The organism is Cohnella sp. GbtcB17 (assembly GCF_019091135.1).
Lineage (GTDB): Bacteria > Bacillota > Bacilli > Paenibacillales > Paenibacillaceae > Cohnella.
In genome coordinates this window covers 1-56,465 of the sequence record NZ_JAGXJW010000046.1, presented here as the reverse complement: position 1 = coordinate 56,465, position 56,465 = coordinate 1, and the positions used below count along the sequence as shown (strand labels likewise).

The window sequence follows — 56,465 nt, the reverse complement described above, 5'->3', positions numbered from 1 at the left end:
TCGCCGTACGGCGCCAGTCGCTCCCGCGCATGCGCGAGCGCGGTGTCGTCCTGATCCAGACCGATGAGCCTGCCCCCCGGGGCGAGACGCGAAGCGATCAATTCGCTGTGTCCCGCGCCTCCCAGAGTGCAATCGACGTAGATGCCGTCTTCGCGGATATTCAGACCTTCTACCGCTTCTTCTTTAAGCACGGTGATGTGGTGGAACAAAGTATGGCCTCCCGGCAACCCTCGCGGTCATGCTGTCGGTTGCTTCTGTCTATGTAGTGGTGATGTGTAAACGAACTTCAAGGCTACGCGACGACGTCCATGCGCTTAGAAATGAAAATCGAAATCGACCAGCTTCTCCGCGATCTCGTTGAACGATTCCTCGGAGGCATGACTGTAGGCTTCCCAAGTCGCCTTGTCCCAAATCTCCACTCTCGTGGATACGCCGATAATCGTGCATTCCTTGTCCAGCTTGGCATAGTCTCGCAGGTGGCTCGGCAGGTTAACCCTTCCCTGCTTGTCCCACTCGCCCTCGGAAGCGCCTGAGAACAGCAGCCGGGAAAAAGCTCTCGCGTTGGCCGCCATCGACGGCAGCGCGCGAAGCCGCTGCTCCAGCTGCGCCCACTCTTCGCGGGGGTAAACGAACAAGCAATTGTCGAGCCCGCGGGTGACGATAAAGTCGGCGCCCAGCGCGTCGCGAAATTTAGCGGGAATAATGATTCGGCCTTTGTCGTCGATCGAATGCTGATATTCCCCTAAAAACATGACCGCTGCGCACCCCCTCCATATTCCACCACTTGGCCCCACTTTAAACCACTTATGATGACTATTCGCGCAAAAAAAAAGAAATCCTGCTTCGAAAGCAGGATTTCCTCAAAATATTTTAGGTTATTAAAAAATCGTCATTATTCGTGCCCGGCCCAGCTGTCCAGGTACGATTTTTGATCTTCGCTCAACGTGTCGATCGAGATGCCCAGCGACGTAAGCTTCGCTCTCGCCACCTGCTCGTCCAGCGCATACGGCACCTTGACGACCTGCTTGCCGATCGACTCGTAATTCTCGTTGACGTAGCGCAAGGAGAGCGCCTGCAGCGCAAACGTCATGTCCATGATCTCCGCGGGGTGGCCGTCTCCGGCTGCCAGATTCACGAGACGCCCTTCGGCGAGCACGTAAATCTTGCGGCCGTCCTTCAGCGTGTATTCCTCGATGTTGCGGCGAACGGTTCGCTTCGAAGTCGACATCGCCTCGAGCTCGACGAGGTTCACTTCGACGTCGAAGTGGCCCGCGTTGGACAGGATCGCGCCGTCCTTCATCTGCGCGATGTGCGCGCCGCTTATGACGTCCTTGTTGCCCGTGACGGTGACGAAGAACTCGCCTACCTTGGCCGCCTCTTCCATCGACAGCACCGTGAAGCCGTCCATGTAGGCCTCGACCGCCTTGATGGCGTCGACTTCGGTGACGACGACGTTGGCGCCGAGCCCCTTCGCGCGGAGCGCTACGCCCTTGCCGCACCAGCCGTAGCCGTTCACGACAACCGTCTTGCCCGCGACGACGAGGTTGGTCGTCCGGTTGATGCCGTCCCACACCGATTGGCCGGTGCCGTAGCGGTTGTCGAACAAATATTTGCAAAACGCGTCGTTGACGGCGATCATCGGGAACTGCAGCGAGCCGTCCTTTTCCATCGCCTTGAGGCGCAGGATGCCGGTCGTCGTCTCTTCGGCGCCGCCCCGGATGCCGGGCAGCAGATCGCGGCGCGTCGTGTGGAGCATCGTGACGAGGTCGCCGCCGTCGTCGATGAGGAGATCCGGCTTCGTCTCGAGCGTCCGCTCGAGCAGGCTGTGATACTCCTCCGGCGACGGATTGTACTTCGCGAATACGGCGATGCCGTCTTCGGCGAGCGCGGCGCATACGTCGTCCTGCGTGGAGAGCGGGTTGGACCCGGTGATGGCCACCTCTGCGCCGCCCGCCTGGACGACCTTCGCCAGATAGGCCGTCTTCGCTTCGAGGTGGAGCGAGATGGCGACCTTCAGACCTTTGAACGGGAGCTCCTTGGCGAATTGCTCGCGGATCCGGTTCAGTACGGGCATATGGGCGGAGGCCCAATCGATTTTGAGCTTGCCCTCGGGGGCGAGCGACGGATCGCGGATGATGCTGGACAGCGTCGATTTCATGAACAACAAACCTCCTGATGTCGGCCGCCGGGCTCGGCCTGCTGTTGGGCCATCAAGCGATGGCCGCCGGTAACGTCGAACGGGATGCAGCGGAGGGCGGACAGCCAGCCCATGCCGTAGCGGTTAATAAAATGAACGATGCCGTAGACGCGCTCCTGCGGCTGCTCGAGCGGGCGGAGCGAATGCAGCATCCGGTCCCACTGGCGCAGCGAGGATTCGTGACGCCCCGCCAGCGCGCCGGCCGTACGCTGCTCGAGGTAGGCGATCTGCTCGAGGATGAGCGCAAGGTTGCTCTCGCCCAGCTTGACGAGTCCCTTGTCCACCTGGGATACCATCTCGAGCACGGGCGCGTACAGCTCGCCGAACCGGTCTTTGACCTCGGCGAACCGGCCGCCGATGTCCCACTTGTCCTGCGCGGCGAGCCAATCGCGCTTCAGCCGCTCGCCGTCCGCGGCGATCTGCTCCGCGGTGACGCCGTACTTGGCCAGCAGCTTCTCCACCTGCGGCTCGAGATAGGTGAACGACTGCCTGGGCACGATGACCGGCATCTCCAGACCGAACGCCGCGAACGCCGGCCCGAGCGACGCCCAGTAGGCGATCTCGGAAGGGCCCAGCACGGTGGCAAGCACGGGGAACAGGTAATCCTGCATGAGCGGCCGCGAGAGCGCGTTGTTGCTCAGCTGCTCCGGACGCTCGGCGGCCATCCGCAGCAGCTCGTTCCTGTCGTATGCGAGTCCGCCCTTGCGGTCCTCGAAACGGTCGCCCTGCCGGAACAGCAGCAGACGGCCCTGCTCCGCGTGCACGAACAGGTTGGCGCCGTCCGGCGCCGACTCCGCCTGGATCGGGTATCCGAGCCGCTTGACGCCCTCTTCGCCTTCGGCAAGCGCTGCGCTCAGACGCTCGCTGCCCGCGACGAGCTCTCCGAACAGGCCGCCTTCGAGACGGCGGATCGCAGGATCGTCCGCGTCCATGAGGACGAGGCCGTCTTCCGCGAACCACTCGGAGAGCAGGCGGGCGAACGCGAGCGTCAGCGTAGGCGCGTCGCTCGCGTGCATTCTGATTTGCCGCAGCAAATTCGGTTTAAATTCGGTATCGGGGAGCGTGAGCGCAAGCTCGGTGAGCGCGACCTCCCAATCGACCGCGGAAAGCGGCGTTCTGCTCACGGCATGGCGGGGCCCTTCCGGCCGACCCAGCTTGACCTTGCGCGGCTCGCCCTCGCCCGGAGAAACGTATAGATGGTTGGCTTCTTCAAAATCGTGGTCCTCGCCGGCGATCCAGAATACCGGCACCACCGTCCGCTCCAGGCTGCGCGAAGCGTGCTTCGCGGCCTGGATGACGGTCAGCGCCTTATAGGCGATCAGGAGCGGACCGCCGAACAGGCCGGCCTGCTGGCCGCCGACGACCGCCAGCGCGTCTTCGCCGGCGAGCGCCTCGATGTGCCGCAAGGCGAGCGGGCCAGGGCTCAGGCGGCGCTGGTAATCCAGCAACGCCTCGCCGAGCCGCCTTCTGTCGACGCGGCCGCCCGCGCCTTGATCGAGCCGCGCGGCACGCCGGCTCCAAGCTTCTATATCTTTGCAGTGGGCGCTTCCGAACAGCGCGGCGACTTGAGCGTCGCCGCGCCGGTATGCTTCGGAGAGAGACTGCGCCGTCCCGTCATTAAAGGGAGTCGTATTCATCCCGGACATCCTCCCGTCCGAATGGTGTCATTCCTCGATTGTACATGAAGCGGCCGGATATCGTCAAAGAAAGAAGGAGGAAAAAAGATGTCCTTGCCTTGGCGTATCATGAACGCAGCCGGCTGGCTCGGCGTCGTCACGGTCAATGCGGCCGCCGCCACGGGCGGCCTGCTCGGCAAATCGTCGGGCGAAATCTCCGATCAAGTGCCGACGCTCGTCACGCCCGCCGGCTATGCCTTTTCGATCTGGAGCGTCATCTATTTGCTTGCGCTCGGCTATGTCGTCGCCGGCTTTTTGCCGAGCCGCCGCGAAGACGAGGCGATGAAGGCGACGGCACCCTGGTTTTTCGCGAGCTGCCTATTCAACGTCGGCTGGCTGTTCGTCTGGCACTCGGAGCGCTATGCGGCGTCCGCGTTCGTCATCGCCGGCCTGCTGCTCACGTTGATCGGCGCATACCTCTCGTCAAGACCCGCTGCGCAAGCCGCGAACGACCGCGTCGGTTTTTTCCTGATCGCGCTCCCCTTCTCCGTCTATCTCGGTTGGGTGACGGTCGCGACGATCGTCAATATCTCGGTCGCGCTGCAGGCCGGCGGTTGGGACGGCTGGGGCGTACCCGACCGGACCTGGGCGGTCGCGCTGTTCGTCGTCGCCGCCCTGATCGCGGCTGTCGCCGCCTTCAAAGACAAAGACCCTTGGTTCCCGCTGACGATCGCCTGGGCGCTCATCGCGATCGGCGTCAAGCAACAGTCCGCGTCGCAGCTCGTCGCCGTCGCCGCCTGGACGGCCGCCGGTGTCGCCATCGCGGCCGCCCTGCTCAAGCTGCGCGGCATCGCGGGCCTGAGGCCGCACAAAACGTGACGGCTTCGCCGTATGGCATCCACCAACGGGACCCGCCCCCTCGCTTCTGCGGAGACGGCGGGTTTTCTTCATGCGCGCCGCCTTACTCCCACTCCCCGCCGGCGAGGAACCGTACGATCTCGACGATCATGAGCAGCACGTAAAGCGCCGCCAGCCCGAAAAAAGACAGCCGCCAGATCGCACGAAAAAGCTTGAGACCGTCCACTTTGCCGCGAAGCCGGTACTGCGCATTGCCGATCAGGCCCGCGCCGAGCAGCATAAAAAGCAAAATGAGATAAAAGCCCATTTGCATGCCGAATGTCCGGTTGAGCAAGTAGCTCACGACGCCGATCAGAAAAACCGTCGTCAGATCCATCGCAAGTCCCAACGCGCGTTTTTTGTTGCCCGTCTGCATCGACGAGATGCCGTACACGGCAGCGAACGGAACGAAGGAGCCGATGGCCAATACGGCGTATGCGGCTACGATCGCATTCCACATGAAGGCTCACTCACCCTTCTTTGTCGTCGCCGCCGAGCGCCGCTATGAGCGAGGCGAGCGATTCGTTATAAGGAGCGGCCACGCCAAGCCGCGCGGCCATTCGCGCGACGGCGCCGTTGATCGCCCGGATCTCCGTGGACCTGCCGGCCAGCACGTCCTGCAGCATCGACGAGCGGTTGGCGGCCGTCCGTTCGCACAGGTCGAGCAGATCCATCCACATGCGATCGTCCCTGGCCAGTCCGCCGGCTTCGAGCACCGACAGCGTCTCGTCGAACAGCGCGCGCATGAGCGTCCTGCGCTCCGGCGTCCGGACCAATGCGCCGTTCGGAACGCGAAGCAGCGCCGTCAGCGGATTAATTACCGCGTTGTTCAGCAGTTTCCGCAGCATTCTCTCCGCCATATCATTCGACAGCGATGCGGAAAATCCTGCCTGGTTCAACAGCGCCGCCACGCGCGCCGCTTCGCGCTCCTCCCCGGCCGCCAAAGCGTCGTCGCCGCTCTCGAATAACGGGGCGCGGCCGAGCCGAATGTCGCCCCGTCCGGTATGCCGCACGGTCGTCGCATCGATCCGCAGCGACGCCTCCGTCGTTACCGCCGCATAGATGCGCCTGTCGGGCAAACGCCGCGTCAGCAGATCGGTGTGGCCGATGCCGTTGCAAAAGGCGGTTAAAGACGTCCCCGGAGGCGTCGACTCGGCAAGCCTATCCAGGAAATCTGGCGTCAGCGCCGTCTGCTTGACGGCGAGCAACGTATCGCAGGGCCGCGCAGCCCTCGGGTCGCCCAGCGATACGGCGTCCACCCGGACGCGCATCTGCGCTTCCCCCAGCCCCGACTGTACCGTGACGCCGTCCGCCGCCAGCGCGTCCGCTTGCGCGCGGGTTCTCGTCCTAACGCATACGCGCGTACCCGACGCCGCCAGCCTGCCCGCTAGCAGCAAGCCGATCGCCCCGCCGCCGATAATCTGAATGCTCGCCACCGTCCCGCCTCCTTTATTGCGCCGCCGTTTTCCCGTTCGACTCGTCCAATAAATACCATACCGCGTCTCGTCCGCCCGCACAACGGCTGCTTGCGCTGTTAAACGCGAAAAGCCGCCCCCCGGCGCGCGTGCGCGGGGGACGGCTTTTGAGAGTTTAACGCCAAAGACTACTCGATTCGCTCCAGATTGCCGTTGGCATCCATCTTGAATCTCGCTTTTTCTTCCTCCGATTCCTCGGACAAAATCGCGAGCCTGCGCGCCCGATCCATAATTCGGATCAGCGCCTTGTAATCGTCGTTGACGACCTGATAATCCGTCTGGGCGGCGTCGGCTTGCTTCGAGAGACGGTCGTTGATCTCCTGGAGCGCGCGAAGCTGCTCATCCTTTTCTCTCAATTCCTTCTCGAGCTGCTTCACCTGCTTGCCGAGCTCCTGGACGGAGCCCTTCCATTGCTTCAGGTAACGGATGACCGCTTCCAGGCTGAGCGCGTCGGTGCCGACCAGCTCGCCTTTGCCCGCGCCCTCTCCATCATCGGAAGCCGGAGCCCGTTCGTCGGACGGCAACGCGATAGCACCCTGCTTTTTGAGATAATTGCGCTTTTGCCGCTGCTGCTTCGAGATGCTGATCGCATCGTCGTAGCGCTTGCGAACGCAGCTGTTCCAACGGAAGCCGCAAGCAGCGGCCGTTCTGGCGATCCGCTGTCCGACCTCCTCGAACGCGGCGAGCTGCGTGCTCCCCTCCCGTATGTGGCGAAGCGTGACCTCCGCCAAAATTAGATCGTCATCCGCGCTCCATGCATCTTGTCTAATAGCCGCCATGCGGTCTATTCCCTCCTCGATCGCTCGCATAACTTGCTTTCTTTTTTTATCTGTATGCCCGTGATAGAAATCATAGAATCTATCGGATACTTCTAGGTATATCCATTTTTGCACGCTGTATACCTACCTTCCGCGAGCGCCGATAAACTTGAAGAAGACGACGCGAATAGCGGCGCTCCCAAAAGGCATACTAGGCTTGGACGAAAAGTTTGCCATTTCGTCACGAATCACCGTTTACACCGCCCCCGAACCGTGGGTATAATATGCTGTAGAAAAATGGTTAGCGAAACGCTGAAGGGGGATTACCATGGCACGCATGTTCCGGATGCTCGGATTCTGGACGCTCGCGATCGCGCTCATGTCGTTTGCTGGCGATATGTATGAAATGGCGCTTCTGTTCTTTATCCAGACGGCCGCCTTCTTCTTGCTCGGTTACCTGAAGTTCACGGAGCGCACATACGTCTTCATGTTCTGGGGCTATATGATCATCGCGTTCCTCGGCTTTACCTACTGGTCCGTATTCGAGATGGGCTTGCCTGTATAACCGAAGGCACGCCTGAAGGCCGGAGCTAACCGCTCCGGCCTTCTTATTTTTTCGTTAACGAATAGATGCGTAGACGCGCACGATCTCTTCAGCCCCTCTCTCGCGAAGGGGCTCTTTCGTCTATAATGAGGTAGAAACGCATAAGCTTGACTGCATAAGCTTGACCGTTGCCTCACCCCGGCCAGAGAGAAAGGAGGGCCCGATGCGGAGATTAGCGTTGTTGGCCGTTGCCGTCGTCGTTCTCATGCTGCTGTTGCCCGGCAATAACGTGCCGATGCCGCCGCCGGCATTCGCGGAGCCGCTCTCCGATACGACCAAGCAGCTGCTCGAGAAAGGGCTCAGCGTCGTCGAGATCGACAGAGAGATCGAGCGAATCTCGGGTCTTAGGGAAGAGACCGAACGAACGATCGCGCAAAACGAAACGAAGCTCGCGGAGCGCCAGATCGCGATCGCGGCGCAGCGCGAAAAAGCGGGACGCGTGCTGCGTGCCTACTATATGGGTCAGAAGGAAGCGATGCTGGGGATGCTCGTCAACTTCAAATCGTTCGCCGGACTGCTCAGAAGCTGGGATTTGATGGATACGATTTTCGAAGCCGACCGGCGCACGCTGGCCGACTTCAACCGCGAATTCGAAGAGATTCGCAAGGGTCAAGACAAGCTGAAGAAAGACAAGGACGAGCTGACCCGCGTGGCCGCCGACCTTGCGAGCCAGCGCGAGCGGGTGGCCGCGCTGCAGACGGAGATTCAAAACGCGATCGACGGCAGCGAAGATCCCGCGCTTGCGCGCAAGCAGATGGAGGAAATGCAGTCGTACTGGCAGAGCGCCGGCCTGTACGAAGTGCGGCGCCACTTCAGCGCGCTGGCGAAGGCGATGAATAAGCTGCCCGACTGGATTCAAGACCACCCGGAAGCTTTAAAAACGAAAGGCTTGTCGACGACGCTGACATTGACCGACGCGCAATTGAACGACTTTTTGCGCGCGCAAAGCGACCTTTTGAAGGACTTCACCATTGCATTCAAGCCAAACCTTCTATCCCTGCAAGGAAAAAGCGGCGCGATGGAAGTCGCGGTTACCGGCACCTATTCGGTAGAAAACGACCCTAAAAACGCCATTATGTTCCATATGAATACGCTCGTCTTTAACGGCCTGACGCTGCCCGACACGACCCGCGACGATCTGGTGCGCGACTTCGACCTCGGCTTCTATCCGCAGCAGGTGATGGCTTATTTAAAAGCAGACAGTGTGTCCCTCGAGGACGGCAAGCTAATCGTGAAGCTGAAGATCGGCAAGTAGCCCGCTCCATCTGGCAGGCCAGTCGGAGAGAGAGAGCCTGCCCTGCCGCCAATCCGTCCAATAAAGGCCGAATTTTTTCATCAGCAGCGGCCATTCGGGTCCGACCTCGGGTGCCCAGTTCGGAAATTGCTGCGCGCCCCTGTTCGTCAGATTCGGCATCCCTTGCCGATCGGCATATGCGGAACGGTATACGGGCAAATACCCTGTCTCGTCATAGTTGTCGAGCTGCAGCTTCGCCTCGGTCATTGCCGCGATCCACGTTTTGGCCGCGCTCTCGTTCTGCGTGCCGGCGCCGATGACGAACGAGGCGCCGCCGTCGAACGCGTAGGCCTTGTCCCAGCCGCTGCGGTCGACGGACAATCCGGCTGCCGCCGCGGATCCCAGGCCCGCGATGCCGGCTTCCGCGATCGATAGCCGCGTGACGGCGGCGACGTATTGCCCGGCCGCCATCGCTTGCCAGAACGCGGCGCTGCCGTCGGGCGCCCGCAGGCTGACGGTGCCGCGCAGCGCATCAAGCGGCGCCGCCCCCAGTCCCGTCCCCCAGGCGCCCTGCGAATCTCCGAGCAGCAGATCCGGCCTTAGTCCGGTCGCCGCCCCCAGCCAAGTGAGGAGCGCCGCCGGATCGCGCTCGTCGATGGCAAGCCATGGCCGGCTTCCTTCGCCGGCCATCTCCGATCCGAGCGCCGTCCAATCTTCGGGCCCTAGCGGCAGCGTCAAGGCGCTGCCGTCCTGGCGCGGAGCCGCGGACAGGCGGGCGCGATTCCATACGACGACATAAGGATCCAGATGATGCGGAACGCCCCATATGTAGCCGTTCCATTTGAGCGGCGCGGCGATCGCTTCGAACTGCTCGGACAACGCATCGCCCTCGAACGCCGCGTCCGCCGGCATCAGCATGCCGGAAACGGCCATTCGCTTCACCCATAAACTCGGAACCAGCGCGACGTCCGCGCCCGCCGCCCGCTCGTGCCAGTCGTCGGGCAGATTCGTCGCATCGGCCTCGTCGTCCCGCTCCAGATGGACGCGGATGTCCGGATGGCTGCGCTCGAAAACTTGCGACTGCCGTTCGAGCAGTCGGAACGTCGCCTCGTCCTGCATAATCTTAACGGTCAGGTCCGCATGCTGCTCGGCGAATACGGGCTCCTCCTCAACCGCTTCCCGGTCTTTGGGCGCGGCGTCCGGCTCAAGCTCCGGCTCGGGCGCCGAAGCCCAGGGCGAAGTGAGCAGAACCGCCAACATGAGCAGCATGAGCACGACGACATACTTCCGGCGTGTCACGGTTAAGCACCTTCCTCCGCCCGCTGCCGCGGGCGACATTCGTTTGTTCCATGATAGCAGGATTGGGACGGCTTGTCGCCTTTATCTTGCAAACGCTTTAGCTGCGTTGATATCCCGTTACGTATAGTCGGCTATGCGCAGTCATGCGACGGGCCGGACGCATTTGCGCGTCCGGCCCGTCTTTGGCGTCAAAAAGTTGATTTCCGTCAAAGCTTCTCGGCCGCCAACTGGGCAAGCTTGGAGCGCTCCCCTTTTTCCAGCGTGACATGCCCGCTAATGCCCTCCGCCTTGAAGCTCTCCACCAAATACGTAAGCCCGTTGCTCTGCGCGTCCAGATACGGATGATCGATCTGCTCCGGATCTCCCAGCAGCACGATTTTGCTATGCTCGCCGACGCGGGATACGATTGTTTTGACCTCGTGCTTGCTCAGGTTCTGGGCTTCGTCAATGATGATGAGCTGCCCCGGTATCGAACGCCCGCGAATGTACGTGAGCGCCTCGACTTGAATGCTGCCGAGACCCATCAGAATTTTGTCCAGGTCTCCCGATTTTTTCGTATCGAACAAAAACTCCAGATTGTCGTAGATCGGCTGCATCCACGGCCGCAGCTTCTCTTCCTTCTCACCGGGCAAATAGCCGATATCCTTCCCCATCGGCACGACCGGGCGGGCGATCAGCAGCTTTTTGTACTTGTGCTCGTCCTCGACCTTCATGAGCCCCGCAGCCAGCGTAATGAGCGTCTTGCCCGTGCCCGCCCTCCCCGTCAGCGTGACGAGCGGAATATCGTCGTTCAGCAGCAGCTCGAGCGCCATGCGCTGCTGCGCGTTGCGGGCGGTAATGCCCCATACGGGCTCGTTGGACAGATGCAGCGGCTCGAGCCTTGCCCCGTCCTGGCTCACCTTCAGCAGCGCCGACTTCGACGTGCCGAGCTCGTCGCGAAGAATGACGAATTCGTTCGGGTGGAGCTTTTGCTTGAGTCCCAGCTGATTGATGCTTAAAAACCGGTACGTATAAAATTCATCGATCTGCGCCGGATGGACATGCAGTGTAACCTGGCCCGTGTAATGGTCGGTGCCTTCGGCGATCCGGTCCGACAGATAATCCTCGGCCGTGACGCCCAGCACGTCTGCCTTGACGCGAACGAGCACGTCCTTGCTCACGAGGATGACGGGGCGCGCCGACTCGGGCTGCTCCTGCTCCTCCAGGTGATAGTTCAGCGCGACCGCCAGGATGCGGTTGTCGTTGGTCATTTCCCCGAACTGCTCCTGCACCCGCACGAAGCGGCGATGGTTCATTTCCACTTTCAGCACGCCGCCGTTTTCAAGAGCAACCCCGTTGTGCAAATGCCCGATCTCCCGCATGCGGTCGAGCTCCCTGGACACGAACCGGGCGTTGCGCCCGATCTCGTCGGCCAGCCTCTTCTTGGAGTCGATCTCCTCAAGCACGACCGAAGGAATGACGACCTCGTTCGCGCCGAAGGCAAACAAAGCGAGCGGATCATGGAGCAGCACGTTCGTATCGAGCACGTAAATTTTTTTCACGGCGGTTCCTCCCGGTTGAGACGGATTGTGTCGGATTTACATACCGGCGCATGGGACAGGGAATCATAGTGCCAGGTGGTGGAGCTTGCTTGAAGCCTGATCAGAGACTTCGGACATCCCCCCTTATAAGAATGAATACCCAACGAGGATGGTGATCTCCCGCATGTACGTTCGCAAGCCGGTCAAAGCCGGATTGATGCTGCTGCTGGCTTCGGTTCTACTGTCGGCCGCCGCCGGATGCGGCAATCGGAACGCCGCCCCCGCCCCGCAAGACGAAGGCCGCCTGCAAGTCCGCAGTGTGCCCGGAGACGATGTGTCCGCCGGCGACGGCAACGTCGCGGTCCGGCCGAACGCCAAAGCTGTCGCCAGCCATCTCGAGCAGCTGGCCGAAGGCGTCCAGGGCGTTCGCCACGCCAATTGCGTCATTTTCGGCAAGTATGCCGTCGTCGGCATCGACGTCGATCCGAAGATGGAGCGCTCCAGAGTCGGGACGACCAAATACTCCGTCGCCGAGGCGTTCCGCAAAGATCCGTACGGCATCGACGCCCTCGTGACCGCCGATATGGATATGGCGCAGCGAATCCGCGAGATTCGGGCCGACGCGAAGCGCGGCCGGCCGATCGCAGGCTTCGCCGAGGAGATGGCGGACATCGTCGGCCGGCTCGTACCCCAAGTGCCGCGCAGCATCGTTCCCCCCGCTCAGCCGGACGGCAACGGACCGGACGCGCGATCGCGAGCGAATACGTCCGCAAATACGCAAAGAACCCAGTGAAGTCACTGGGTTCTTGTCCATATTGCATATAAGCTCCGCACCGCGGCGTGCAGACGGCGAAGACGGCAGAAGCGAAGGCGATCCGAAGCCGTAGGAAAGGCTCGGGACAAGCATGCCGAGACGAACGGACGGCAGTCCCGCGCCAACGTCGAATCCGATCCTTCTACAGCCTCTGCCTGCCATCCGCAACACTCCCTTGGCACCGTGGTTAAACGTCATAGGCACTTTGCAATGGGGTACGCTTGCTCTCAGTATAGCATAGGCCTCCCTGGGAGGCCAAGCGATGCCCGCCCGGTTCGCGCGGTTTAGGCGGCTTCGGCTATTGCTTTTCTGCGTTCGTCGCAGCCGGCGTCGCAGCGCGGCCTTCGGGCGACATCTCTTCGGCAAGCGCAGCCTTCGCTTCCGCCACCGAACTTTGGTCCAGGTACACATAAGGGCTTTTCCAGACGCCCGTGAGCGGGATGAAGCGGATGTCCTCGCGCTTGATATCATAATATGTTTTTAACATGTTCGTGATTTGCGCTTTTGGAATGTCCGTCACGAGATTTTTACCGGCAACGTCGATGACGCCGCCCAGCTTGGTCAAGCCGCCGAACGACTTCATCTTGTCGACGACGGCGCCGAGCACCTGGCTCTGGCGCTCGTTGCGTTCGAAGTCGCTCGACGCCGCGGTGCCCCGATTCGATTTGCGGTACCGCACGAAGCCGAGCGCGTCCTCGCCATTCAGCTTCTGTTCTCCCGCCTTCAGGTCGATATTGGTCCCGTCCGCATTGTCGACATATCGCATGTCCTTGTCGACGTTAACGGTGACGCCGCCGAGTTTGTCGACGATGTCGACGAAGCCTTTGAACTTCAGCACGGACGCGTACTTGATGTCGATGTCGAAAAACTTGCCGAGCATTTGCTTCATCTCGTCGCGTGCGTAGGCGTCAGCCTCATCGCCTTTGGCGTCGCTTTTTTTATGAAATCTAGCATAAAAAGCGTTGATTTTTTGCGTCGAATAACCGTCCAGCTGCAGGTCCGAATCCCGCGGAATCGTCACGACCGTCGCCGTGTTCGACTTCGGATTGAAGGCGGCCACCATGACGACGTCCGTGTTCATGCCGCCGATCTTGGGCCGGTAGTCCATGCCGAGCAGCAATAACGCCAGCGGCTTGTTCTGCGCCTTCTCCTCGGACGGCACCGTCTGCGTCGAAGCACCAGACGACGCGTCGTCGAGCGCGCCGCCAAGCTCCCTCCACAGAGAATATGCATATGCGCCAAGCCCTAGAATGACGAGCAGTACGAGCGTAAAAACAATACGAGGCCATTTCTTTTTTTTCTTTTTCGGAGGATTCGTCCTGACAGTTGCGTTCGCGGCGCCGGAACTGCGGCGCGGCGGCAGCGGCGTGTTGGAACTCATCGCTTCACCTCTTCCGTGAATTAAAAAGGCGAATCCCGGAGAGCACGGGCTCTCCCGGGGTTCGCCGGAGCACATTCGATTCTAGGATTCCGTCCGCTTGACGGCCGCTTCGGCGCCGCCCCGCTTGGCCCGCCATTTGTCGTACATCTGGCGGCCGCGAAGCATCAGCATCATGACGACGGCGACCGACATGCACTGAATGATCGGCAGCTTGTCGAGCTGGAGCAGGAGGAGCACGAGGCACCCGATCGCCATGATGATATGCACGATGATCTCCTTCAGGATCGGCAGCTTGCCCATCCTGAAGACGGCGTTAAAGATATAGATCGTAAAAGCCAAGATCAGCAGGTACGATACGACGGGGTGGTCATGAAACCACGTTTGCACTGGCGCCCCTCCTCGTTGCTAAGCGTTCGTCCGGATCAGACGCCGGATTCGGCCATCATCTTGCGCTGCTTGTCGTAGCGGTCCCGCTCGCTCTTGTTCAGCAGCTTCTTGCGCAGGCGGATCGACTTCGGCGTGATCTCGCACAGCTCGTCGTCGTTCAAGTACTCGAGCGCTTCTTCCATCGACATCAGGCGAGGCGTCTTCAGCTTGACCGTCTCTTCCTTGTTCGCCGTGCGGATATTGTTGAGCGCCTTTTCCTTACAAATGTTGACGATGATGTCGTTGTCGCGGGTATGCTCGCCGACGATCATGCCTTCGTAAATATCCGTGCCCGGCTCGACGAACATAATGCCGCGGTCTTCGACGCCCATCATGCCATATACCGTCGACGATCCGGATTCGCTGGCGACGAGCACGCCTTGGTGACGTCCGCCAACCTGGCCGCCGACGACCGGGCCGTAGCTGTCGAACGCGTGATTCATGACGCCGTAACCGCGCGTCATCGTCAGGAAGTTGGTCCGGTAGCCGATCAGGCCGCGGGCCGGGATCAGAAACTCCAAGCGAACCTGGCCGTTGCCGTTGTTGATCATGTTGACCATCTCGGCCTTGCGCGTGCCGAGGCTCTCCATGACGTTGCCCATGCTCTCCTCAGGCACATCGATCAGCAGCCGCTCGATCGGCTCGCTTTTGACGCCGTCGATCTCGCGGATGATAACTTCAGGCTTCGACACCTGCAGCTCGTAACCTTCGCGGCGCATATTCTCGATCAGAATGCCGAGATGCAGCTCGCCGCGGCCGCTGACGACGAAGGCGTCGGGGCTGTCGGTCTCGTCGACGCGCAGCGCCACGTCTGTCTCAAGCTCCTTGAACAGGCGCTCGCGCAGCTTGCGCGAGGTGACATGCTTGCCTTCGCGGCCCGCGAACGGGCTGTTGTTGACGAGGAACCGCATTTGCAGCGTCGGCTCGTCGATCTTGAGCACCGGCAGCGCCTCGGGGTTCGCCGGGTCGGCGACCGTCTCGCCGATGTTGACGTCCTTGATACCGGCGATCGCGATGATATCGCCGGCTGCCGCTTCTTCCATCTCGACGCGCTTCAGGCCTTGGAAGCCGAACAGCTTTTCGATGCGCGCCTGGCGGATCTTGCCTTCGCGGTCGAGGACGGCGACAGGTTGTCCCTGGCGGATCTTGCCGCGGTTGACGCGGCCGATCGGAATGCGGCCCAGGTACTCGTTGTAGTCGAGCAGCGTCACGAGGAACTGCAGCGGCGCGTCCTGATCTTCGGTCGGATGCGGGATCTTCTCGATGATCGTCTCGTACAGCGGCTCCATTGTCGTGCCGAGCGTGCCGGCGTCGAGACTTGCGATGCCGTTCAGGCCGGAAGCGTAGACAACCGGGAATTCGAGCTGCTCGTCATTCGCCTCGAGCTCGATGAATAGCTCGAGCACTTCGTCGATGACTTCGGCCGGGCGGGCTGCCGGACGGTCGATCTTGTTGACGACGACGATCGGAGTCAGGCCCGCCTCAAGCGCCTTGCGAAGCACGAACTTCGTCTGCGGCATACAGCCTTCGAACGCGTCGACGACGAGCAGAACGCCGTCGACCATCTTCATGATCCGTTCGACTTCGCCGCCGAAGTCGGCGTGTCCGGGCGTATCCACGATGTTGATCAAGTGATCCTTATAATGCACGGCGGTGTTCTTCGCCAGGATCGTAATGCCGCGTTCCCGCTCGAGATCGTTGGAATCCATCGCTCTCTCCTGGACTTGCTCATTCTCGCGAAACGTGCCGGATTGGCGCAGAAGCTGGTCGACGAGCGTCGTTTTCCCGTGGTCGACGTGCGCGATAATGGCGATATTGCGGATTTGTTCTTGTTGCATGGTTCCACTCCTTGTAATTTTTATATCTGTATTCATTACGATCGGCAAGCCCGCTTAGACTGACGCGAACCGGCCGCCCCTAATTTACCGTGTCCAACACAAAACGCCGACGCGAGGCCGACGTTGTCTACATCCCTTCAATTATACGCTAAGCGGGCCCAATTGCCAACCCTCTCTTCTCGACCTCCGGCGAAAGCGTCAACGGCGGCGCCTTCGCGGCTTGCGCCTGCTCAGAACGAGCCAGACCCCGAATCCGATCAAGGCGGCGGCGAGCAGGTAAATGGCCCACGTCCACAGCAGCATGATGGCGAACAACAGGAGCGAAAGGGCGCCGATGCCCATCGCCGCATTCCATACCGTGCGGTTCTTGCCGACGCCGAATACGGCGTATTCGTACAAGCCGATCGCGATCGACAGCAAAAAGAGCGGCCATAGATACCGCATCGATCCCCAGCCGAACCAATTGCCGATCATGAGCAGGAGCGACGAACCGGTCAGAATGCCGGCGGGCACCAGCGTGACGGCCGGCACGATGCCGCCGAAAAAAAGCACGTGCAGCAATATGCCGACAATTAATATCAGGATCGGCCAAAATATCGCTCCGATAAATGAAAAGACGCCCAGCTTGCCGAGCAAAATGATCAATCCCGCAGCCAAAATCCAAATTCCGACCGCGGCGGATTGCTTGTTCAACGCGTCTCCCCCACTTCGCTTGTCTGATGCGAACGAACGAAATTCGTTTCTTTTATCTAACAGTTTAATGGAAGTCGGGGTAAAAAACTAGTTCGACACCTTTAAAAAAGTTGAAAAGCCACAATGCTGTCACGAATGGACGCGGCCTCTGCGCTTCATCCATAGCGCCGCGGACAGAAGCGCGGCCACCGCCGCGAAGGGCAGCGCCCGCAATCCGTTCTCGCTGAGTGGCGCAAAAAGCGGTTCGAGTCCCTTGTCCTTCAGCGCCATTTCGCAGGCTGCATAGGCCAGCAGCGCGCCGCCCGCATACAAAAGAAAAGGATACCGGTCAAGCAGATGCATAATAAACGAGCTACCCCAAATAATGATAGGTATGCTCATGGCGATGCCGATCAAAAGCAGCGCCGTATCCCCGCCGGCGACGGCGGCGACGGCGAGCACGTTGTCCAAGCTCATGACGAAGTCGGCAACCACGATCGTCCATACGGCGCCCGCGAGCGTGATCGCGCCCGCGCCGGCGCTTATCTCTTCCTTATGGTCCGTCAGCAGCTTGTAGGCAATCACGAATAACAGAACGGCGCCGGCCGTCTGCAAATAAGGGATGTCGAGCAGCAAAGCGGCAAGCACGGTGAGCGCGCACCGAAGCAGCACGGCTGCGGCCGCCCCCCACCATACGGCGCGCCGCCGCTGTGCGGGCGGCAGCCTTCGTCCGGCCATGGCGATTACGACGGCGTTGTCGCCGCTGAGCAGCAGATTAATGAGCACGATTTGCGCGAACACGACCATTTGACCCCACAAATCCATGGAGCGCACCCCCTCCCCCTGTTATATGTACAGGCCCGTGTTAATATGAAAGGAGTCGGCGCGGCATTTTTTTGAATCCTTCTCGTCCGCTCGCCGTATAACCGTTTATCAATTCAACGCTGGAGGGTCGGAAATGGATTTTTTGAACGCCGAATTTTTTACCGCTTTGATCACGATCGTCCTGATCGACCTGATGCTCGCGGGAGACAACGCGATCGTGATCGGCCTGGCTGCGCGGAATTTGCCCAAGGCGAGCCAGAAAAAGGCGATTTTGTGGGGAACGGCCGGCGCCGTCATCATCCGGGTGATCGCGACGCTGCTGATCGTATATTTGCTTAAAATACCGTTTCTGCTCGCCGTCGGCGGCGTCGTGCTCATCTGGATTGCCTACAAGCTGCTCGTCCAGGAAGAATCGCACGAGCATGTCGAAGCCGGCAACAGTCTATGGAGCGCCATCCGCACGATCGTCATCGCCGACGCCGCGATGGGCCTCGACAACGTTATCGCCGTCGCGGGCGCCGCTTCCGGCGGCGAGTCAGCGGATCACAGTACGCTGCTGGTCATCCTCGGGTTGCTCATCAGCATCCCGATCGTCGTATGGGGCAGTACGCTTTTCGTCAATTTGATCAAACGATTCCCGTGGATCATCTATATCGGCTCTGCGGTTCTGGCGTATACCGCGGCTAAGATGATCACCCACGAGAAGAAGTTCGAGCAGCTGTTCGACAACGACCCGACGAACTGGTCGTTCATCATCGTCATCGTTATCGCGGTGCTGGCGCTCGGCATCTGGAGCAACGCCGCCAAAAACCGCAAAAACGCAGCCCGCAAGCTGAAGTCTCCGAATACGCCTTAACGTTATCGAATTGATGAGCCGAACCCGCCCGGGCCCGGCTCTTTTTTTTAGAATAAAAAATAAGCCTATGCGGGGCGACAACAGGCCCGCATAGGCTTTTGTTCATCTTGCTTAAAACCACCTATCCTCAGGCGCTGCCTGCGGATGTTTGTCTTCCTTTCCCTGCGCCGTCATGACGACCGTCTCCGTCCCCGCCACCGCCTCGGCCACCAGACGCTCGAGCTGCTCGCCGAGCGTGTGCTCGATGCCTTCGACGACGCGCAAGTTCGGATTGGTAGCCGGCGATTTGGGCACGAACAGCGTGCAGCAATCCTCGTAGGGCAAAATGGACGTCTCGTACGTACCGATCCGCTCGGAGATCCGGATGATCTCGAGCTTGTCCATCATGACGAGCGGCCGAAGCAGCGGCAGCGAAGCCGTCCGCCCGATGACGTTCATGCTGCCCAGCGTCTGGCTGGCCACCTGGCCGAGGCTGTCGCCCGTGACAAGCGCGAGCGCGCCCGACCGTTCCGCGAGGCGCTCCGCGATTCTCAGCATCGACCTCCGCATCAGCGTAATGATCAAGTGATCCTGCTTCTGCTGCGCCAGCAGCGTCTGCAGCTCGGTGAACGGCACGAGATGAAGCTTGATGCGCCCGCCGTAGTAGGCCAGCCGCTGGGCCAAAGCGACGACCTTATCCGTCGCCTGCTGGCTCGTGAACGGGTAGCTGTGGAAATGCACGGCTTCGATCTCCAGCCCTTTGCGCATCGCGGTCCAGCCGGCTACGGGGCTGTCGATGCCGCCGGACAGCAGCAGCATCGCCTTGCCGTTCATGCCGAGCGGAAATCCCCCAGCACCGGGCACGACCGTGCAGTAGACGAAGACGCCCTGCTGCTGGATGTCCAGCCGCAGCTCGACGTCCGGCTCGCGCACGTCCACCCGAAGCGACGGGGTGTTGCGCAGCACATGGGCGCCGACCAGATGGTTCATTTCCATCGAATCGTGCGGGAATGCCTTCCAGGCGCGCTTCACGCTCATTTTGAAGGTCGAAGGCACCGGCCGGTGCGCGTCCATGACGGTCAGCGCAGCCTTGCGAATCTCTTCGAGATCGTGCTTCGCCTTTAACACCGGGCTGATCGTCCAGATCCCGAACACGTCGGTCAATCTGGACAGGACGAGCGAACCGTCCGCCCCATTCAACTTAATATATACGCGGCCGAACGAGCTCTCGTACGTCAGCTCCGGGTATTCCGCCAGCGCCTGCTTGATCTTGCCGAGCATAAGCGATTCAAACTTGCCGCGGTTGCGTCCCTTGAGCGTGAGCTCGCCCAACCGAACGAGCAAATAATCAAAATTCATCGTCTAGTCCCTTTCCAGCGGCTTCAGCTTGGCTACGGTTATCCGCAGCCGCTCGGCCAGCGTATCGATATCCCCGGTGTCATGCTCGTCGCCGAAGCTGACCCGGATGCTCCCGGCTCCCCTCGCTTCGCCCAGTCCCATCGCCATCAGGATGCGGCTCGGCTTCAGGCTCTTGGACGAGCAGGCCGATTGTGTCGATACGAGCACGCCGTGTTCTTCGAGCATATGAAGCAGCACTTCCGGCCGCATCCCCGGATAAGAAAGGTTGACGATCTGCGGGGAGGCGAGGTCGGCGTCCGCGGGGCTGTTGAGCACGAGCTCGGGAATGTCCCACACGGCGTCTATCAGCCTGCGCCTAAGCTCGTACATGCGCGCGCGCCGCTCCGGCATCGATTCGAGGGCGAGGCGAAGCGCCTGCGCCATGCCTACGATGCCCGGCAAATTGTGCGTGCCGCTGCGAATGTCGCTCTCCTGGCCGCCGCCCGCGAGCAGCGGGCGAAGCTTCAGCCCTTCGCGCACGAGCAAATAGCCGGCGCCTCTCGGCCCTCTGAACTTGTGTGCCGACGCGCTGTACAGATCCACGCGTGACCGCGCCCAGTCGAATGGCACCTTGCCGACCGCCTGTACGCCGTCCACATGGAACCGGATGCGCGGATGGCCGCGGAGCAGCTCGCCGATCTCGTCGATCGGCTGAAGCGCGCCCGTCTCGTTGTTGACGTGCATGACACTCACAAGCACAGTATCCTCGGCTATGGCTGCGGCGACTTCCGCAGGGCTGACCCGGCCGTTGGCATCGGGCATCAGATAGGTGACGCGAACGCCCTCGCTCTCGAGCTGCCTGGCCGTCGCATGCACCGAGGAATGCTCGATCGCCGTCGTGATCAGGTGCTTGCCCTTGCGGCCCGTCTGCCCCAGTATGCCCTTTAATGCCAGATTGTTGCTCTCCGTGCCGCCTGACGTAAAGACGACCTCGGCCGTCGCCGCGCCGAGCAGCGCGGCGACGGCCGATCTGGCGCGCTCGACCAGCTTGCCGGCATCGGTGCCGGCCCGATGAAGCGCCGAAGGATTCGCATAGTGCTCCGCCATCAGCTCGGCGACCGTACGGATAACGGATTCATAGGGCGGCGTCGAAGCGCTATGATCGAAGTAATAGGTTTTCAATAGCATATTTCCTTTCTTTGCCGCAAACAAAGAAAAAGACCAAGGGCGGCACGAAGCCGCCCTGATCCCCTTCTCGCGTCAGCGCTCAGTAATCTGGTGAGCCGTCGCTTACGGCAGCGTCCAGCCGCTGCGCGCCGACAGCACTTTGCCGATATACGCCTGCGTCTCTGCCGGCAGCTCGGACAGTCGAGCCGCCACGTCCTCGTCGGTGCGCAGGCCAATGCGGTCGACGCGTCCCGGCCCTGCGTTGTAGGCGGCAAGCGCGGTCATCTCACTGCCGTCGTACTTGCGCAGCAGGTAAGACAGGTAACGGCTGCCGCCGTCGATATTTTGCGCAGGATCGAACGAATCATGGACGCCGAGGCCCGCCGCGGTGCTATCCATCAGCTGCATAAGCCCTTTGGCGCCTGCCGACGAGCCTGCGGTCGGGTTAAAAGAGGACTCGGTCTGGATGACGCCCTTGATCAGCGCGGGATCGATCCCGTAGCGCGCAGCGGCGGCCCGGATCAAACCGTCGTAAGCCGACGTGGATGCGCTCGCGTCCGCCGCGAACTCGCCCGCGCCGTCCGGCTCGACGCTGTTCAGAACGCTCGTCGCATTCGAACGGGCATTTAGCAGGGATGACGCGAGGCCCGTCCCGCCGGATACGGCGTTCATAGACGGCAGAGCGATACTCGCAAAATCGGATGCGGCGGCCGGCGCAGAAGTATCGCCGCTCCCGAATGCGCCCGTGCCGCCCATGTACTGGGCGAGCAGCTGGGTGAACAAATTGTCGTCCCCGGCGCCCGAGGTGACCGCGTCCGCGCTCCCCGCGAACGGATCGATGCCTGAAGAAAGCTGCGCAAGCAAAAGCTGCTTCAACATGCGCGGGTCGACAGAATTGCCCGTGATGCCGTTAATATATGTCATTGACGAATCCGCCCTTTTATTCGACATTTTGCCTTTTCATTGTACAACACTTCGCGGCGAACGACCAGCATAACGCGGCGAATAATGCTGCACAAGCGCAATCGCCGTCCGCTCCGGACAACCCGGCGCGGACGGCGATCGGCGAAAACGTAAGATTAGGAATGCGGCTTGAAGGTCAGGCAGCAGGTGCTCTTCGAGCTGGCGGCTCGGTCTTGGTGATCGGCGAACGACTCGTCCGCGAACTCTTCGTTCCAGTCGGCCTTGGCGTGCGCGTCGATCTCGATGGCGATCTCTTCGGCGCCGCACCGGTTGCCCTTGTCCCAGAACACGCAATTGCTGACGCTGCAGGCTACGCCATTAGGCATAACGGAAATCACCTCCGCCGCTTAGTCTGGCCGTGAACGGCCGGCGCATGCGGGCGGCGGTTAGGAATGTGCAGGCTTGCTTGGCCTTATTTGGACTGCAAACGGCATTGAATCAGGTATTCGCTCTCATAATAAGCAAGGTCTTCCCGAAGCTCCTCGTACACCCGCGATACGCCAAGCACGAGATCGCGCGCCGCACGTACGGGCTTGGCGCGGAAGCGAATCGCATCCTGGCCGGTGTACGCGTAACGGCCGTCTTCGGAATAGCCTTCGTTTTTTGGATAAAAAAAGGCGTTAACGCAATAATGATAAACCTCGTACAGCGAACGCTCGGCGGCCTTCTCGTCGAAGTTCGGCCGGCGCAGCAGCGCGCCCAGCTTCTCGTAGGATACCTCGGAAAAAACGAGCAGGTGGCGGAGATCGGACAGCAGTCCGGCGTAAAACGATTCGGTGTTATCTTCGGCAACCAACTGCGGGAGCGCGTGTCCGTTCAGGAAGGTCTCAAGTGGATCGATGGCCGCTTTCAGTTTGTCGCGGCTGGACTCGGCTAACGCCTTCACGTTGGCGGATGGCATAAATTGCTTTCCCCTTTCCATTATGCACATGCATGGGGCGCCTCACAGAGTTCCCGAGAGACGCAATGCCTCTATCGTATCATAAATCGCCCCCGAACGGTACTGCGACGCCGCAATTCCCCCGTATAATTTTTGCCCCGTATCAAAGCCTACATAAGGAGACGAACCGACACCATCGCGTTCGCCCCTACATGCCAAAGGAGTCGATCCGCCCATGCGCCGCCGATATGCGATCATCGGATTGTTATTCACCGTCGCCGTGGCCGTCCTGGCCGTGCCGCTCGTCGTGCCTCATCCCGGCGGTCAGCACCGCGCTTCGCCCCCGTCCCCGTCTGCTTCCGGTCCAGAGAGCCGTTACGAGGCTGCGGCCAAGGAAGAGCACGCCCAAAAGCTCGGCACCGTTAAGCGGGATATGGAGACGACCGGCATGCTGTGCCGAATCGAATGCAGCAGCGATATGCGCAAGCTCGCGGCAGCGGCTGCCAAGTCCGGCTCGCGCCCTTTGTCCGACGCTCGAAAAAGAGCTTTGATGAACGACATGCTGTCCGCCAACCCGCACTTTGAAGCCATGGTCTGGACGTCGGGCTCTGCCGGCTCTTCGGACGCCGCCGTCGGCGATAAGCTGGCGCGATACGATCGAAAGGTTCAAAAAGCGTGGCAGGAGGGCGTGTCCGCGGTACGCCAAGGACGAAGCTACGAATCCGCCGCTCTGCCGGTCCACGGCGACAGCGGCTACGTGCTCGCGGTGCCTGCCAGGCGCGGAAGCGGCGGTCTCGTCGCCGTCATCCATGCGGACGCCGTCGACGAAGTCGGCAAGCATCAGCGCCGCAACCTGCGGCTCGTGCCGTATCCCGACAACGGCCGGTTCAGAACCCAGGCGACGGAGCCCGGCAGGCTGAAGGACAAGCAGGTGTCGTCCGGCGACGCCAACGGCAACGCGAGTCATTATGCCGTCAACGAAGTCGTCGTCAAGCTGCGGCGCCAGCTCGCGTCGCGGGAGCTGCTTCAGCTGCGCAAAACGTTAGACCTGTCGGTCGCCCGCGAGCATCGCAGGCAGACTTACGTGTTCCGCTCGAAGACGCTGCAGACCGCACAATTAATCGACTATTTTAAAAAGCATTGGAATCCAGTCTTTGCGGAACCGCATTACCTGTACTTGACCAACGACGGCAAGCCTGCCGGACTTATGACCGCTCTCGGTGCGGACAGTCCGCTCCAGACCGACATCGTCCCCAACGATACGTTGTACGGGCAATACCAGTGGAACCTGCCCGAGATCGCGACGGAGCGGGGCTGGAACGTCACCCGCGGCAAGCAGGACATCGTCGTCGCCGTCGTCGATACCGGCGTCCAGCTCGACCACCCGGACCTGAAGGGGCGGTTGGTGAAAGGCACGAATATCGTGGACCCTTCGGCGCAGCCCGAGGACGACGTCGGCCACGGCACGCATGTGGCCGGCATTATCGCCGCCGAGGTGAACAACAACGAAGGCGTCGCGGGCATGACCTGGTACACGAAGGTGATGCCGGTCAAGGCGCTGGACAACTCCGGCGCCGGCACGACCTACTCCGTCGCCGAAGGCATTATCTGGGCGGCGGACCACGGCGCGAACGTCATCAATCTAAGCCTCGGCAACTATGCGGAGGCCCAGTTCCTCCACGACGCGATCAAGTACGCGCACGATAAAGGCGTGCTCGTCGTCGCCGCCAGCGGCAACGACAACACGGATCGGCCCGGCTACCCGGCCGCCTATCCCGAGGTCGTCGCCGTCGGCGCCACCGGCTCCGACGAGCTGCGGGCGCCGTACTCGAACTACGGCGACTATATCGACGTGGCCGCGCCGGGCACCTCCATCGCCAGCACGTATCCCGGCAGCCGGTATGCGGCGCTGTCCGGCACGTCGATGGCGACGCCGCACGTTTCGGCGCTCGCTTCGCTCATGCTGGCGGCGAACGGCAGCTTGACGAACGACCGGGTCGCGGATCTGCTCGGCAAAACCGCAAGAGATCTCGGCGCAGCCGGCAAGGACGCGGAATTCGGCTACGGCCAGATCGACGTTAGCGCGGCCGTCGAAGCGGCCGCAGGCAAAAAAGCGGCTCCGGCCGCGCCCGATCAAAGCGCACAAACCGATGTACAAAACACAGGCCGGCCCGACGTCGTCGAGCAGCGGCTTCTGGAAAGACTGCAAAACCTGCTGTCCGGCCTGCTGGGCCGCTGAAAGCCCTTCAGTTTTACGGCTCTACCCCAAAAAGCCGTTCAGCCGCGAAGCTTCGGATGCCGCGTCCCCCGCTTCGCCCGGAACGGCTTTTATTTGCCGTCTCCAAAACTACGATTTGTCGTTTGACTCTCGGACTTCTATAATAGAGAGAAGCGCGACCTTCAGGGTCGCCGAAATTGCGATGAATATTCATCCGTCACGAAGGGGTCGAACTCATTGGACAAGGCACAGCGCAAGAAAGAGGAAAGGCTTAAAAAAGAAGAGCTGGCGCGCAAAAGGCGCAAGCAGTCGCGAATCTGGGTTTGGACGACGGTCGTGGCCGCCGTGGCGATCATCGTGCTGGCGATCGTTTTCAGACCTCAGCCCGAGGATTTGAATTTCGATTACGATACGATGCCCACGATCGGCCAGGCCGATGCGCCGGTGAAGCTCGTCGAGTTCGGCGACTTCAAATGCATTACCTGCAAATTTTTCAACGATGAGATTTATCCGAAACTAAAAGCGGACTTTATCGATACCGGCAAAATGTCGCTCAGCTTCATGAACTTCACGATCATCAGCCCGCAGACGGATTCGCGTACCGCGGCGCTCGCCGCGCAGGCGGTCTACCATCAGAACAACGACGAGTTCTGGAAATTTTATCATGCCGTTTACGAGAATCAAGGCGCCGAGAGCGCGACATGGGCGACTTCGGACTTCCTCGTCAAGCTGGCGAAGGACAAGTCGCTGAAGCTCGACTTTGACAAGCTCAAAAAAGACATCGACGACGCTACATACAAGGCCGAAGTGGACAAGCACAACAAGATCGCGCACGACAACAACTTTGGCGGCACCCCGACGCTTGTCCTGAACGGCAAAAAGCTGTCCGATGACCAGGCGCTTAACTACAACAATCTGAAAGCCGAGATCGAGAAGGCGCTGAAGGAGACGCAGGAAGCGCCGGCCGCTTCGTCCGCAACCGCTTCCGCCTCGGCTTCCTAAGGGGGACACTTTAGCGATGCGCTCGTTTATCCGGGCTAACTTCCTGTACCTGGCATGGGTCGTCTCGCTTGTCGCCACCGGCGGCAGTCTGTACATGAGCGAGGTGCTTAGCTACGCGCCCTGCAAGCTGTGCTGGCTGCAGCGCATATTCATGTACCCGCTCGTGCTGCTGCTCGGCCGCGCCGCTATCCGCGGCGACCGGCGCATCGTCGGCTACGTCGCGCCGCTGATCGCGATCGGCGGGCTGATCTCGCTCTATCACTACGGCGAGCAAAAGGTGCCGGGCATGGCGAGCATCCTCCCCTGCACGGTCGGCGTTCCGTGCAATGAAGATTACTTGGATTGGTTCGGCGTCATTACGATTCCGCTGCTCGCGTTGACCGCTTTTATTCTGATCGGCCTGCTGCTGTGGTTCGGAAGCAGGAAGCGGGGGCAGGATGGCTGGTCCGAATCCGACAATTCGGATTTCGAAGACGAACGTTAAGCCGAGGCAGCAAAACGGGACGAAGCAGCGGATTTCCCTGCTTCGTCCCGTTTTGCGTTTGGCCGATTTCTACGCCCAATTGCCGTTTCTGAAAATAGGCACGACCGTGCCGTCCGCAAGAACGCCGTCGATGTCCATCTCGGCCGACCCGATCATGAAGTCGACATGCGTGATGCTCGTATTGACGCCGCTTGCCGCCAGCTCTTCCGGGGACATCGTCTTGCCGCCCTTGACGTTAAAGGCGTAGCCGCTGCCGATGGCGAAGTGGTTGGACGCATTCTCGTCGAACAAGGTGTTGTAGAACAAAATGTTCGACTCCGAAATCGGCGAGCGATGCGGAACGAGCGCCATCTCTCCGAGATAATGCGAGCCTTCGTCGGTCTCGACGAGCTGCCTCAATATCTCTTCGCCTTCCTCGGCCTCAACCTGGACGATCCGCCCGAGCGCGAACGTCAGCTTGAACCGGTCGATGATGTTGCCGGCGTAGCTGAGCGGCTTCGTGCTGCTCACATAGCCGTTCACGCCGTCGCGCTTCGGCGCCGTGAATACTTCCTCGGTCGGCATGTTCGCCATAAAGCTGACGCCCTCCGGCGTCACGCTCGAAGCGCCGACCCACAGGTGACGATCCGGCAGCTCGACCGTCAGATCCGTGCCCGCGGCCTTGTAGCGCAGCTCGCGCAGACGCAGGCCGTTCAGCCAATCGACCTTGCCGTGCAGGAGGCGATCGTGCTCGCGCCATGCCGCTACCGGATCGTCCGCGTGCAGCCTCACCGCGTCAAAAATGGCCAGCCACAGCTTGCTAAGCGCGATCTCCGGCGCGTCGCCGGGAAACACTTTTTGCGCCCAATCGTTCGAAGCCGCCGCGGCGACCGTCCAGGCGACCTTGTCGGATTGAATCGCCCTGCGGAATTCGGCGAGCCCCGCGCCCGCCGCTTTTTGATAATCGCCGATCCGCTGCGGGTCGACGCCCTTCAGCACGTCCGGCCCGGATGAGACGAACGAGATGAAGCAGGCGCCCTTTTCGACGAGTTGATTGCGTTTAAGCGTCTCCCAAGACGGGAACGCGCGAAAAACTTCGGGCGCCGCATGATCGTACTTGAGGCGGGACACCTTGTCGTCGCTCCAGTCTACGTGGACGTTGGACGCGCCTACCTCGTAGGCAGCCGCGGCGACGAGTCGCGTCAATGGCGCATTATCGATCTGGCTGACGATAAAAACTTCCTGTCCTTGCTGGACGTTCGCGCCGACCTTGACGATCAGCTCCGCGTACCGGGCCAGCTGCTGCTCGAATGGTTCCACAAGATCATCCTCCGTCTCGTTCGTAAATGGTAGGCCTCGAAAACGTCAGTCCGCCCAATTCCCGCCGCGGAACACCGGCACCGCCGTGCCGTCCGCCCGAATGCCGTCGATGTCCATGTCGGCCCTTCCGATCATGAAGTCGACGTGCACGACGCTCGCGTTGACGCCTGCCTCGCGCAGCGCCTCGGGCGACATCGTCTTGCCGCCTTCGAGCGTAAACGGGAAGCCGAGTCCGATCGCCAGGTGGTTGGACGCGTTCTCATCGTACAGCGTGTTGTAAAACAAAATGTTCGCGTTCGAGATCGGCGACCGATGCGGGACGAGCGCGACTTCGCCGAGGTAATGCGAGCCTTCGTCGGTCTCGACGATCTGACGCAGGATCTCCTCGCCCTCTTCGGCCTCGACGCCGACGATGCGTCCGTTCTCGAACGTCAGCTTGAAGCGGTCGATGAGCGTGCCGCTGTAGCTGAGCGGCTTCGAGCTGCTCACATACCCGCTGGTGCCGCCGCGGTGAGGCACCGTGAACACCTCTTCGGTCGGCATGTTTTTCATAAAGCCGACGCCATCCGGTCTCGTGCCTCCAGCCGTCATCCACAAATGACCTTTCGGCAGACCGATCGTCAGGTCCGTGCCCGGCGCCCGGTAGCGCAGCTTGTCGAATCGCTGTTCGTTCAACCAGGCGGCTCGCGCCTGCAAATTCGCGTCGTGCGCGCGCCAATTTTCTACCGGATCGTCCGCGTGCAGACGGACGGCATCGAAGATCGCCTGCCACAGCTTGCGGACTGACACCTCCATGGACTCGCCCGGGAATACCTTGGCCGCCCATGCCTTGGTCGCGCCGGCCGCGATCGTCCAGGCGATCTTGTCGGACGCCGTCGCCTGCCGATACACGGCTAGCGCTTCGCCGGAGGCCTTCTGATAGCTGCCGATCTTTTTGGGATCGACGCCGCTCAGCAGGTCGGGATTGGACGAGTTAAGGAAAATGAAGCAGCCCCCGCGTTCGACGACTTCGTTGCGGCGCAGCTTCTCCCATTCGGGAAACTGCGTAAAAACTTCGTCTGCGGCATGGTCGTACTTCAGGCGGGTAAGCGCATCGTCCGCCCAGTCCACGACGACGTTGGCCGCCCCGGCCTTGTAGGCGTGCTCCACGACGAGACGCGCGAGCGGCGCGCCTTCGATCTGGCTGGAGACGTAGACGTCCTGGCCTTGCTGCACGTTAGCGCCGATCTTTACGATCAGCTCGGCGTACTTGGATAAATCGCGTTCGAACTCCGGCATGTTCCACGCTCCGTTTTCAGATTACTAGCGTTTCCTATATTGTACCGAATTCGCCAATGGATCACAAACTGAACTGATCGGTCAGTTTAACGGAGCATCCATTGTTGCTCCCTGGGCGCGATGTGCCCGCATCAACAAGTAAAAACCCCGGGATGCCCGGGGCTTCGGTCGTCATATTTAGGCGCGCTGCGCGAGTCACGCGTTAAACGTTTTTTCGAGCGCGGCCAAATTCCGTTTCATCAAGCCGATATAGTCGAGTCCCTGCGCCTTGTCGTCCTTCGTCAGCCCCTCGATCGGATTAAGCACATCCGTCTTCGCGCTGGTCTCTCTCGCGATCGTCTCCGCAACTTTGGGGTCGACGAGCTCCTCGAAAAAGATCGTCGAAATGCCGAGCGACTTGACCTCCTTCACGACGGAGGCCATCTGCGCGGGCGTCGGCTCCTGATCCGGAGACAGGCCGGAGATCGCAAGCTGCGTCAGTCCGTATTCGCGGGCCAGGTAGCCGAATGCGGCGTGCTGCGTCACGAACGTCTTCTGCTTGGCTTGCCCGAGCACAGCGCGGTAGTCCGCATCGAGCTGCTGGAGCTTGGCGATGTAGGCTTTGGCGTTCGCTTCATAGTCGGCAGCGTGCGCCGGATCGGCTTTGGACAAGCCGTCCCGGATATGCTCGACTTCCCGCTGTGCAAGCACGGGACTCAGCCACGCGTGCGGATCCATGCCCTCTTGCTCGCCGTCTGACGACACTTCGCCGCCGGAGGCGCCCAGCTCAAGCCCCGCGGAAGCTTCGACTTCGACGCGATCCCCGCTTCCCGCGCTAGCGATCGCCTGCTCGGCCCAGCTCTCCACGATGCCGTTGTAGACGAACACGTCCGCTTTGGACAGCAGCGCCATATCCTTGGGCGTCGGCTCCCAATCGTGGGGCTCCACGCCGCCCGGCACCATCATCGTCACGTCGGCGAAGTCGCCGGCGACCTGCCTGGCGAACTCGTACATCGGGTAAAAGCTGGCTGCTACTTGAAGCTTGCGCTGCGAATCTGCATGGGCACCTGCGTCCGAGGCCGAGTTCGATGTATTTGTCCCGCCCTTCGTCCCGCAGCCCGCGAGCAGCATCGACACGGCCAGCGAGGACAGCGCCGCCTTGGCCAGAATCGTTTTCATCCGCGCGACTCCCCCTTGTCGGCGACGCGCGCCGAGCTGCTGAAACGCGCAGCCTCGTACGGCGCGTCCGGGGCGCCCTCGGCATGGCCCTGCCTGCTCCTGCGTTTCGCCGCGCGCAGCGCACCCTTCTTCAGGCCGATGCCGACGAGCAGAATCGCGAGCAGGATGAGCGCGATCGTCGCGCCCGGCGGCGTGCTGAAGGCATAGGAGGCGGCAAGTCCCGACCAGACGCCGCCGAGGCCGAACGCCATCGAGAAAAGGATCGCCAACGAGAAGCTCGAAGCGAGCCGGATGGCGAGCGCCGCAGGCAGGACGACAAGCGACGAGACAAGCAGCACGCCGACGATCGGCATCGCCGCGGCGACGATCATCCCGGTAACGACGCTGAATGCAAGCGACAGCCAATTGACCGGCAATCCGGACGTCTTGGCCGTATCCTCATCGAACGTCATTTGATAGAGCGGGCGTCGCATTAAAATGAAAAACAAGGCGGCCAGCACAGACACCGCGAGCATCAGTATGAGCTCGGTCCGGTTGACGGCCACGACCGAGCCGAACAGGTAAGACGAGAAGCTCTTGTTCACGCTCTGGTTCAGGTTCATAATGATGACCGCGCTGGATAGCCCGCCGACCATGATGATCGCGACGGAAATCTCGCTGTACGTCTTGTATGAACGGCGGACGTATTCGACGGCGACCGCGCCGACGATGGCGATGGCGAAGCCGGTCAGAGTCGGATTCCAGTGGAGATAGGCGCCGGCTGCGATGCCAGCCAGCGAGACATGCGAGAGCATGTCGGCCATCAGCGCCTGCCTGCGAAGCATCAGGTAGACGCCGAGCGCCGACGCGACGAGCGCTATGAGCGCACCGGCGAGAAATGCCCTCTGCATGAAGTCGTAGTGCAGCATCTCCACTTGCCATCCTCCTTCCGTTCCAGCTCGATGATGCGATCCAAATAAGGCGATACTTCGTCCAGACCGTGCGTGACCATGACGACGGTGCGACCATACTGCTCCGTCTGCGTCTTCATCAGCTCGTAAAAACCGAACCGGCTCTCCCGGTCCATCCCCGTCGTCGGTTCGTCCAGCACGAGCAGGTCCGGCTCCATCGCCAGCGCCCGCGCGATGCAGATTCGCTGCTTCTGGCCGCCGGACAGCTCGCCGATCTTGCGGTACCGCAGATGCCACATCCCCACTTGCTTGAGCGCCAGCTCCGTCTGCTCATGGTCCCGGGCGTTCAATTTTCTCAGCCACGAGCCCTTCGTATAGCGGCCGGAACGCACGAACTCCAGAATGCTGCTCGGAAAGCCGCTGTTGAACGCGGCAATCTGCTGTGGCACATAACCGATCGTCAGCTTGCCGCCCCCCTCGCTTCGAGAGGCCAGGCTGATCTTGCCTTTCCAAGGGGCCAGCAGGCCCATCATGAGTCGGAGCAGCGTCGTCTTGGATGCGCCGTTCGGTCCGGTTACGGCGACGAATTCGCCTGCGCCAATCTCCAGATTCACGTCCTCCAGACTCGGTACGTCGTCGTACCCGAACACGACCTGCTCCATCGCCACGAGCGCCATTTGCGTTCTCCTCCTCGTCCTTTATCGTAAAAGTTACGCTTATATTGCATAACGAAAGCCCGCTTCGCAGCCGGCTTCAACATACTAATCTTATTTTATCCGTAACAATTACACTTAAACAATATAGCAGTATGCCGCAAACGCGTCAACACGCATTCGTCGCTCGCGGCTAGCGGGCGATCGTCTTCGCGCCTTCCTGCTGGCATTCCTCGCACACGCCGTAAATCTCGAAGCGATGGCTCAGCACGCGGTAGCTGCCGGGCAGCTCGAGATCGTCCTTCATCGGGCAATAATCGAACGACAGCGTCTTCTCGCAGTTCGTGCAGATGAGATGGTGATGATGGTGCTTGGCGCAGTTCGCCCTGAACTTGAGACCGCCGTCCATAAAATAAAATTGCTCCAGCACGCCCATATCGCTGAGCATCCGGAGATTGCGGTAAACGGTGTTAAAGCTGACGCTCGGATACTTCACCGAGAGCTGGTCGTATACGTCCTTCGGAGACAAATAGCCTTCGGTATCGGCAAAAATGCGGGCAAGCGTCCGGCGCTGGTCGGTAATGCGCCATCCGGCCCTGCTCATCATCGCCACCATCTCCTGAACCGTCGCGGCATCGTCGGCCGACGCTTCGTCATGACCGCATGCTTCGTTGTGCTCGTGCACGCTCACCTGTCTCGACCTCCTATCCTTTATGTAAAAAAGCAAGGACGGATTCATTGGCGCATAATCGGAAAGCGCGACGTAAGCCGGGTTCTGTACTTCCGGTGGTAAGACGGACCGGGTGGTCCTCCCACGGATGGAAGCGACAATCATCTATCTAGGCCGTACGTTGCCGCACGGCTCAAGCGACCAACCCGAACGCGCCCCGGGCAAGGGCCGCGGCTCAAGGCCGCTGCGTTCCTCTTCGGTCTTGCTCCGGATGGGGTTTACCAGGAGCAAAGTCGCCAGTGCTCCTCGTGGTCTCTTACACCACGGTTCCACCCTTGCCTGATCCGCGACGAATCGCGGCCATCGGCGGTCCGTTTCTGTGGCACTATCCTTCGGCTCGCGCCGACTGGACGTTATCCAGCATCCTGCCCTGCGGAGCCCGGACTTTCCTCTCGCGGCGCGAAGCCGCCAGCGATTGTCTGTCGAACTTTCCGATATGCACCGATAAGTATAACCAATATCGCGCCGATGCACAATGGCAGCGCCGCCCACCGGCGGAAAACAGCTGCTATAAGGGCTTTGTGCGGCGGTCGACTACTTCAGCCTGAACGGGTCCGTGTGCACCTCGGAGGCGAAAACTTCGGTCGCGTAGCCTTTCTCCGCGAGCCGTTCGCGCAGCCATTGCGCGGTCTTGGGACGCATGATCTTCTCCGCGTAATGACCCGGGTCGACGATCGCGAGCCCGCCCGCTTCGGCGTCCTGCGCCGAATGGAAGTCGATGTCGCCCGTGACGAGCACATCCGCGCCCATGAACATCGCCCGCTTGATATAGCTGCGGCCCGAGCCGCCGAGCACGGCGACCTTGCGCACCGGCCGCGCGCCTTCCCCGACGACGCGGACGAAAGGCATGCCGAGCCGCTCCTTGACGAGCTCGGCGAAGTCGTCCAGCGGCATGGCCGCCGGCAGCTTGCCGACGCGGCCGAGTCCGAACGAGCGGCCCTTCAGGTCGACGCCGTACAGATCGTAAGCGACCTCCTCATAAGGATGCGCCTTCAGCATCGCCTGCACAACCGACTTGCGCGCGCTCTCGGGCACGATGATCTCGATGCGCGTCTCCTCGGCGGTCGCCAGCTTCCCCTTTTCCCCTATGAATGGGTCGCTCCCCTCGCGGGGCATAAACGTGCCGACGCCGTCGACGTTAAAGCTGCAATGGCTGTAATTGCCGATCCATCCGCCGCCCGCGCGGAACATCGCGTCGCGTACGGTCTCGACGTGCGTCCGCGGCACGAACACGGCCAGCTTGTACAGCTTGTCCGTATGGACTTCCTCCAGCACGTCCCGGCCTTCGAGGCCGAGCGCCTCCGCCATCCAGTCGTTGAGACCGCCCTCGGCGGTATCGAGGTTCGTATGCGATACGTAAACGGCGATGTCCCGCCGGATCAGCTCCGCAGCCAGGGCGCCGGCCGGCGTATCGGTCTGCAGGTGGGCGAGCGGCCGGTAAATGACCGGATGATGGGCGACGATAAGCTCCGCGCCCAGATCGACCGCTTCCTGCACGACGCGCGCATTGACGTCCAGCGTCACCAGCACCCGCTTGATCTCCTTGCGCAGCGAACCGACCTGCAGGCCGATCTTGTCCCCTTCGACCGCGAAGTGCTTCGGCGCGAGCCGCTCCATCAATTGGGCGATCGTCTCTCCCCTTGCAAGCATGCCAGCACCTCCTCGATATCGTTCGTCGTGCGCGTCCACGCTTCCAGCTTCGCCCGCGTGTCCGCGGCTTCCGATTGCTTCATCCCATGCGCGATGCGCGCCCGCTTCGCCAGCTCGCCGCGCCACTTCGCCATGAACGCTTCGTCCGGCGAACGGAGCAGCAAAGGTCCCATCTCGTACAGCAGCCCCGTCGGGACCGCTCTGCAGCCGGCGCCCAGCAGCGACGTATCGTAGAGCGACGTGTGCCTGGCCGCTGACTCTTCCGCGCTTACGGCGCGCTCCGCCCGGAGCAGCGTATAAATCTCGCCGTCCTCTTCGATCAGACGCTCCAGCTCAAGCACATAGCGATTCGCCTCGAGCCAGCGCCGCACCTGATCCTCGGCCACATGCGGCGACAGGATCAGCGTCGTCACGCCGGACAGCGCCTCGCCCGCTTCCTCGAGCAGACGCACCATCAGGCTGCCGCCCATGCCGGCGATGCAGACGGTGTCCACTTCGTCCCGCGCGAGCACCGACAGCCCGTCGCCATGGCGGACCGACACGATGTCCGAGACGCCCGCGGCTCGAACCTGCCGGCGCGCCGCCTCGGCCGGTCCGGCGTTCACGTCGCCCGCAACACCGTAGACGATCGTGCCGGACAGCGCCAAATGCACGGGCAGCAGCGCGTGGTCGGTGCCGATATCCGCGAACCTTGCGCCTTGCTTCACGAGACCGGCAAGCGCGGCGAGACGCCTGGACAGCTTCGGCGCTTCAGGCGGGACTTTAGAAGCTTGTATTGAGGCATTGTCTTTATTTTCATTCATGCTCATGCAACCCATTCCATCCATTGTTTGCGCAGCCGGAACATCAGCGTGCCGACGAACGCGATTTTAACGATCAGCTCGACCTGGATCCAATTCCGGTCGACGCCGAACAGCGCCGAATACACTTCGGGCATAAACCATAAAATGAGCGCCGTCGCGAACAGCACGGCGCCGGTCGCCTTGAACTTGACGTGCGAGAACCAGCTGAGCCAGGCGAACAGCAGCGCCGCCGGCACCCAGAACACCTGCACCTCGAGCCAGCTCGGATCCGGCACCTGGCGCGAGAGCACCGCCGCATAGAGCGCGATGACGCCCATCCATCCGAGCCAGTGCAGCACGGCGAAGCGCTCCGCAATACCGCATACGATCCAGATCAGGGCGCTGGCGAGCAGCAGCACCAACAATCCCGGTCCGTCTGTCCAGCCCTGCACGTAAAGAATGACGGTGCCCGACGCGGGCAGCAGCAGCATGCCCGTGCTCAGCAACGCCAGGCCGCGCGCAGGCAACCGCTCCCTGTAGCGCGATCCGAGACCGACGAGTCCTCCCGTTCCGATGACCGCCACCGCGATTTGCAATGCCAGCGGAAACGCGCTAAAATGAAGGACAACAAGGCAGATCAAGGAAAATATGCCAATGACATACAACCATTGTTTTCCGGAAGCCTGACCGATCTGTCGCAGCTTTTCGCCCGCCGCGCTCTTGGGCCGGACCGTCAGATCGTCCAAATACAAATTCAGCAGGAAGTCGCAATACTGCTCGGGCAGCATTTTCGCCCGGCGCCAGGATTCGATCTCCCGCACGACCCATTTCCTCTTGTCCTCGTCCAATGGAGGCATGTCGACAGCTCCTCTCGCTACGCGGCACCCGGATGCCAAGAGGACCTTGCAGCCCATGGATCGGCGCAAGGTCCTCTGCATGAACGCAGTACGGCGTTCGGTTGTTACTCCAGGAAGTCCTTCAGACGCTTGCTGCGGCTCGGGTGGCGAAGCTTGCGCAGCGCCTTCGCTTCGATCTGCCGAATCCGCTCGCGCGTGACGCCGAATACTTTGCCGACTTCCTCGAGCGTGCGCGTGCGGCCGTCATCGAGTCCGAAGCGAAGCCTGAGCACGTTTTCCTCGCGTTCGGTCAGCGTGTCCAGCACGTCCTCCAGCTGTTCCTTCAGCAGCTCGTAAGCCGCCGCGTCGGCCGGCGCGAGCGCCTCCTGATCCTCGATGAAGTCGCCCAGATGCGAATCGTCCTCTTCGCCGATCGGCGTCTCGAGCGATACCGGCTCCTGCGCGATCTTCATGATCTCGCGGACCTTGTCTACGCTGAGCTCCATTTGCTCCGCGATCTCTTCTGGCGCAGGCTCCCGGCCGAGCTCCTGCAGCAGCTGACGCGATACGCGGATCAGCTTGTTGATCGTCTCGACCATATGGACAGGAATCCGGATCGTGCGCGCCTGGTCGGCAATCGCCCGCGTAATCGCTTGTCGGATCCACCAGGTGGCGTACGTGCTGAATTTGTAGCCCTTCGTATGGTCGAACTTCTCGACGGCTTTGAGCAGGCCCATGTTGCCCTCTTGAATGAGGTCGAGGAACAGCATACCTCTGCCCACATACCGCTTTGCGATGCTGCCGACCAGACGCAGGTTCGCTTCGGCCAGGCGCATTTTCGCTTCCTCGCCGCCTTCGCCGCCGATCTCGATCTTCTTCGCCAGCTCGACCTCGTCGTCGGCGCCGAGCAGCGGCACACGTCCGATCTCCTTCAAGTACATGCGAACCGGATCGTTGATCTTGATGCCGGGCGGGAGCGACAGATCGTCGTCGAAGTTGAACTCGTCGCGTTCGTCCTCGTCGCGTTCGCGATCGCGTCCGCCTCCGATCTCGTCGTGGTCGTTAACGACCTCGATGCCGTGATCGGCCAGCTGCTCGAAGAAATCGTCGATTTGCTCGGCGTCCTGGTCGAACGGAGACAGCTACTCCATGATGTCTTTGTAGGTCAGTCCGCCCTTTTTCTTGCCTTGTTCGATGTGCAGCGACTTGACCTGCTCCAGCGAGCTCTCCGTCTCGAGTCCGGTGTGTTGGTCGGTCGCCATTTCCGACTCCCTCCTCCCTGAAGCGGCGGCTTCAGCTTTCCTTCTGCCGTCTCTCCAGGGCGATAATCTCTGTCAATATTTGCGCGGCGCGCAATGGATCACCGGTACGCTCCGCTCGGTTCATTTCTTCATACAAGCTCTGCAAATCGTCCTTTTTCGTCACCTGGCGCTCGACCGTCCGCATGCAATCGACAAGCTCCCGTTCTCCGAAGGGCACCTCGATCAGCGCGATGGCGCTGGTCGCGCGCTCGAGCCGGTCGTCCTGCAGCGTGGCGATGAATCTTCCTATGTCAGGCTGGTTGCCCTGCGCGTAATAGGCATATAGATAAGCAGCGATTGCCGCGTGATCCTCCACATGGAAGCGATCGCCCAACCGTTCCTGGACGATTCCCGCCGTCTCTGCGTCCTGCAGCATCCACGACAGGAGGTACTGCTCGGCCTTGACATAGTCGACCGACACTTTGGGAAGCTTGGCCGAACTACGGTTATCATTCCATTCATTATTCCACGATCCGCCCGGAATATCCCCAGTCGTTCCCAATTTCTCCTGCTGCCTGATCTTGAATACGTCCTGCTTCAAGCTGTCCGTCGAAGCCCCGAATTCCTGCGCCAGCTCCTTGAGCGTCAATTCCCGTTCGGTAGCCGATTCGCGCCTGGCTACGAGCTTGATGGCGTCTTCGAGATACCGGAGCTTCCCGTCTTCTTCTAGCAGTATATGGGACTTCCTCAAATAGATGAGCTGAAATTTGAGGGCGGACACCGCGCCTTCGACGATCTCCCGCATAAAGGCTTCGGAGCCGTATGCCGAGATGTATTCGTCCGGGTCCATCTTGCCGGGCAGCACGCCCACCCGCACTCTGAAGCCGGCGTTCTCCAGGAGCGGGATGCTCTTGCTCGCCGCGGCCATCCCCGCATCGTCCCCGTCGTAGCATACGATCGACTCGTCCGCGTAGCGCTTCAGCAAGGATGCGTGCTCGCCGGTGAGCGCGGTTCCCATCGTCGCGACGCCGTTGTGCACGCCGGCCGACCACGCCTTGATGACGTCCATGTAGCCCTCGAGCAGCACGACCTGCCTCGTCTTGCGGATCGTGCCCTTCGCCGCGTGGAACCGGTACAGCGTCCGACTCTTGCTGAACAGCGGCGACTCGGGCGAATTGAGGTACTTGGGCTGCCCGTCCGACATGAGCCTTCCCGCGAACGCGATGATCTTGCCGTCGCCGTCGTGGATCGGGAACATGACGCGATCGCGGAAGCGGTCCACGAAGCCTTCGCCTTCATGCCGCCTCGAGAGCAGTCCGCCCCGCTCCATGTCCGCCAGGTCGAAGCCCTTCTTGTCCAGCGCCTGCGTCAGCGTGTCCCAGCGCGCAGGCGCGTAGCCGAGCCCGAACTCCTCGATCAGCTTGTCCGTCATGCCGCGGTCCCGAAGATAGTTCATCGCTCCGGTGCCGGCCGCAGTGTTGCGCAGCACGGCATGGTAGAACTTCGCCGTGTAGGCGTGCGCCTCCGTCATGACGGAGCGCTCCTTCTGGCGCTCGGACGGCTCGCCCTCGTGCGCCTGCCAGGAGATCGGGATGCCCGCCTCCTCGCACATGCTCCGGATCGCCTCGGGGAACGTCTCGTTTTCGATTTCCATGATGAACTTGACGACGTTGCCGCCCTTGCCGCAGCCGTAGCAATGAAAGATCTGCTTCTCCGGCGTCACCGTGAAGGAAGGCGTGCGCTCGGAATGGAACGGGCACAGCCCCTTCAAATACTTGCCGTTTCTGGACAACTGAACGTAACGACCGACGGTCTCCGCAATGTCGTACCGCCGAAGAACCTCGTCGATCGTCTCTTGTGGAATCATGCCGTTATTCATATTAAGCCATCCGCCCTGCCGTTCGATTTCGGCACGTAATACAATTCGCTAAGCGAACGAATTCTCCTGCAACTTCCGAAGCAGCATTGTCAGTTTTTGTTGAAAGCGGTCGCGGTCCTCGTCCGTGAACGGCTTGGGCCCTCGCGTCCGCATCCCGCCGCGCCGCTGCTTCGCCGAAAAGTGCCGCTGCGCGAGCAATCCGTCGATATCGTCTTCGCCGATCAATTTGCCGCGCGGCGTCAGCACTGCCGCCCCGCGCGCCAGACCGAGCGCGGCCAAGCCGTAATCGCCGGTGACGAGGACGTCCGAGCTTCTAAGCGCATTGGCGATATACAGGTCCGCCGACTGGTCGCTGGCGTCCACCGTCACGACGTCGACGCCCTCCTCGGCGCGAAGCACATGCGCATGCGAAGATACGAGCAGCGCTCTCGTCCCCGCCGCCCTCACGCATGCGGCGATCTCCGGCTTCACCGGACAGGCGTCCGCGTCGACGACGACCCGGACCGGATTGTGCAGCATTCGACACCCCGTTCATCGATGATGTTGTGAGTCCCTATTATATACGCTACCGGCTCGATAAATCCTTCCTGCGCCACAAAATTTAAGGCCGCGTTCCCGTAAGAAAGCAACAACCAGCCGCCTTGTAGGCATGCCGGTTGTCCGCCGTTTTTGTCGATAAGCGTCTATTTTTCCAACTGCTCCATGATCAGGCTCGCCGTTTCTTCGACCGCCTTGTTCGACACGTCGATAATGACGCAGCCGAGCTTTTTCATGATGCCGTGCGCGTATTCCAGCTCCTGCTGAATCCGCTCAGCCGTCGCGTACGAAGCCGTGTTGGGCAGGCCGAGCGCCTTGAGCCGTTCGACGCGGATCGCGTTCAGCGCATCCGGCCGGATCGTCAGTCCGAACACCTTGGTCTTCGGAACGAGGAACAGCTCCCGCGGTGGCGTTAGCTCGGGCACGAGCGGCACGTTGGCGACTTTGTAGGTGCGATGCGCGAGCACCATGGACAGCGGGGTCTTCGACGTCCGGGAGACGCCGGTCAGCACGATGTCCGCCTTGCTCACGCCGGTCACGTCGCGGGCGTCGTCGTAACGCACCGCGAACTCGACCGCTTCGACCTTGCGGAAGTACCCGGCGTCGAGCACGTGGTTCAGCCCCGGCTCGTGCCGCGACTGGCAGCCGAAGCGCTGCTCCATCTGGTCGATGAGCGGGCCGAGCAGATCGATCGCCGAGATGCCGCGCCGGGCGGACTCCGACGCCATGTAGGTACGGAGCGCGTCGATGACGAGCGTGTACAGGACGACGGCGCGCTCGCTCTGCGCCGCATCGAGCACGGCGTCGATCGCCGCCTCCCGCTGGATGAAGCCGGCCCGCCGGATTTGCACCTTGAGCGGGTGAAATTGGGCGGCTGCCGCCCGCACCGCCAGCTCTCCGGTGTCGCCGGCGGAGTCGGATACGACGTAGACGGTTATGCTTGTAGCTTCGATGGTGCATCCCTCCGTTCGAGTGGCTGCGACGAAGACAGGGTCAGCCCGCCAGCTTGGCGAAGTCGGCGAAGCCGCGCACGTCGTCGGCGATCAGGCCGAGCAGCGCCAGCCGGTTGCGGCGAATCGCCTCGTCGTCGGCCATGACCATGACCGCCTCGAAAAACGCGGCGATCGGCCCGCTGAGCTCGGACAGCGCGGTCAGCGCGTCGGACAGCCTCGTCTCGGCCGTCGCGGTCACGATCCGACCGTGCGCGTTCATCCACGCTTCGTAGAGCGCGCCCTCGGCCGGGTCCGCGAACAGCGACGCGTCCACCTGGCGCGAATCCCCGCCTTTGGCCGCGAGATTCGCGACGCGGCCGAACGCTTCGGCCGCGGGACGGAACGCCTCGCGATCGTCGCCGCCCGCAGCGGCCTGCAGCGCCTGCGCGCGAAGCACGGTGCGGCGGACGTCGTCGCAGCCCGCGCCGAGCACCGCGTCGGTGACGTCGTAGCGGATTTGCTGCTCCGTCAATACGTTCTTTACCCGCAGCGCGAAAAATTCGCTCAGGTCCTTGGACACGTCAAACGCTTCGCGCTTGCCGAGACCGGCGGCCGCGAAGACGTCGAGCGACAGCCGGAACAGATCCGACAGCTTGAGCTCGAGTCCGTGCGCGAGCAGCGTGGACACGATACCTGCGGCCTGGCGGCGCAGCGCGTACGGATCCTGGGAGCCGGTCGGCACGATGCCGATCAGGAAGCAGCCGACGATCGTGTCGAGCTTGTCGGCGATGCCGACGATCGCGCCCACGAGCGAAGCCGGCGGATTGTCCGACGCGTTGCGCGGCGAATAATGCTCGTTGATCGCCTTGGCGACCGCGGGCTTCTCGCCGAACTTAAGCGCGTAGTCTTCGCCCATGATGCCCTGCAGCTCGGGAAATTCGTACACCATCTGCGTCACCAGGTCGAATTTGCAAATGTCCGCTGCGCGCGAGACGTCCGTGCGGACCGTCTCGTCGGCTCTCAACAGCTCGGCCAGCTTGTCGGCGGTCGCGCGGATGCGGCGCACCTTGTCGGCGACCGTGCCGAGCTCCTCGTGGTAAACGATGCTCTCGAGCTTCTGCCGGAAGCCGTCGATGCGTCCCTTTTGATCCTCCGCATAGAAAAACTTCGCGTCCGACAGCCGGGCGCGCAGCACCTTCTCGTTGCCTTTGGCGACGGCTTCGAGCGAGGCGGCGTCGCCGTTGCGCACGGTGACGAAGTGCGGCTGCAGCTTGCCCTGCGCATCCAGCACCGGGAAGTAGCGCTGATGCTCGCGCATGGACGTAATAAGTACCTCCTGCGGGATGTCGAGGAAGGCGGGATCGAACGAGCCGGACAGCGCTGTCGGCGTCTCGACGAGGAAAAGCACCTCTTCGAGCAGATCGTCCTTGATCGCGATCTCCCAGCCGCGCGACTTAGCCAGCTCGCCGAGCTGCGCTACGATCGCCTCGCGGCGCTCGTCGACATCGGCGATGACATGCTGCTCGCGCAGCTTCGTCAAGTATTCGGACGGCGCGGCGATCTCCGCGTCCGCGCCGAGGAAGCGATGTCCGCGGGTCGTGCGTCCGGTCTCGACGCCGGTGATCGCGAACGGCACGACCGCTTCGCCGTGCAGCGCGACGAGCCAGCGGATCGGACGCACGAAGCGCAGATCGTAGGCGCCCCAGCGCATGTTTTTCGGGAACGTCATCGACGTAACGATCGCGGGCAGCGCTTCGGGCAGCAAGCCGGCCGTCTCGACGCCGATGCTGGACTTGTTGGCGTACACGTACTCGACGCCGCCGAGCTCCTTGAAGAACAGCGCTTCGGGCTCGACCGCGTTGCTGCGGGCGAAGCCGAGCGCGGCCTTCGTCCAGGCGCCGCTGTCGTCCTGCGCAATCTTGCGCGACGGTCCTTTGACCTCCTCGCTCACGTCCTCCTGACGGTCCGCCAAGCCTGTGACGACGACGGCCAATCGGCGCGGCGTCGCGTAGGCGGTCACGCCTTCGTGCGCGAGGCGGCTCGCTTCGAGCCATTTCTCGATTTTGTCCTTCAGCTGTTCCATCGCGCCGCGCACGAACCGTGCTGGCACTTCCTCGAGGCCGATCTCGAGCAGCAGATCCTTAGGCATTGTCGTTCGCCTCCTTCTTCAGCAGCGGGAATCCGAGCCGCTCGCGCTCCTGCAGGAACGTCGCCGCGACGGCGCGCGCCAGATTCCGTACTCTTGCGATATAACCTGTGCGCTCGGTGACGCTGACAGCACCGCGAGCATCAAGCAGGTTGAACGTATGGGAGCACTTGAGCACATAATCGTACGCCGGGAAGACCAAATTCTCGTCCATCGCGCGCTTAGCTTCGGCTTCGTATGTCGAGAACAGGTTGAACAGCATCGCAGCGTCCGACACTTCGAACGTATATTTGGAATGCTCGTATTCCGGATGCTTGAACACGTCGCCGTAAGTTACTCCATTTACCCACTCCAGATCGTAGACGTTCTCCTTATCCTGGATATAGGAGGCCAGGCGCTCCATGCCGTAAGTGATCTCGGCCGAGACCGGGTGGCAGTCGATGCCGCCGACCTGCTGGAAATACGTGAACTGCGTAATCTCCATGCCGTCCAGCCAAACCTCCCAGCCCAGACCCGCGCAGCCAAGCGAAGGATTCTCCCAGTTGTCCTCGACGAACCGGATATCGTGCTTAAGCGGGTCGATGCCGAGCCGCTTCAAGCTCTCGAGGTAGAGCTCCTGGATGTTGTCCGGCGAAGGCTTCATGATCACCTGAAACTGATGATGCTGGTACAGCCGGTTCGGATTTTCGCCGTAGCGTCCGTCCGCCGGACGGCGGGACGGCTCCACGTACGCGACGTTCCACGGCTCCGGTCCGATCGCGCGCAGGAACGTCATCGGGTTCATCGTGCCCGCGCCCTTTTCGGTGTCGTAAGGCTGGACGACGATGCAGTCCTGCTCCGCCCAAAATTGCTGCAGGGTCAATGTCATCTGCTGAAAATTCAAGTCCGCCACTCCTTCGAAATTGAAGTATCGCTCTCGTCAAGCAAGGCGCTGCGGTGCGACAAAAAGCTCCCGTCCCACGTCTGCCCTGCAGACATAGGGACGGGAGCTGATCCCGCGGTTCCACCCTACTTGACACCCGAAGCGCCGTTCCCTCGATCCCGCTCTCGGATCGGGGCCGCCGTTCGTCTGCCCGCTCTTTGCCATGGCTGTCTTCTCGGGAGCGCCATTCGCCGGTTCGTCGCGCCGGGCTCGCACCGCCCCCGGCTCGCTGCAGCTGCCGACAGGCAACCGGCTACTTTTTCTCCTTCAACAAAGCTCTCGGCCATTAATATGCATCATTCTAGCCGAAAAACGCCGGAGCTGTCAAATCTCATGCAACGTTCGGGACGGCGCAGACCGTCGCATTTTTAAACGAAATTTAACTTTGCAAATCGTGCGAGCTGTGCCTATCATGTGAAAAAGCGATTGTTATACAGAAACAAGGAGGAGCGAATGAAACGTATCCTATATATCGAAGACGATCCCGAGATCGGCGCCTGGGTCCGGGAAGACCTGGAGCGGCGAGGCTATGCCGTCGACTGGCTGACCTCCGGCGAAGGCTCGGTCTCCCGGGTGCGGGAAGCGGATATCGTCGTACTGGACATCATGCTGCCGGGGCTCGACGGATACTCGGTCGGTCAGCGGCTGAAGCAGGAAGCGCCGGATGTGCCGGTGCTGTTGCTATCCGCCCGCACGGCGGTCGACGACAAGCTACAAGGTCTCGGATTTGCCGACGACTATATGACCAAGCCGTTCCACCCCGACGAATTGGCCGCCCGGCTCGACGTACTGATGCGGCGCTACGGACGCGAGTCCGCACGGGAGGTGCGCCTCGGGCACCTGCTCGTTCGGGTGGACGAGCAGAGCGTCATTGACAAAAGAACGGAAAAAGAAATACCGCTTACCGCCAAGCAACTGCAAATTCTGCAGTGCTTTTTGCGGAATCCGAACCGGATCCTGACGAAGGAGCAGCTGTACGAGGCGGTCTGGGGGGAACCCTATATCGACGGCGACAAGACAGTTATGGTACACATTCGCTATCTCCGCGAGAAGCTCGAGATCGATCCCGGGTCGCCTTCGGTCATCGAGACCGTGCGGGGGATCGGCTACCGCGTGAGACAATGAAGGGGACGCGCTCGCTGTTCGTCAGATATTCGCTCATCGTGCTGTGTGCGATCTTGCTCCTGCCCCTGACCTTCCCGATCGTCACGATCGTCCTCTCTCTTCCTTTTTCGGCACGTTCCGAGACTTCCAACCCATACAGGGACGGAAGCAAGCTGACGGCGATGTGGCACCGGGAAGCGAAGGCGCTGTCGAACGCCAAAGATGCGGATATCGATGCCGCGTTGCAGCGGTTGAAGGCGAGATACCCGGAAGCGGGCATGTTCTGGGTCGATGCCGGCGGCCGGACCCGGTTGTATCTGTCCGACCTGGATCCGCCTCCCGACGTCTGGCCGCCGTCGTACGCGGTCTCCTTCATGAAAGCCCGCATCGGCGGAGATCCGTTCACGGTCGTTGCCTTCGTCGGAGACCGGGACAATGGCGCCTTCATGGTTTTCGAGGTGCCTCGGGGAGTCATGAAGGCGCCCGGAGAGCGTGTTCGCGAGCAATATCCGTACGTCCTCGTCGGGAGCGCCTTGCTCGTGCTGGGCCTGTTCCTGTCCGTATCCCTAATGTTCTTCTACCGGCTTCGCTGCCGGCTCGTCCGGCTGGAACGGGCGATGACGCCGGCTCCGGACGCCGACGGCGACATCCCCGCACAGATCGAGCCGGGCCGACAGGACGAGATCGGAAGGCTCGAGACCGCGTTCAACGATATGGTGCGCAAGCTTGAAGACAGCCGACGCAGGGAGGCAGGGGAGGAATTGCTGCGACGGGATTTGATCGCCAACCTGTCTCATGACCTGCGGACGCCGCTAACCGCCATTAACGGCCATGTGTACGGCCTGCGGAACGAGTCCCTGTCCGCGCGCGGGCGCGAGTCAGTCGCACTCGTCGAACAAAAGATCGGATATCTTGGCCAACTGATCGACAATCTGCTGTCCCATGCCCTTCTTTCGGCGGGCAGGTATCCCTACCATCCCGATGTCGTCGATATCGTCCGCACTGTTCGTACGCTGCTCGCGGGCTGGTACCCGGCATTCGAACGGGAAGGTTTCGAGATCGATGCCGACTTCCCCGACAACGCGGTCTGTTGGACGATCGACGCCGCCTGGCTGGAGCGGGTGCTGGATAACTATTTTCAAAATGCGCTTCGCCATGCCAAGTCCGGCTATTATATCGGTCTCCGCGTGGAAGAGAGAGACGGCGGCGCCATCGTCATCGCCGATCGCGGGCCGGGACTTGTCGGCGTCTCCACCGACAAGGGCGCGGGTCTCGGCCTGTCCATCGCCTCCCTCATGCTGAAGGAGATGAACCTCTGCGCCGACATCGTCAGCGGCGATCCGGCAAGCGGCTCCCCAGGCACGACAATCCGCATACGCCAGCTTGAAGCTTTGCCGCCTTCCGAATAACCGGAAGAGGCGAGGCTTTTTATATGCTGATTTTAAACGAATTTTAAACGCAATAGGCCATCGGCTTTAATCTTGGTCCGGTATGATAGGACAAGAGGTGATGGGAATGAATGAACCGATCGTACACATGGAAGGCCTGACCAAAAAACTGGGCGGCAGAGCCGTCGTCGACCAGGTGAACGCAAGTGTGGAGAAAGGAGACATATACGGCTTCCTCGGACCGAACGGCGCGGGGAAAACGACGACGATCCGGATGCTGCTCGGCTTGTCGCGTCCGACGTCCGGCAGCATCCGGATCTTCGGCCGCGACATACGGCGCGAGCGGATCGCAGTGCTCCGCAAGGTCGGCTCGCTGGTCGAGTATCCGTCATACTACGGGCACTTGAGCGCCATAGAAAACCTCGAGGCGGTGCGCAGACTGATGCATGACGTGCCGCGAAGCCGCATCGACGAGGTTCTGTCCGTGGTACGGCTCGCCAAGGACGCCAATCGGCAGGTCAAAGGCTATTCGCTTGGCATGAAGCAGCGGCTCGGCATCGCGACCGCGATGCTGGGCCGGCCCGAACTTCTCGTACTCGACGAGCCGACCAACGGTCTGGATCCTGCCGGTATTCTGGAAATGCGGGAGCTGATCAAGTCGTTGCCGGCGGAGCAGGGCGTTACCGTTATCGTATCGAGCCACCTGCTGTCCGAAGTGGAGCAGATGGCGACACGCGTCGGTATCATCTCCAAAGGCCGAATGCTGTTCGAGGATACAATCGTAGAACTTCGCAGGAAGGCCCGCTCTCGCATCGTGTTCGGCGTGAGCGATCCGGAGGGGGCATGGCGCCTGCTGCTGGTGTGCGGCTATCGGGCCGAATGGGACCGCGTCAAGCTATTCGTGGAGCCGGGCGGCGACGAGGAGGTGGCGGCGATGGTGGCCGAACTCGTACGGCATGAACACGCCGTATATCGGGTAGAGGAGGAGCGCGCGTCGCTCGAGCGCATCTTCCTCGACATGACACGCGGGGAGGGAAGCTTATGAGCATCCGGGTTCTATCCGCGGAGCTGCTGAAAATTCGCCGTAAGCTGATCTGGCTGCTCGTCGCGCTCGGTCCAGGCGGCGTCGTCGGCTTGACGGCGCTGAATTACGGACTGCGGCTCGACTATTTGACCAAGCTGCACGCGAACGACCTGTGGGGAGGACTGATCGGCGATATAACGGCGCTGATGGTGCCTGCGCTTTTCATGGGACTCGCCATCGTCTCCTCCATGGCGGCGGGCATCGAGCATCAGACCAACGCTTGGAAGATGACGCTTGCTCTCCCCGTGACGCGGACCCAGACATTTCTAGGCAAGTTTCTGCTGACCTCGCTTCTGCTTCTCCTCTCGTCGACTTTAACGGGGCTGGGCACGATCGCGCTCGGTCTTGCACTGGGCTTCGAAGCTTCCGGAATGTCCTGGGGATACTTGCTGGAACAGATCTATTATCCGTACGCCGCGATCATGCCGTTCATCGCGCTGCAGGTCGCGATGTCCGTCATGATGCACAATCAGGCGCTGCCCCTTGCCGTCGGTGTCGCGGGTACTGTCGTCTCGGTGTTCAGCGGGTCTCGCTTCGGAGATTGGTTCCCCTGGCGTTGGCCTTCCCTGCAAAACGAAGCGAATGACCCCCGATTCTCGGCCGCCCTCGGCTTGATAGGCGGCGTCGTAATTCTGGCTGCTGGATTAATGACCTTTAACAAAAAGGATGTGAAGTGAGATGCTGCGCATGATCCGCTCGGAGTGGTTAAAAACGCGTCGGTTGGCGAAGTGGCTCTTGCTCGGCGCAGCACCCGGTTCAGCCATCCTCACCGTCCTGTTCGGACTGTCGCTAGACATCGGCGCGACTGCGGACTTCCCTTGGAAGGAAGCGCTCGCGCTCGGGGCGGTGCTGTACGGCAGCCTCCTCCTCCCGTTGCTGACAGGCGTATATGCAGCGATCGTGTGCCGTTATGAACATTTCGGAGGAGGCTGGAAGCAGCTGCTGGCGCTGCCTGTCTCGCGCACGCAAGTATATATGGTCAAACTGGCGTACGTTGCAGGGTTGATCGCGTTCACGCAGGTCCTCTTCCTCGCGCTGCTACTGTTGCTCGGCGCAATGAAAGGCGGAACAGGCTCGATCCCGTGGGCGACGATGCTGAGCGCTGCATGCGGAGGCTGGATCGCCTCCCTGCCGTTGGCCGCGCTGCAGCTTGCGGTGTCCTCGGCCTGGACGAGCTTCGCGGCTCCTCTGGCCGTGAACGTCGCCTTCACGCTGCCCAACATGCTCGTCGCCAATTCGGAGACATATGCCCCCTACTACCCCTGGCTTCAGCCGATGCTGGCGATGACCCCGGGAAATGCCTACCAATTCGGCGCCTTCGGTCTGTCGCCTCTCAGCCTATACGCGGTCGTATTCGGCAGCTTCGTCCTCTTCCTCGGTGCAGGCTGGGGAGCATTTTTCCGAAGATCGTTCTAGCGGCAGTTACTCCCGGATCGAGACCTTCACCGGCGAATACTCGGCGATGACCGTCTGGCCGTGCACCGACACGCTGCCCTCCGGCGACAGATCCTTCTCCGTCATGATGCCGAGCGCGATCGTGAAGCGATTCATCTTGACCGGCACTTCCCGTTCGCGCCGCACTTCGACGCCGTTCAGGTAAAAGGCGACTTCGTCCTCGGCGCGGTTGTATACGATCTTGTACGTATTAAACTCGCGCGCCTTGAAGTTCGTATCCTCCTGGAACACGCAGAAAAACCGGGTCTTGTCCGACTTTGGCACCTCGACGCCGGGGAAGGGCAGCACCGCATACACGGAGGCGTATTTGTCGTTGCCCGCGAAAAAGTCGAGCGCGGCGCCCGTCGTGAAGTCGAGCAGGTTCAAAGACACGTAGCCGTCGTACAAGTCGCCGGGCGCCGTGCCCGTCGTGCGAGCGCGAATTTCGAGCTCGAAGCTGACCTCCCCGTTTTCCGGCACGACGACCTCCTCCACCGAGTAGTACATATGCTTCGCGTTGTCCAATATCTGCACGCGGTCGTGGCTGCGGCTTAGCTGCGCGCGAACGTACAGAATGCCGTTGCGAACGATGACGACCGCGTCGGGCTCGCGATACTCCCAGAACGTACCGTCGGGCAGCGGAAAACCGCCGATTTTCCACGTCTCTCCCTCCGCTAAAATGCGGTGAAAATTGCCGAACACCAGCTGCTTTTCCATTGAAACGGATCACTTCCCATTCATTTATTGGATAAGTCCTTGAACGATCAAACAGACGATCAGCACGGAGCCGCAGCGATTGGCGGCCTTGACGGAAGCGCCCATAAGCGGCAGATAAGCACGCGAGCTGTTCTGCTCCTGAAGGCGGCCGTAGACCAAGTACAGCGGAATCGCCGTAAGCAGGCCGACGAGCGCGTAAGCGGGCAGCGCGCCGGCGAGTACCGCCGCGACGAGCGACAGCGCCGCGAGGCCGAGCAGCAAACGCGAGAACTGCAGAGCGCGGCGTTCGCCCCAAACGACGACCAGCGTCCGCTTGCCCGCCGCCAGGTCCGCCTGCCAGTGCAGGAAATGGTGGTTAAACAAAATCAGCGTCGTAAGCAGTCCGATCGGCAGCGACAGCAAAATCGCCCGGTAATCGAACGTCGACGTTTGCACGTAATAAGAGCCCAGCACCGGCAGCACGCCGAACGCGAGCAATATGGCGATCTCGCTGTAGCCCTTGCCCCGGTAACCGAATCGGATGGGCGGCGCGACGTAGAAATAAGCGATCAGTCCGCCGAGCGCGCCGAAGACGAACGCCCAGATACCGCTTAGCAGCGCCAGCGCAATGCCGCTCGCGGCGGCGAGCGCGAACAAGCCCCAAGTGACCGCCGCGAACGTGCGCATGCTCCAAACGCCGTTCGTCAAATATCCCGAATTCGTGCCGATCGCGTCCGCCGTATTTTTAGCCGCCTCGTCCGTGCCGTTCTTATAGTCCCAGAGATCGTTGATCATATTCGAAAACAGGTGGGCCGCGCCGGAGCCGACGAGCGTGAGCAAGAGCAGCCAAATATCGAAGACGCCGTTCCACACGTAAGCGCCCAGCGCCCCAAGCGCGACGGGCATCAGCATGACCGGGATGACGCGCATTCGCGAAGCTTTCATGAACCGTTTGAAGGATTCCATCTTCCGCATCCTTTCCTGAAGGAGATGATCGAACAATTGCGCATAATAAAACGGCCTCGCCGACCTGTCGTACCAGCGAAACCGTCCCTTTGCTTGCATCGCGTATGTTACTTACTATAGTATAGCACATACTGTCGAATCAGGGTACCGGTTTGAAGAAATCGTCGCCCCGTTCCCATTGATCCAAAAAATGCCTCGACTTTAAGTTCAGAGCCAGATGATGATCGTACCAGCGGCGCATGACCTGCGCCAGCTGCTTGGCCGTGGCGTCCTTGACGGTCACGTTGCCGAGCCTGCGCATATCCATCGCGGAAAATACGCGGAGCAGCTTCCACACGCCTTCCTCCAGCTCCATTGCTCTCGGATCGCGATGACGGCAGAGCGTGCAAAGGGCGCCGCCTCCCGCGGCGCTGAAGTAGAAAGTCCCATCCGCGCGCCCGCAGTTTGCGCATTCGTCCAGCATCGGCGCATAGCCTGCGACGGCCGCGATCTTCATCTCGAACAGCCGCGCGACGATCCGGGGATCCTTGCCCTCCGAGATCGCCTGAAGACCTGCATGCAGCTGATGATAGAGGTAGGCGCCCGCATCCTCGTCTTGAATGGCGCGGTCGCAGAGCTCTACCATATAGGAGGCATAGGCGGCCTGATCGAGCCCTTCCCGCAAACCTCTGAAGGAATCTATGATCTCGCCGCTGTTCAGGCTGCCGAGGCCGCCGCCCTTGTAAAAGGAAAAATCGCCGAGCGTAAACAGCTGGGCGAGCGATGAATAGCGGCTTTTCGGTTTGCGAGCGCCTTTGATGACGATCCCTTGCTTCCCCAAAGACGGCGTCATGATCGTGACGATCTTGTTGCCTTCCCCGTAATCGATGCTGCGTATGACGATGCCTTCCGTCCGATAGAGCAACGGCCTCTCCCCGTTTCTGTCGCCCCTTCGGGGCGGGGTCGCGCGCCGCCTGCCATCGCGGTGCGCGCCGGGCGCGGGCAGAAGCCGATGTCAAGACAAAGCTCCCGCGCCGTCCTCTTCCCCTTCGCCCTCTGGAACCGGCTGGTCCGGCGCCAGACCGGCGGTTCCGGGCTGAATCATTTCCTTGTACAGCAGGTAGGCTTCGATATCGCCGGTCTGCGTAAAGACGTGCCACGTGAAGTCCCGCACAGCGTCACATCCTCCCGGTGGAAATGAAATCTTCCCATATCGCCACCGTTAGAATGCCACCGCGGGCGCCCCCGTATGCCTGTTAACATTTGTCCGGAATGCCGGAAGTCAGTCGTTCCTGAAGCCGAGCGACTTTAGCACCGACTCCCGGTTGCGCCAGTCTTCCTTCACTTTGACCCATAGCTCGAGAAAAATCTTGGAGCCGAGCAGCCGCTCCATATCGTGCCGCGCCCGCTTGCCGACTTCCTTGAGCGCAGCGCCATTTTTCCCGATAATGATCCCCTTCTGCGACGGCCGCTCCACATAGATGACCGCGCCGATGTTCACGACGCCGTTGTCCCCGGTGCCCATGCTCTCGATCTCGACGGCGATCGAGTGCGGAATCTCCTCGCGGGTCGTCTGCAGAATCTTCTCCCGGATAAGCTCCGCGCAGATGAACTGCTCCGGATGGTCCGTGATCTGGTCGGCCGGGTAGTACATCGGGCCTTCGGGCAGATAGCGGCCGATCTGCTCGAGGAGCGTCGTCACATTGCTGCCGTCCCGGGCCGATACGGGCACGACCTCCGTGAAGCTGTGGAGCTTGCTGTATTTGTCGATGATCGGCAGCAGTGCTTCCGGCTGGACCTTGTCGATCTTGTTCAGCACGAGGAAGACGGGTGTATTCACCTTTTTGAGCTGCTCGATAATAAACCGGTCGCCGCCCCCGAGCTCCTCCGATACGTCGGTCAGGAACAGGATCGCTTCGACCTCTTCGAGCGCCCCGAGCGCGGACTTCACCATGAAGTCGCCGAGCTTGGAGTTCGACTTGTGAATGCCCGGCGTGTCGAGAAAGACGATCTGCTTGTCCTCCGTCGTGTACACGCCGTGAATCTTGTTGCGGGTCGTCTGCGGCTTGTCGCTCATAATCGCGATCTTCTGCCCGATCACCTGGTTCATCAGCGTCGACTTGCCCACGTTCGGCCTGCCGACGATGGCGACGAAGCCCGACTTGAATTTGCCTTTTGGTTCGCTCATTCTGCTTTCCTTCCCTCCGCCAGCCGCGCCGGCGTGAATGCGCCGGGCAGCAGCTCGGCGACCGTCATGATCGATATGTCTCCCTTATCATTGCCCATAATGACGGGCAAATCCGGCCCGCCCAGCTCGACGAGCACCTGCCGGCAGACGCCGCAGGGCGTAATCGGTCCTTCCGTGCGGCCGGTGACGGCGATCGCCCGGAAGCTGCCGGGTGCATGGCCGTCCGCGATCGCGCGGAACAGCGCGGTGCGTTCGGCGCAATTGCCCGGACTGTACGCCGCGTTTTCGACGTTGCAGCCGTAATGGATGGCGCCCGTGCCATCGACCAGCGCAGCGCCGACCTTGAAACCCGAATAAGGCACATAGGCCTTATCCATCGCCTTGGCGGCCTCGGCGAGCAGCTGCTCGGGCGTCCAGCCGAGCGCCTCTATATTGATGTCCCCCATCTGTCATCCTCCGAATCGGCCCTCGCACGGACCGAAATCAATTAACCCGCGATTCGCTCCCACAGGGGCGGCAAAAGCACGATCAAGCCGACGGACGCCGCGAATACCGAAGCGATCAGCACCGCGCCGGCTGCCGTATCCTTCGCCGCTTTGGCCAGCTCGCTTCGCTGCAGAGAGGCGTGGTCGACCGCGCGCTCGACGGCCGTGTTGACCAGCTCCGCGCAGAGCACCGCCGTGCACGCAGCCATGAGCCACATCCAGTCCCCTCGCGGCAGTCCGAGCCAAGCGGCGACGAGCAACACGACCGCGCTCGCCGCCAGATGGAACCGCATATGCGGCTCCGTTCGCAGCGCGTGCGCGATCCCGGCCAGCGCATGCCGGAACGACGCCGGCTCGGACTGGTTGCGGCTCACCGCGTCAAGCCCGCCTTGGCCAGTATCGCCTCTTGCTTGGCGAACATCTCGCGCTCCTCTTCCTCCGTGCCGTGGTCGTAGCCCATCAGGTGAAGAAAGCCGTGCACGAACAGGAAGCCGAGCTCGCGCTCGGCGCTGTGGCCGTACTCGACCGCCTGCTCGTGCATGCGCGGCACCGAGATGACGATGTCCCCGAGCAGCTCCTCGATGCGGTCAGCGTTCCCAGGCTCGTCGTCCTCCGTTTCGTCCTCGCCCGCTTCCCCGTTCAGTATATCGACCGTCGTCGTCTCGTAATCGTCCTCGTACAAAATCTCAAACTCCTCCGCGCCCTGCTCCCGCATCGGGAACGACAGGACGTCGGTCGCTTTGTCGAGACCTCTGTACGTCCGGTTCAGCTCGCGGATGCCCCCATTGTCCGTCAACGTCAACGTGACGATCCCGCCGGCGACGCCTTCGCCTTCCGCCGCCTCGTTCAGCAGCCGCGTCAACAAAGTCGGCCAGCCCGCTTCGCCCGCTCCGGCCTCCTCGCGCTCGTCCACCCATTCCAGCTTCAGGCTCATGCTTCCCGCTCCTTTTTGTCCGTGTCGTCTTTGGCTGCGCTCTCCTCGGGATATTTGATCCGCGAGTGGAACATGCCGATGACGGTCGTCTTCAGCGTCTCCGCGATCTGATTGAGCTCACGCACGGTCAGGTCGCATTCGCTCAGCTGTCCGTCGTCGAGCCGATCCTTAATGATCTTGGCGATGATCGACTCGACCTGCTCCACCGTCGGCGCGCCGAGCGAGCGCACCGCCGCCTCGACGCTGTCCGCGATGCCGACGATGGCCGCTTCCTTCGACTGCGCTTTGGGACCCGGATAGCGGAAATCGTCCTCGGTCCATTCGTTGTCGACGCCGGCCTGCTCCGCCTGCTTGACCGCCTTGTAATAAAAAAACTTTAGAAAAGTCGTGCCGTGGTGCTGCTCCGCGATATCCCGGATCTGCTTGGGAAGCTTGTGGGCCTTGAGCATATCCGCGCCGTCGCGGGCGTGCGCGATAATGATCGAGGCGCTCACCTTCGGGTCGAGCTTGTCGTGCGGGTTTTCCCCGCCGTTTTGATTTTCGATAAAATAGAGCGGTCGCTTCGTCTTGCCGACGTCGTGATAGAAGGAGCCCACCCGGCAGAGCAAGCCGTTCGCGCCGACCGATTCGGCCGCCGCCTCGGACAGATTGCCGACCATCAGACTGTGGTGGTACGTTCCCGGCGTCTCCGTCAGCAGCTTGCGAAGCAGCGGGTGATTCGGGTTCGACAGCTCGACCAGCTTGAGCGCGGACAAGATCCCGAACGTCATCTCGAAAAACGGCATGATGCCGATAACGAGGACGGCGGTCAGCAAGCCGCTCGCGAACATGAAGCCGACCGACTGGACGAGTTGGGTACGGTCCAGATCCGGGCCGACCAGCGTCAGCGCGGTCACCGCGAACGAGCCGAACAGGCTGACCATGATCCCCGCCTTCAGGATGGCGGATCGCTGGCTCGCCCTGTGGATCGCCAGCACCGACGTGAACAGCACGACCGCGGCGACGAAGCCGAAGCGGAAATCGAACAGGCTCGTCTGCTCGACGTTCATGACGATGCTCGCGTGAATGGTGAACAGCAGCGAGCCGACCATCGCCGTTTGCACGTCGATGAGCAGCGTCATGAGCATGCTGCCGAGCGCGAGCGGCGCGATATAGATAATATAGGGCCACGCCTCGCTGTGCGCCAGGGCGACCAGGTGCATGACGAGTATATTGATGGCGAAAATGAACAGAAGCATCAGCCAGTCGACGTTCGTTCGTTTCATCGCCGGCTTGGCGGCGGCAGCCGTCAGCTCGGCGTAGCTGTAGAGCGCAAGCATGAACAGCACGGACAGCATCAGCGCGCCGAGCTGCGGCCAGTACGTCCGCTGCTCCTGCAGCAGACCGAAGGCGTCGAGCCGCTCGTACGTCTCCTGGTCGATGACTTGTCCGGCCTTGACGATTACGTCGCCCTGCTTAATGACGACGGGCGGCGTATTCTGTTTGGCCTGGACCTTCGCTTCTTCGGTTGCGTCCTTGTCGTAGAACTTGTTCGGCGTCAGCACGAACCGCGACAGCTCCTGCACGATCTCACGCTGAGTCTTCAGCGCGAGCGAACTGCCGTTGACCAGCTCCGCCACCTTGGCGCGCGCGGCTTCGGCGTCTGTGATCGGATCGGTCATCAGCCTGCGGACGACGTCGCGGCCGACGGTCCGCATCTCTGCGATCTGCTCGGTCGTCAGCTTCGGCAGCTTGTAGAACGTCTCCTCGGGTATCCGGTAAGCTTGCGTTCGCACCGCTTTTTTCATTTCCTCGAACAAACTCGCCGAATAGAGGCCCGAGCCCGAATTCGCGCTGATGAACGTATCGATGAACTGATCGACGCGGTCCGGCAGCTCGGTGCGGTAGATCTCGATCTTCTGCTCCAGCGTCACCTGGTCGTCCTGGTTGAGCTGGTCGATGCGGACGAGAATGCTGTCGATCAGATTCTCGCTGTGCAGCGGCACGTACGGATAGATCGCGCCGATCTTCTCGGCCGCCTCCTCCTGCGCCTTAAGCGTCGCCTTCTCGTCGGTCGCCTGATGCGGCGCCTTGATGTCGTGCTCGCTCTTCGCGCCCAGCGTAATATCGTAAGTCTCCGGCACGAGGCGCGTCGACAGGCTGAAATAAAACAGCAGGACGAACGCGAGCAGCAGCAGTCCCTTGACTGCCGCGCTCTGCTTCCATCCTGCGGCAGCAAAGGAAGATAAAATACCCGCCGGGCCGCTTCGTGTCCGATTCATCCGGCGTTCGCTCCTTTACGTATTGGTCTCGTCGTCCTTCTGATAGGCCACGATGATCTTCTGCACGAGCGCATGGCGGACGACGTCCTGCTCGGAGAAGTACACGAGGCCGATCTCGGGAATATCCTTCAAAATGCGCTGCGCTTCGTTCAGGCCGGACTTCTTGCCCTTCGGCAAGTCGATCTGCGTCACGTCGCCCGTGATGACCATCCTGGAGCCGAAGCCAAGCCGCGTCAGAAACATCTTCATCTGCTCACCGGTCGTATTCTGCGCCTCGTCGAGGATGACGTACGAGTCGTCGAGCGTGCGTCCGCGCATATAGGCAAGCGGCGCGATCTCGATCATGCCCCGCTCGAGCGCCTTGGCGACGCCTTCAGGGCCGAGCACGTCGTTCAGCGCGTCGTAAAGCGGGCGCAAATACGGGTCGACCTTCTCCTGCATGTCGCCCGGCAGGAAGCCCAGATTCTCCCCGGCCTCCACGGCCGGGCGGGTGAGCAGGATGCGCTTGACGCGCCCTTCCTTCAGCGCGGCGCCCGCCGATACGACGGCCAGATAGGTTTTGCCGGTGCC

Annotated in this window: 56 protein-coding genes, 1 other RNA gene and 1 pseudogene (1 of these 58 running past the window's edge); 13 read left to right on the top strand and 45 right to left on the bottom strand. The window is 61.4% G+C overall.

The window, feature by feature from the left end; all coding sequences use genetic code 11:
* The 4 genes from rsmH to bshC all read right to left on the bottom strand — a co-directional run.
* Positions 1 to 209: the 5' portion of a 16S rRNA (cytosine(1402)-N(4))-methyltransferase RsmH gene (rsmH, locus tag KVT38_RS23305; RefSeq protein ID WP_217596144.1), read on the bottom strand. Its footprint begins 766 nt before the window's first position; the window shows 209 of its 975 coding nt (coding positions 1–209); its start codon is at positions 207 to 209; its stop codon lies beyond the left edge, outside the window.
* Between the two features lie 105 nt (positions 210 to 314).
* Positions 315 to 752 (bottom strand): division/cell wall cluster transcriptional repressor MraZ, encoded by a 438-nt coding sequence (gene mraZ, locus KVT38_RS23300; RefSeq protein WP_217596143.1) that lies wholly within the window; start codon positions 750 to 752, stop codon positions 315 to 317.
* A 140-nt stretch (positions 753 to 892) separates the two neighbouring features.
* Positions 893 to 2,158, bottom strand: coding sequence for an adenosylhomocysteinase (locus KVT38_RS23295; RefSeq protein ID WP_217596142.1), 1,266 nt, complete (start codon positions 2,156 to 2,158; stop codon positions 893 to 895).
* Positions 2,155 to 3,834 (bottom strand): bacillithiol biosynthesis cysteine-adding enzyme BshC, encoded by a 1,680-nt coding sequence (gene bshC / locus KVT38_RS23290; RefSeq protein ID WP_217596141.1) that lies wholly within the window; start codon positions 3,832 to 3,834, stop codon positions 2,155 to 2,157. Before bshC ends, KVT38_RS23295 begins: the two co-directional genes overlap by 4 nt.
* Positions 3,835 to 3,921: 87 nt before the next feature.
* On the opposite strand from bshC, the gene KVT38_RS23285 reads away from it, so the two are divergent.
* On the top strand, positions 3,922 to 4,692 hold the full coding sequence (locus tag KVT38_RS23285; protein WP_217596140.1) for a TspO/MBR family protein: 771 nt from the start codon (positions 3,922 to 3,924) through the stop codon (positions 4,690 to 4,692).
* 82 nt (positions 4,693 to 4,774) lie between these two features.
* On the opposite strand, the gene KVT38_RS23280 is transcribed toward KVT38_RS23285, so the two are convergent.
* The 3 genes from KVT38_RS23280 to KVT38_RS23270 all read right to left on the bottom strand — a co-directional run bounded on the left by KVT38_RS23280 (position 4,775) and on the right by KVT38_RS23270 (position 6,964).
* On the bottom strand, positions 4,775 to 5,170 hold the full coding sequence (locus tag KVT38_RS23280) for a DUF3397 domain-containing protein (protein ID WP_217596139.1): 396 nt from the start codon (positions 5,168 to 5,170) through the stop codon (positions 4,775 to 4,777).
* A gap of 10 nt (positions 5,171 to 5,180) precedes the next feature.
* Positions 5,181 to 6,146, bottom strand: coding sequence for a ketopantoate reductase family protein (locus KVT38_RS23275; RefSeq protein WP_217596138.1), 966 nt, complete (start codon positions 6,144 to 6,146; stop codon positions 5,181 to 5,183).
* A 167-nt stretch (positions 6,147 to 6,313) separates the two neighbouring features.
* The gene (locus KVT38_RS23270) at positions 6,314 to 6,964 is read right to left on the bottom strand and encodes an RsfA family transcriptional regulator (protein WP_217596137.1); all 651 of its coding nucleotides are present in this window, start codon (positions 6,962 to 6,964) and stop codon (positions 6,314 to 6,316) included.
* Positions 6,965 to 7,271: 307 nt separating this feature from the next.
* Between KVT38_RS23270 and KVT38_RS23265 the strand changes: the two genes are divergently transcribed.
* The gene (locus KVT38_RS23265; protein WP_217596136.1) at positions 7,272 to 7,508 is read left to right on the top strand and encodes a DUF2626 family protein; all 237 of its coding nucleotides are present in this window, start codon (positions 7,272 to 7,274) and stop codon (positions 7,506 to 7,508) included.
* Between the two features lie 202 nt (positions 7,509 to 7,710).
* On the top strand, positions 7,711 to 8,802 hold the full coding sequence (locus KVT38_RS23260) for a coiled-coil domain-containing protein (protein WP_217596135.1): 1,092 nt from the start codon (positions 7,711 to 7,713) through the stop codon (positions 8,800 to 8,802).
* On the opposite strand, the gene KVT38_RS23255 is transcribed toward KVT38_RS23260, so the two are convergent.
* Entirely contained in the window at positions 8,773 to 10,080 is a 1,308-nt protein-coding gene (locus KVT38_RS23255; RefSeq protein ID WP_217596134.1) for an extracellular solute-binding protein, read from the bottom strand. The two genes, KVT38_RS23260 and KVT38_RS23255, sit on opposite strands and share 30 nt — an antisense overlap.
* 206 nt (positions 10,081 to 10,286) lie before the next feature.
* A complete protein-coding gene (locus tag KVT38_RS23250) occupies positions 10,287 to 11,621 on the bottom strand; it encodes a PhoH family protein (RefSeq protein WP_217596133.1) in 1,335 nt (444 codons plus the stop codon).
* 163 nt (positions 11,622 to 11,784) lie between these two features.
* Between KVT38_RS23250 and KVT38_RS23245 the strand changes: the two genes are divergently transcribed.
* On the top strand, positions 11,785 to 12,393 hold the full coding sequence (locus KVT38_RS23245; protein ID WP_254639475.1) for a YhcN/YlaJ family sporulation lipoprotein: 609 nt from the start codon (positions 11,785 to 11,787) through the stop codon (positions 12,391 to 12,393).
* Positions 12,394 to 12,712: 319 nt separating this feature from the next.
* On the opposite strand, the gene KVT38_RS23240 is transcribed toward KVT38_RS23245, so the two are convergent.
* From KVT38_RS23240 to KVT38_RS23220, 5 genes are all read right to left on the bottom strand, one after another.
* Positions 12,713 to 13,795, bottom strand: coding sequence for an LCP family protein (locus KVT38_RS23240; protein ID WP_217596132.1), 1,083 nt, complete (start codon positions 13,793 to 13,795; stop codon positions 12,713 to 12,715).
* Between the two features lie 81 nt (positions 13,796 to 13,876).
* Complete coding sequence (locus tag KVT38_RS23235) at positions 13,877 to 14,182, bottom strand: YlaH-like family protein (RefSeq protein ID WP_217596131.1); 306 nt, start codon at positions 14,180 to 14,182, stop codon at positions 13,877 to 13,879.
* A 35-nt stretch (positions 14,183 to 14,217) separates the two neighbouring features.
* A complete protein-coding gene (gene typA / locus KVT38_RS23230; RefSeq protein WP_217596130.1) occupies positions 14,218 to 16,059 on the bottom strand; it encodes a translational GTPase TypA in 1,842 nt (613 codons plus the stop codon).
* Positions 16,060 to 16,257: 198 nt separating this feature from the next.
* Complete coding sequence (locus tag KVT38_RS23225; RefSeq protein WP_217596129.1) at positions 16,258 to 16,752, bottom strand: hypothetical protein; 495 nt, start codon at positions 16,750 to 16,752, stop codon at positions 16,258 to 16,260.
* A 129-nt stretch (positions 16,753 to 16,881) separates the two neighbouring features.
* Positions 16,882 to 17,556, bottom strand: a complete 675-nt coding sequence (locus KVT38_RS23220) for a YjbE family putative metal transport protein (RefSeq protein ID WP_217596128.1) — start codon at positions 17,554 to 17,556, stop codon at positions 16,882 to 16,884.
* Positions 17,557 to 17,689: 133 nt separating this feature from the next.
* On the opposite strand from KVT38_RS23220, the gene KVT38_RS23215 reads away from it, so the two are divergent.
* On the top strand, positions 17,690 to 18,412 hold the full coding sequence (locus tag KVT38_RS23215) for a TerC family protein (protein WP_217596127.1): 723 nt from the start codon (positions 17,690 to 17,692) through the stop codon (positions 18,410 to 18,412).
* A gap of 111 nt (positions 18,413 to 18,523) precedes the next feature.
* Here KVT38_RS23215 and thiI read toward each other — a convergent pair whose 3' ends face one another.
* The 5 genes from thiI to KVT38_RS23190 all read right to left on the bottom strand — a co-directional run bounded on the left by thiI (position 18,524) and on the right by KVT38_RS23190 (position 22,760).
* Positions 18,524 to 19,750: a tRNA uracil 4-sulfurtransferase ThiI gene (gene thiI, locus KVT38_RS23210; protein ID WP_217596126.1), complete on the bottom strand. Its 1,227-nt coding sequence runs from the start codon at positions 19,748 to 19,750 to the stop codon at positions 18,524 to 18,526.
* 3 nt (positions 19,751 to 19,753) lie between these two features.
* Positions 19,754 to 20,911: a cysteine desulfurase family protein gene (locus KVT38_RS23205; RefSeq protein ID WP_254639474.1), complete on the bottom strand. Its 1,158-nt coding sequence runs from the start codon at positions 20,909 to 20,911 to the stop codon at positions 19,754 to 19,756.
* 108 nt (positions 20,912 to 21,019) lie between these two features.
* Complete coding sequence (locus tag KVT38_RS23200; RefSeq protein ID WP_217596124.1) at positions 21,020 to 21,820, bottom strand: lytic transglycosylase domain-containing protein; 801 nt, start codon at positions 21,818 to 21,820, stop codon at positions 21,020 to 21,022.
* A 155-nt stretch (positions 21,821 to 21,975) separates the two neighbouring features.
* Positions 21,976 to 22,185 (bottom strand): DUF1540 domain-containing protein, encoded by a 210-nt coding sequence (locus KVT38_RS23195; RefSeq protein WP_217596123.1) that lies wholly within the window; start codon positions 22,183 to 22,185, stop codon positions 21,976 to 21,978.
* Positions 22,186 to 22,271: 86 nt separating this feature from the next.
* A complete protein-coding gene (locus KVT38_RS23190) occupies positions 22,272 to 22,760 on the bottom strand; it encodes a YpuI family protein (RefSeq protein ID WP_217596122.1) in 489 nt (162 codons plus the stop codon).
* 214 nt (positions 22,761 to 22,974) lie between these two features.
* On the opposite strand from KVT38_RS23190, the gene KVT38_RS23185 reads away from it, so the two are divergent.
* From KVT38_RS23185 to KVT38_RS23175, 3 genes are all read left to right on the top strand, one after another.
* On the top strand, positions 22,975 to 24,978 hold the full coding sequence (locus tag KVT38_RS23185; RefSeq protein WP_217596121.1) for a S8 family peptidase: 2,004 nt from the start codon (positions 22,975 to 22,977) through the stop codon (positions 24,976 to 24,978).
* Positions 24,979 to 25,194: 216 nt separating this feature from the next.
* A complete protein-coding gene (locus tag KVT38_RS23180; protein WP_254639473.1) occupies positions 25,195 to 25,959 on the top strand; it encodes a DsbA family protein in 765 nt (254 codons plus the stop codon).
* Between the two features lie 16 nt (positions 25,960 to 25,975).
* A complete protein-coding gene (locus KVT38_RS23175; RefSeq protein WP_217596120.1) occupies positions 25,976 to 26,443 on the top strand; it encodes a disulfide oxidoreductase in 468 nt (155 codons plus the stop codon).
* A 69-nt stretch (positions 26,444 to 26,512) separates the two neighbouring features.
* Here the strand turns inward: KVT38_RS23175 and KVT38_RS23170 are convergent, their stop codons facing one another.
* The 16 genes and pseudogenes from KVT38_RS23170 to glyQ all read right to left on the bottom strand — a co-directional run bounded on the left by KVT38_RS23170 (position 26,513) and on the right by glyQ (position 43,337).
* Positions 26,513 to 27,742: an aminopeptidase gene (locus KVT38_RS23170; protein ID WP_217596119.1), complete on the bottom strand. Its 1,230-nt coding sequence runs from the start codon at positions 27,740 to 27,742 to the stop codon at positions 26,513 to 26,515.
* A 45-nt stretch (positions 27,743 to 27,787) separates the two neighbouring features.
* A complete protein-coding gene (locus tag KVT38_RS23165) occupies positions 27,788 to 29,020 on the bottom strand; it encodes an aminopeptidase (RefSeq protein ID WP_217596118.1) in 1,233 nt (410 codons plus the stop codon).
* Positions 29,021 to 29,215: 195 nt separating this feature from the next.
* A complete protein-coding gene (locus tag KVT38_RS23160; RefSeq protein ID WP_217596117.1) occupies positions 29,216 to 30,178 on the bottom strand; it encodes a metal ABC transporter substrate-binding protein in 963 nt (320 codons plus the stop codon).
* Positions 30,175 to 31,092: a metal ABC transporter permease gene (locus tag KVT38_RS23155; RefSeq protein WP_217596116.1), complete on the bottom strand. Its 918-nt coding sequence runs from the start codon at positions 31,090 to 31,092 to the stop codon at positions 30,175 to 30,177. The genes KVT38_RS23160 and KVT38_RS23155 overlap by 4 nt, the downstream gene beginning before the upstream one ends.
* Positions 31,035 to 31,745 carry a metal ABC transporter ATP-binding protein gene (locus KVT38_RS23150; protein ID WP_217596115.1) on the bottom strand — a complete coding sequence of 237 codons (711 nt, stop codon included), beginning with the start codon at positions 31,743 to 31,745 and terminating at the stop codon, positions 31,035 to 31,037. Before KVT38_RS23150 ends, KVT38_RS23155 begins: the two co-directional genes overlap by 58 nt.
* 169 nt (positions 31,746 to 31,914) lie before the next feature.
* Positions 31,915 to 32,412, bottom strand: a complete 498-nt coding sequence (locus KVT38_RS23145; protein WP_483298185.1) for a Fur family transcriptional regulator — start codon at positions 32,410 to 32,412, stop codon at positions 31,915 to 31,917.
* Between the two features lie 58 nt (positions 32,413 to 32,470).
* An RNA gene (rnpB, locus tag KVT38_RS23140) (RNase P RNA component class A) lies at positions 32,471 to 32,882 on the bottom strand.
* 103 nt (positions 32,883 to 32,985) lie between these two features.
* Positions 32,986 to 34,101 (bottom strand): Nif3-like dinuclear metal center hexameric protein, encoded by a 1,116-nt coding sequence (locus tag KVT38_RS23135; RefSeq protein ID WP_217596113.1) that lies wholly within the window; start codon positions 34,099 to 34,101, stop codon positions 32,986 to 32,988.
* Positions 34,068 to 34,904 (bottom strand): tRNA (adenine(22)-N(1))-methyltransferase, encoded by an 837-nt coding sequence (locus KVT38_RS23130; RefSeq protein ID WP_217596112.1) that lies wholly within the window; start codon positions 34,902 to 34,904, stop codon positions 34,068 to 34,070. Before KVT38_RS23130 ends, KVT38_RS23135 begins: the two co-directional genes overlap by 34 nt.
* 2 nt (positions 34,905 to 34,906) lie before the next feature.
* The gene (locus tag KVT38_RS23125; protein ID WP_217596111.1) at positions 34,907 to 35,740 is read right to left on the bottom strand and encodes a hypothetical protein; all 834 of its coding nucleotides are present in this window, start codon (positions 35,738 to 35,740) and stop codon (positions 34,907 to 34,909) included.
* A gap of 104 nt (positions 35,741 to 35,844) precedes the next feature.
* Positions 35,845 to 36,981 (bottom strand): annotated as a pseudogene (gene rpoD, locus KVT38_RS23120) (RNA polymerase sigma factor RpoD).
* 31 nt (positions 36,982 to 37,012) lie between these two features.
* Positions 37,013 to 38,839 carry a DNA primase gene (gene dnaG / locus KVT38_RS23115; protein ID WP_217596110.1) on the bottom strand — a complete coding sequence of 609 codons (1,827 nt, stop codon included), beginning with the start codon at positions 38,837 to 38,839 and terminating at the stop codon, positions 37,013 to 37,015.
* 48 nt (positions 38,840 to 38,887) lie between these two features.
* Positions 38,888 to 39,358 (bottom strand): YaiI/YqxD family protein, encoded by a 471-nt coding sequence (locus tag KVT38_RS23110; RefSeq protein ID WP_217596109.1) that lies wholly within the window; start codon positions 39,356 to 39,358, stop codon positions 38,888 to 38,890.
* 164 nt (positions 39,359 to 39,522) lie between these two features.
* Positions 39,523 to 40,329 carry a pyruvate, water dikinase regulatory protein gene (locus KVT38_RS23105; protein ID WP_217596151.1) on the bottom strand — a complete coding sequence of 269 codons (807 nt, stop codon included), beginning with the start codon at positions 40,327 to 40,329 and terminating at the stop codon, positions 39,523 to 39,525.
* A gap of 40 nt (positions 40,330 to 40,369) precedes the next feature.
* Complete coding sequence (gene glyS / locus KVT38_RS23100; protein WP_217596108.1) at positions 40,370 to 42,457, bottom strand: glycine--tRNA ligase subunit beta; 2,088 nt, start codon at positions 42,455 to 42,457, stop codon at positions 40,370 to 40,372.
* The gene (gene glyQ, locus KVT38_RS23095; protein ID WP_217596107.1) at positions 42,450 to 43,337 is read right to left on the bottom strand and encodes a glycine--tRNA ligase subunit alpha; all 888 of its coding nucleotides are present in this window, start codon (positions 43,335 to 43,337) and stop codon (positions 42,450 to 42,452) included. Before glyQ ends, glyS begins: the two co-directional genes overlap by 8 nt.
* Before the next feature lie 492 nt (positions 43,338 to 43,829).
* Here glyQ and KVT38_RS23090 point away from each other — a divergent pair, with 492 nt between their 5' ends.
* The 5 genes from KVT38_RS23090 to KVT38_RS23070 all read left to right on the top strand — a co-directional run bounded on the left by KVT38_RS23090 (position 43,830) and on the right by KVT38_RS23070 (position 48,368).
* Complete coding sequence (locus KVT38_RS23090) at positions 43,830 to 44,501, top strand: response regulator transcription factor (RefSeq protein ID WP_217596106.1); 672 nt, start codon at positions 43,830 to 43,832, stop codon at positions 44,499 to 44,501.
* Entirely contained in the window at positions 44,498 to 45,889 is a 1,392-nt protein-coding gene (locus tag KVT38_RS23085; protein ID WP_217596105.1) for a HAMP domain-containing sensor histidine kinase, read from the top strand. Before KVT38_RS23090 ends, KVT38_RS23085 begins: the two co-directional genes overlap by 4 nt.
* A 106-nt stretch (positions 45,890 to 45,995) precedes the next feature.
* Positions 45,996 to 46,913, top strand: a complete 918-nt coding sequence (locus KVT38_RS23080) for an ABC transporter ATP-binding protein (protein ID WP_217596104.1) — start codon at positions 45,996 to 45,998, stop codon at positions 46,911 to 46,913.
* Positions 46,910 to 47,629: an ABC transporter permease gene (locus tag KVT38_RS23075; protein ID WP_217596103.1), complete on the top strand. Its 720-nt coding sequence runs from the start codon at positions 46,910 to 46,912 to the stop codon at positions 47,627 to 47,629. Before KVT38_RS23080 ends, KVT38_RS23075 begins: the two co-directional genes overlap by 4 nt.
* A gap of 1 nt (position 47,630) precedes the next feature.
* Positions 47,631 to 48,368 (top strand): ABC transporter permease, encoded by a 738-nt coding sequence (locus tag KVT38_RS23070; protein ID WP_217596102.1) that lies wholly within the window; start codon positions 47,631 to 47,633, stop codon positions 48,366 to 48,368.
* Between the two features lie 6 nt (positions 48,369 to 48,374).
* Here the strand turns inward: KVT38_RS23070 and KVT38_RS23065 are convergent, their stop codons facing one another.
* The 10 genes from KVT38_RS23065 to KVT38_RS23020 form a co-directional block, all read right to left on the bottom strand.
* Positions 48,375 to 49,103 (bottom strand): DUF6081 family protein, encoded by a 729-nt coding sequence (locus tag KVT38_RS23065; RefSeq protein ID WP_217596101.1) that lies wholly within the window; start codon positions 49,101 to 49,103, stop codon positions 48,375 to 48,377.
* A 24-nt stretch (positions 49,104 to 49,127) separates the two neighbouring features.
* Positions 49,128 to 50,048 carry a prenyltransferase gene (locus KVT38_RS23060; RefSeq protein ID WP_217596100.1) on the bottom strand — a complete coding sequence of 307 codons (921 nt, stop codon included), beginning with the start codon at positions 50,046 to 50,048 and terminating at the stop codon, positions 49,128 to 49,130.
* 139 nt (positions 50,049 to 50,187) lie between these two features.
* Complete coding sequence (gene recO, locus KVT38_RS23055; RefSeq protein ID WP_217596099.1) at positions 50,188 to 50,952, bottom strand: DNA repair protein RecO; 765 nt, start codon at positions 50,950 to 50,952, stop codon at positions 50,188 to 50,190.
* Positions 50,953 to 51,042: 90 nt separating this feature from the next.
* Positions 51,043 to 51,201: a YqzL family protein gene (locus tag KVT38_RS23050; RefSeq protein ID WP_217596098.1), complete on the bottom strand. Its 159-nt coding sequence runs from the start codon at positions 51,199 to 51,201 to the stop codon at positions 51,043 to 51,045.
* A 108-nt stretch (positions 51,202 to 51,309) separates the two neighbouring features.
* Positions 51,310 to 52,215 carry a GTPase Era gene (gene era / locus KVT38_RS23045; protein WP_217596097.1) on the bottom strand — a complete coding sequence of 302 codons (906 nt, stop codon included), beginning with the start codon at positions 52,213 to 52,215 and terminating at the stop codon, positions 51,310 to 51,312.
* Complete coding sequence (gene cdd / locus KVT38_RS23040; RefSeq protein WP_217596096.1) at positions 52,212 to 52,661, bottom strand: cytidine deaminase; 450 nt, start codon at positions 52,659 to 52,661, stop codon at positions 52,212 to 52,214. Before cdd ends, era begins: the two co-directional genes overlap by 4 nt.
* Positions 52,662 to 52,702: 41 nt before the next feature.
* The gene (locus KVT38_RS23035; RefSeq protein ID WP_217596095.1) at positions 52,703 to 53,074 is read right to left on the bottom strand and encodes a diacylglycerol kinase family protein; all 372 of its coding nucleotides are present in this window, start codon (positions 53,072 to 53,074) and stop codon (positions 52,703 to 52,705) included.
* Complete coding sequence (ybeY, locus tag KVT38_RS23030; RefSeq protein ID WP_217596094.1) at positions 53,071 to 53,634, bottom strand: rRNA maturation RNase YbeY; 564 nt, start codon at positions 53,632 to 53,634, stop codon at positions 53,071 to 53,073. Before ybeY ends, KVT38_RS23035 begins: the two co-directional genes overlap by 4 nt.
* Positions 53,631 to 55,895, bottom strand: coding sequence for an HD family phosphohydrolase (locus KVT38_RS23025; protein WP_217596093.1), 2,265 nt, complete (start codon positions 55,893 to 55,895; stop codon positions 53,631 to 53,633). Before KVT38_RS23025 ends, ybeY begins: the two co-directional genes overlap by 4 nt.
* Before the next feature lie 15 nt (positions 55,896 to 55,910).
* Positions 55,911 to 56,465 (bottom strand): PhoH family protein (locus tag KVT38_RS23020; protein ID WP_217596092.1); only part of this gene is annotated, 555 nt, incomplete at its 5' end.

What these genes read in the sequence shown, in the direction of transcription:
- mraZ (WP_217596143.1), bottom strand. Translation starts at nt 752, where the DNA reads ATGTTTTTAGGGGAATATCAGCATTCGATCGACGACAAAGGCCGAATC.
- KVT38_RS23295 (WP_217596142.1), bottom strand. Translation starts at nt 2,158, where the DNA reads ATGAAATCGACGCTGTCCAGCATCATCCGCGATCCGTCGCTCGCCCCC.
- bshC (WP_217596141.1), bottom strand. Translation starts at nt 3,834, where the DNA reads ATGAATACGACTCCCTTTAATGACGGGACGGCGCAGTCTCTCTCCGAA.
- KVT38_RS23285 (WP_217596140.1), top strand. Translation starts at nt 3,922, where the DNA reads ATGTCCTTGCCTTGGCGTATCATGAACGCAGCCGGCTGGCTCGGCGTC.
- KVT38_RS23280 (WP_217596139.1), bottom strand. Translation starts at nt 5,170, where the DNA reads ATGTGGAATGCGATCGTAGCCGCATACGCCGTATTGGCCATCGGCTCC.
- KVT38_RS23270 (WP_217596137.1), bottom strand. Translation starts at nt 6,964, where the DNA reads ATGGCGGCTATTAGACAAGATGCATGGAGCGCGGATGACGATCTAATT.
- KVT38_RS23265 (WP_217596136.1), top strand. Translation starts at nt 7,272, where the DNA reads ATGGCACGCATGTTCCGGATGCTCGGATTCTGGACGCTCGCGATCGCG.
- KVT38_RS23260 (WP_217596135.1), top strand. Translation starts at nt 7,711, where the DNA reads ATGCGGAGATTAGCGTTGTTGGCCGTTGCCGTCGTCGTTCTCATGCTG.
- KVT38_RS23245 (WP_254639475.1), top strand. Translation starts at nt 11,785, where the DNA reads ATGTACGTTCGCAAGCCGGTCAAAGCCGGATTGATGCTGCTGCTGGCT.
- KVT38_RS23240 (WP_217596132.1), bottom strand. Translation starts at nt 13,795, where the DNA reads ATGAGTTCCAACACGCCGCTGCCGCCGCGCCGCAGTTCCGGCGCCGCG.
- typA (WP_217596130.1), bottom strand. Translation starts at nt 16,059, where the DNA reads ATGCAACAAGAACAAATCCGCAATATCGCCATTATCGCGCACGTCGAC.
- KVT38_RS23220 (WP_217596128.1), bottom strand. Translation starts at nt 17,556, where the DNA reads ATGGATTTGTGGGGTCAAATGGTCGTGTTCGCGCAAATCGTGCTCATT.
- KVT38_RS23215 (WP_217596127.1), top strand. Translation starts at nt 17,690, where the DNA reads ATGGATTTTTTGAACGCCGAATTTTTTACCGCTTTGATCACGATCGTC.
- thiI (WP_217596126.1), bottom strand. Translation starts at nt 19,750, where the DNA reads ATGAATTTTGATTATTTGCTCGTTCGGTTGGGCGAGCTCACGCTCAAG.
- KVT38_RS23200 (WP_217596124.1), bottom strand. Translation starts at nt 21,820, where the DNA reads ATGACATATATTAACGGCATCACGGGCAATTCTGTCGACCCGCGCATG.
- KVT38_RS23195 (WP_217596123.1), bottom strand. Translation starts at nt 22,185, where the DNA reads ATGCCTAATGGCGTAGCCTGCAGCGTCAGCAATTGCGTGTTCTGGGAC.
- KVT38_RS23190 (WP_217596122.1), bottom strand. Translation starts at nt 22,760, where the DNA reads ATGCCATCCGCCAACGTGAAGGCGTTAGCCGAGTCCAGCCGCGACAAA.
- KVT38_RS23185 (WP_217596121.1), top strand. Translation starts at nt 22,975, where the DNA reads ATGCGCCGCCGATATGCGATCATCGGATTGTTATTCACCGTCGCCGTG.
- KVT38_RS23175 (WP_217596120.1), top strand. Translation starts at nt 25,976, where the DNA reads ATGCGCTCGTTTATCCGGGCTAACTTCCTGTACCTGGCATGGGTCGTC.
- KVT38_RS23165 (WP_217596118.1), bottom strand. Translation starts at nt 29,020, where the DNA reads ATGCCGGAGTTCGAACGCGATTTATCCAAGTACGCCGAGCTGATCGTA.
- KVT38_RS23160 (WP_217596117.1), bottom strand. Translation starts at nt 30,178, where the DNA reads ATGAAAACGATTCTGGCCAAGGCGGCGCTGTCCTCGCTGGCCGTGTCG.
- KVT38_RS23150 (WP_217596115.1), bottom strand. Translation starts at nt 31,745, where the DNA reads ATGGCGCTCGTGGCGATGGAGCAGGTCGTGTTCGGGTACGACGACGTA.
- KVT38_RS23135 (WP_217596113.1), bottom strand. Translation starts at nt 34,101, where the DNA reads ATGCTTGCAAGGGGAGAGACGATCGCCCAATTGATGGAGCGGCTCGCG.
- KVT38_RS23130 (WP_217596112.1), bottom strand. Translation starts at nt 34,904, where the DNA reads ATGAATGAAAATAAAGACAATGCCTCAATACAAGCTTCTAAAGTCCCG.
- KVT38_RS23125 (WP_217596111.1), bottom strand. Translation starts at nt 35,740, where the DNA reads ATGCCTCCATTGGACGAGGACAAGAGGAAATGGGTCGTGCGGGAGATC.
- dnaG (WP_217596110.1), bottom strand. Translation starts at nt 38,839, where the DNA reads ATGAATAACGGCATGATTCCACAAGAGACGATCGACGAGGTTCTTCGG.
- KVT38_RS23110 (WP_217596109.1), bottom strand. Translation starts at nt 39,358, where the DNA reads ATGCTGCACAATCCGGTCCGGGTCGTCGTCGACGCGGACGCCTGTCCG.
- glyS (WP_217596108.1), bottom strand. Translation starts at nt 42,457, where the DNA reads ATGCCTAAGGATCTGCTGCTCGAGATCGGCCTCGAGGAAGTGCCAGCA.
- KVT38_RS23090 (WP_217596106.1), top strand. Translation starts at nt 43,830, where the DNA reads ATGAAACGTATCCTATATATCGAAGACGATCCCGAGATCGGCGCCTGG.
- KVT38_RS23085 (WP_217596105.1), top strand. Translation starts at nt 44,498, where the DNA reads ATGAAGGGGACGCGCTCGCTGTTCGTCAGATATTCGCTCATCGTGCTG.
- KVT38_RS23080 (WP_217596104.1), top strand. Translation starts at nt 45,996, where the DNA reads ATGAATGAACCGATCGTACACATGGAAGGCCTGACCAAAAAACTGGGC.
- KVT38_RS23075 (WP_217596103.1), top strand. Translation starts at nt 46,910, where the DNA reads ATGAGCATCCGGGTTCTATCCGCGGAGCTGCTGAAAATTCGCCGTAAG.
- KVT38_RS23070 (WP_217596102.1), top strand. Translation starts at nt 47,631, where the DNA reads ATGCTGCGCATGATCCGCTCGGAGTGGTTAAAAACGCGTCGGTTGGCG.
- KVT38_RS23065 (WP_217596101.1), bottom strand. Translation starts at nt 49,103, where the DNA reads ATGGAAAAGCAGCTGGTGTTCGGCAATTTTCACCGCATTTTAGCGGAG.
- KVT38_RS23060 (WP_217596100.1), bottom strand. Translation starts at nt 50,048, where the DNA reads ATGGAATCCTTCAAACGGTTCATGAAAGCTTCGCGAATGCGCGTCATC.
- era (WP_217596097.1), bottom strand. Translation starts at nt 52,215, where the DNA reads ATGAGCGAACCAAAAGGCAAATTCAAGTCGGGCTTCGTCGCCATCGTC.
- cdd (WP_217596096.1), bottom strand. Translation starts at nt 52,661, where the DNA reads ATGGGGGACATCAATATAGAGGCGCTCGGCTGGACGCCCGAGCAGCTG.
- ybeY (WP_217596094.1), bottom strand. Translation starts at nt 53,634, where the DNA reads ATGAGCCTGAAGCTGGAATGGGTGGACGAGCGCGAGGAGGCCGGAGCG.
- KVT38_RS23025 (WP_217596093.1), bottom strand. Translation starts at nt 55,895, where the DNA reads ATGAATCGGACACGAAGCGGCCCGGCGGGTATTTTATCTTCCTTTGCT.